This is a genomic window from Oceanibaculum nanhaiense (assembly GCF_002148795.1).
GTDB classification, from domain to species: Bacteria; Pseudomonadota; Alphaproteobacteria; order Oceanibaculales; family Oceanibaculaceae; genus Oceanibaculum; species Oceanibaculum nanhaiense.
Genome location: NZ_MPOB01000014.1, coordinates 1 through 57,253, shown reverse-complemented (window position 1 = coordinate 57,253; position 57,253 = coordinate 1). Strand labels below are relative to the sequence as shown.

52 protein-coding genes and 1 tRNA gene (1 of these 53 cut by a window edge) are annotated in these 57,253 nt (G+C 64.3%); 18 read left to right on the top strand and 35 right to left on the bottom strand.

The genetic code is table 11. The features are described 5' to 3' along the window. The 6 genes from BKM74_RS17285 to BKM74_RS17260 all read right to left on the bottom strand — a co-directional run. Positions 1–763, bottom strand: the 5' portion of a protein-coding gene (locus BKM74_RS17285) for an ABC transporter ATP-binding protein (protein ID WP_086466961.1). 278 nt of this gene lie to the left of the window's left edge; the window shows 763 of its 1,041 coding nt (coding positions 1–763); it begins with the start codon at positions 761–763; the stop codon falls past the left edge of the window. Positions 764–766: 3 nt separating this feature from the next. Then, entirely contained in the window at positions 767–1,558 is a 792-nt protein-coding gene (locus BKM74_RS17280) for an ABC transporter permease (RefSeq protein ID WP_086466960.1), read from the bottom strand. A 5-nt stretch (positions 1,559–1,563) separates the two neighbouring features. Then, positions 1,564–2,388, bottom strand: coding sequence for an ABC transporter permease (locus BKM74_RS17275; RefSeq protein WP_086466959.1), 825 nt, complete (start codon positions 2,386–2,388; stop codon positions 1,564–1,566). A 73-nt stretch (positions 2,389–2,461) separates the two neighbouring features. Further along, entirely contained in the window at positions 2,462–3,484 is a 1,023-nt protein-coding gene (locus BKM74_RS17270) for an ABC transporter substrate-binding protein (RefSeq protein ID WP_099045584.1), read from the bottom strand. Next, positions 3,481–4,545, bottom strand: coding sequence for a LacI family DNA-binding transcriptional regulator (locus BKM74_RS17265; RefSeq protein ID WP_086466958.1), 1,065 nt, complete (start codon positions 4,543–4,545; stop codon positions 3,481–3,483). The genes BKM74_RS17270 and BKM74_RS17265 overlap by 4 nt, the downstream gene beginning before the upstream one ends. Before the next feature lie 286 nt (positions 4,546–4,831). After that, positions 4,832–5,665: a MipA/OmpV family protein gene (locus tag BKM74_RS17260; RefSeq protein WP_176342598.1), complete on the bottom strand. Its 834-nt coding sequence runs from the start codon at positions 5,663–5,665 to the stop codon at positions 4,832–4,834. Between the two features lie 165 nt (positions 5,666–5,830). On the opposite strand from BKM74_RS17260, the gene BKM74_RS17255 reads away from it, so the two are divergent. The 3 genes from BKM74_RS17255 to BKM74_RS17245 all read left to right on the top strand — a co-directional run bounded on the left by BKM74_RS17255 (position 5,831) and on the right by BKM74_RS17245 (position 9,710). Further along, a complete protein-coding gene (locus BKM74_RS17255; protein WP_086466956.1) occupies positions 5,831–6,583 on the top strand; it encodes a response regulator in 753 nt (250 codons plus the stop codon). Next, positions 6,580–7,998: an ATP-binding protein gene (locus BKM74_RS17250; RefSeq protein ID WP_086466955.1), complete on the top strand. Its 1,419-nt coding sequence runs from the start codon at positions 6,580–6,582 to the stop codon at positions 7,996–7,998. Before BKM74_RS17255 ends, BKM74_RS17250 begins: the two co-directional genes overlap by 4 nt. 203 nt (positions 7,999–8,201) lie before the next feature. Further along, positions 8,202–9,710, top strand: coding sequence for an ATP-binding response regulator (locus BKM74_RS17245; RefSeq protein ID WP_245825987.1), 1,509 nt, complete (start codon positions 8,202–8,204; stop codon positions 9,708–9,710). Here the strand turns inward: BKM74_RS17245 and BKM74_RS17240 are convergent. After that, positions 9,707–10,342: a response regulator transcription factor gene (locus BKM74_RS17240; RefSeq protein WP_086466953.1), complete on the bottom strand. Its 636-nt coding sequence runs from the start codon at positions 10,340–10,342 to the stop codon at positions 9,707–9,709. The genes BKM74_RS17245 and BKM74_RS17240 overlap by 4 nt on opposite strands. A gap of 218 nt (positions 10,343–10,560) precedes the next feature. Between BKM74_RS17240 and BKM74_RS17235 the strand changes: the two genes are divergently transcribed. The 6 genes from BKM74_RS17235 to ggt all read left to right on the top strand — a co-directional run bounded on the left by BKM74_RS17235 (position 10,561) and on the right by ggt (position 17,740). Beyond that, positions 10,561–11,724 carry an ABC transporter ATP-binding protein gene (locus BKM74_RS17235; protein ID WP_086466952.1) on the top strand — a complete coding sequence of 388 codons (1,164 nt, stop codon included), beginning with the start codon at positions 10,561–10,563 and terminating at the stop codon, positions 11,722–11,724. Next, positions 11,717–12,679 carry a carbohydrate ABC transporter permease gene (locus tag BKM74_RS17230; protein ID WP_099045583.1) on the top strand — a complete coding sequence of 321 codons (963 nt, stop codon included), beginning with the start codon at positions 11,717–11,719 and terminating at the stop codon, positions 12,677–12,679. Before BKM74_RS17235 ends, BKM74_RS17230 begins: the two co-directional genes overlap by 8 nt. Continuing rightward, the gene (locus BKM74_RS17225; protein ID WP_086466951.1) at positions 12,676–13,521 is read left to right on the top strand and encodes a carbohydrate ABC transporter permease; all 846 of its coding nucleotides are present in this window, start codon (positions 12,676–12,678) and stop codon (positions 13,519–13,521) included. The genes BKM74_RS17230 and BKM74_RS17225 overlap by 4 nt, the downstream gene beginning before the upstream one ends. Before the next feature lie 26 nt (positions 13,522–13,547). Continuing rightward, entirely contained in the window at positions 13,548–14,819 is a 1,272-nt protein-coding gene (locus BKM74_RS17220) for an ABC transporter substrate-binding protein (protein ID WP_086466950.1), read from the top strand. Between the two features lie 61 nt (positions 14,820–14,880). Further along, the gene (locus BKM74_RS17215) at positions 14,881–15,729 is read left to right on the top strand and encodes a phosphodiesterase (protein WP_245825986.1); all 849 of its coding nucleotides are present in this window, start codon (positions 14,881–14,883) and stop codon (positions 15,727–15,729) included. A gap of 355 nt (positions 15,730–16,084) precedes the next feature. After that, entirely contained in the window at positions 16,085–17,740 is a 1,656-nt protein-coding gene (gene ggt / locus BKM74_RS17210; protein ID WP_086466948.1) for a gamma-glutamyltransferase, read from the top strand. Between the two features lie 132 nt (positions 17,741–17,872). Here ggt and BKM74_RS17205 read toward each other — a convergent pair whose 3' ends face one another. Further along, positions 17,873–18,319: an RrF2 family transcriptional regulator gene (locus tag BKM74_RS17205; RefSeq protein WP_086466947.1), complete on the bottom strand. Its 447-nt coding sequence runs from the start codon at positions 18,317–18,319 to the stop codon at positions 17,873–17,875. A gap of 176 nt (positions 18,320–18,495) precedes the next feature. Here BKM74_RS17205 and BKM74_RS17200 point away from each other — a divergent pair, with 176 nt between their 5' ends. Beyond that, complete coding sequence (locus BKM74_RS17200) at positions 18,496–18,927, top strand: group III truncated hemoglobin (protein ID WP_245825985.1); 432 nt, start codon at positions 18,496–18,498, stop codon at positions 18,925–18,927. A gap of 20 nt (positions 18,928–18,947) precedes the next feature. Here BKM74_RS17200 and BKM74_RS17195 read toward each other — a convergent pair whose 3' ends face one another. The 5 genes from BKM74_RS17195 to BKM74_RS17175 are packed head-to-tail and all read right to left on the bottom strand — an operon-like array spanning position 18,948 to position 25,138. After that, complete coding sequence (locus BKM74_RS17195; protein ID WP_086466946.1) at positions 18,948–20,549, bottom strand: dipeptide ABC transporter ATP-binding protein; 1,602 nt, start codon at positions 20,547–20,549, stop codon at positions 18,948–18,950. A 13-nt stretch (positions 20,550–20,562) separates the two neighbouring features. Beyond that, positions 20,563–21,396 carry an ABC transporter permease gene (locus tag BKM74_RS17190; RefSeq protein ID WP_086466945.1) on the bottom strand — a complete coding sequence of 278 codons (834 nt, stop codon included), beginning with the start codon at positions 21,394–21,396 and terminating at the stop codon, positions 20,563–20,565. Further along, complete coding sequence (locus BKM74_RS17185; RefSeq protein WP_086466944.1) at positions 21,393–22,337, bottom strand: ABC transporter permease; 945 nt, start codon at positions 22,335–22,337, stop codon at positions 21,393–21,395. The genes BKM74_RS17190 and BKM74_RS17185 overlap by 4 nt, the downstream gene beginning before the upstream one ends. A 50-nt stretch (positions 22,338–22,387) precedes the next feature. Next, positions 22,388–23,944, bottom strand: a complete 1,557-nt coding sequence (locus BKM74_RS17180) for an ABC transporter substrate-binding protein (RefSeq protein WP_086466943.1) — start codon at positions 23,942–23,944, stop codon at positions 22,388–22,390. Positions 23,945–23,995: 51 nt separating this feature from the next. Further along, a complete protein-coding gene (locus BKM74_RS17175; protein WP_086466942.1) occupies positions 23,996–25,138 on the bottom strand; it encodes a C45 family autoproteolytic acyltransferase/hydolase in 1,143 nt (380 codons plus the stop codon). Positions 25,139–25,254: 116 nt separating this feature from the next. On the opposite strand from BKM74_RS17175, the gene BKM74_RS17170 reads away from it, so the two are divergent. Continuing rightward, positions 25,255–26,178, top strand: coding sequence for a GntR family transcriptional regulator (locus tag BKM74_RS17170; RefSeq protein WP_086466941.1), 924 nt, complete (start codon positions 25,255–25,257; stop codon positions 26,176–26,178). Positions 26,179–26,388: 210 nt separating this feature from the next. Here BKM74_RS17170 and BKM74_RS17165 read toward each other — a convergent pair whose 3' ends face one another. From BKM74_RS17165 to BKM74_RS17150, 4 genes are all read right to left on the bottom strand, one after another. After that, the gene (locus BKM74_RS17165) at positions 26,389–27,795 is read right to left on the bottom strand and encodes an FAD-dependent oxidoreductase (RefSeq protein ID WP_086466940.1); all 1,407 of its coding nucleotides are present in this window, start codon (positions 27,793–27,795) and stop codon (positions 26,389–26,391) included. After that, on the bottom strand, positions 27,792–28,091 hold the full coding sequence (locus tag BKM74_RS17160; RefSeq protein WP_086466966.1) for a (2Fe-2S)-binding protein: 300 nt from the start codon (positions 28,089–28,091) through the stop codon (positions 27,792–27,794). Before BKM74_RS17160 ends, BKM74_RS17165 begins: the two co-directional genes overlap by 4 nt. Continuing rightward, positions 28,072–29,211: an NAD(P)/FAD-dependent oxidoreductase gene (locus BKM74_RS17155; protein ID WP_176342597.1), complete on the bottom strand. Its 1,140-nt coding sequence runs from the start codon at positions 29,209–29,211 to the stop codon at positions 28,072–28,074. The genes BKM74_RS17160 and BKM74_RS17155 overlap by 20 nt, the downstream gene beginning before the upstream one ends. A gap of 68 nt (positions 29,212–29,279) precedes the next feature. Continuing rightward, on the bottom strand, positions 29,280–30,251 hold the full coding sequence (locus BKM74_RS17150) for a LysR family transcriptional regulator (RefSeq protein WP_176342596.1): 972 nt from the start codon (positions 30,249–30,251) through the stop codon (positions 29,280–29,282). Positions 30,252–30,320: 69 nt separating this feature from the next. On the opposite strand from BKM74_RS17150, the gene BKM74_RS17145 reads away from it, so the two are divergent. The 3 genes from BKM74_RS17145 to BKM74_RS17135 all read left to right on the top strand — a co-directional run bounded on the left by BKM74_RS17145 (position 30,321) and on the right by BKM74_RS17135 (position 34,981). Continuing rightward, positions 30,321–31,463 carry a TAXI family TRAP transporter solute-binding subunit gene (locus BKM74_RS17145; protein ID WP_217895523.1) on the top strand — a complete coding sequence of 381 codons (1,143 nt, stop codon included), beginning with the start codon at positions 30,321–30,323 and terminating at the stop codon, positions 31,461–31,463. Positions 31,464–31,593: 130 nt separating this feature from the next. Continuing rightward, a complete protein-coding gene (locus tag BKM74_RS17140; RefSeq protein ID WP_086466936.1) occupies positions 31,594–33,681 on the top strand; it encodes a TRAP transporter permease in 2,088 nt (695 codons plus the stop codon). A gap of 43 nt (positions 33,682–33,724) precedes the next feature. Further along, a complete protein-coding gene (locus BKM74_RS17135; RefSeq protein ID WP_086466935.1) occupies positions 33,725–34,981 on the top strand; it encodes an NAD(P)/FAD-dependent oxidoreductase in 1,257 nt (418 codons plus the stop codon). Positions 34,982–35,083: 102 nt separating this feature from the next. On the opposite strand, the gene arcC is transcribed toward BKM74_RS17135, so the two are convergent. The 14 genes from arcC to BKM74_RS17065 form a co-directional block, all read right to left on the bottom strand. Further along, the gene (gene arcC / locus BKM74_RS17130) at positions 35,084–36,025 is read right to left on the bottom strand and encodes a carbamate kinase (protein ID WP_086466934.1); all 942 of its coding nucleotides are present in this window, start codon (positions 36,023–36,025) and stop codon (positions 35,084–35,086) included. Position 36,026: 1 nt separating this feature from the next. Continuing rightward, positions 36,027–37,028: an ornithine carbamoyltransferase gene (gene argF, locus BKM74_RS17125; RefSeq protein ID WP_086466933.1), complete on the bottom strand. Its 1,002-nt coding sequence runs from the start codon at positions 37,026–37,028 to the stop codon at positions 36,027–36,029. 30 nt (positions 37,029–37,058) lie between these two features. Continuing rightward, entirely contained in the window at positions 37,059–38,282 is a 1,224-nt protein-coding gene (locus BKM74_RS17120; RefSeq protein ID WP_086466932.1) for an arginine deiminase, read from the bottom strand. Continuing rightward, complete coding sequence (locus BKM74_RS17115) at positions 38,279–39,724, bottom strand: YfcC family protein (RefSeq protein WP_086466931.1); 1,446 nt, start codon at positions 39,722–39,724, stop codon at positions 38,279–38,281. Before BKM74_RS17115 ends, BKM74_RS17120 begins: the two co-directional genes overlap by 4 nt. A gap of 93 nt (positions 39,725–39,817) precedes the next feature. Beyond that, positions 39,818–40,048 (bottom strand): F0F1 ATP synthase subunit gamma, encoded by a 231-nt coding sequence (locus BKM74_RS19120; protein ID WP_281251466.1) that lies wholly within the window; start codon positions 40,046–40,048, stop codon positions 39,818–39,820. Positions 40,049–40,088: 40 nt separating this feature from the next. Further along, positions 40,089–41,348 carry an ArgE/DapE family deacylase gene (locus BKM74_RS17105; RefSeq protein ID WP_086466929.1) on the bottom strand — a complete coding sequence of 420 codons (1,260 nt, stop codon included), beginning with the start codon at positions 41,346–41,348 and terminating at the stop codon, positions 40,089–40,091. A 93-nt stretch (positions 41,349–41,441) separates the two neighbouring features. After that, positions 41,442–42,260, bottom strand: a complete 819-nt coding sequence (locus BKM74_RS17100) for a substrate-binding periplasmic protein (RefSeq protein ID WP_176342595.1) — start codon at positions 42,258–42,260, stop codon at positions 41,442–41,444. Between the two features lie 82 nt (positions 42,261–42,342). Beyond that, positions 42,343–43,353, bottom strand: coding sequence for a D-2-hydroxyacid dehydrogenase (locus BKM74_RS17095; protein WP_086466927.1), 1,011 nt, complete (start codon positions 43,351–43,353; stop codon positions 42,343–42,345). Beyond that, complete coding sequence (locus tag BKM74_RS17090) at positions 43,353–44,504, bottom strand: aromatic ring-hydroxylating oxygenase subunit alpha (RefSeq protein WP_086466926.1); 1,152 nt, start codon at positions 44,502–44,504, stop codon at positions 43,353–43,355. Before BKM74_RS17090 ends, BKM74_RS17095 begins: the two co-directional genes overlap by 1 nt. Then, positions 44,501–45,130 carry a DUF1989 domain-containing protein gene (locus BKM74_RS17085; RefSeq protein WP_086466925.1) on the bottom strand — a complete coding sequence of 210 codons (630 nt, stop codon included), beginning with the start codon at positions 45,128–45,130 and terminating at the stop codon, positions 44,501–44,503. The genes BKM74_RS17090 and BKM74_RS17085 overlap by 4 nt, the downstream gene beginning before the upstream one ends. Before the next feature lies 1 nt (position 45,131). Next, positions 45,132–45,887 carry an amino acid ABC transporter ATP-binding protein gene (locus tag BKM74_RS17080; protein WP_086466924.1) on the bottom strand — a complete coding sequence of 252 codons (756 nt, stop codon included), beginning with the start codon at positions 45,885–45,887 and terminating at the stop codon, positions 45,132–45,134. Positions 45,888–45,894: 7 nt separating this feature from the next. Then, positions 45,895–46,560 (bottom strand): amino acid ABC transporter permease, encoded by a 666-nt coding sequence (locus BKM74_RS17075; protein WP_086466923.1) that lies wholly within the window; start codon positions 46,558–46,560, stop codon positions 45,895–45,897. Between the two features lie 9 nt (positions 46,561–46,569). After that, the gene (locus BKM74_RS17070) at positions 46,570–47,751 is read right to left on the bottom strand and encodes an aromatic ring-hydroxylating oxygenase subunit alpha (RefSeq protein ID WP_086466922.1); all 1,182 of its coding nucleotides are present in this window, start codon (positions 47,749–47,751) and stop codon (positions 46,570–46,572) included. A 64-nt stretch (positions 47,752–47,815) separates the two neighbouring features. Beyond that, positions 47,816–48,412: a DUF1989 domain-containing protein gene (locus BKM74_RS17065; protein WP_217895521.1), complete on the bottom strand. Its 597-nt coding sequence runs from the start codon at positions 48,410–48,412 to the stop codon at positions 47,816–47,818. Positions 48,413–48,678: 266 nt separating this feature from the next. Between BKM74_RS17065 and BKM74_RS17060 the strand changes: the two genes are divergently transcribed. Further along, on the top strand, positions 48,679–49,590 hold the full coding sequence (locus BKM74_RS17060; RefSeq protein WP_086466920.1) for a LysR family transcriptional regulator: 912 nt from the start codon (positions 48,679–48,681) through the stop codon (positions 49,588–49,590). A gap of 51 nt (positions 49,591–49,641) precedes the next feature. Here BKM74_RS17060 and BKM74_RS17055 read toward each other — a convergent pair whose 3' ends face one another. The 3 genes from BKM74_RS17055 to BKM74_RS17045 all read right to left on the bottom strand — a co-directional run bounded on the left by BKM74_RS17055 (position 49,642) and on the right by BKM74_RS17045 (position 52,865). Then, positions 49,642–50,889: a DUF5996 family protein gene (locus tag BKM74_RS17055; protein WP_086466919.1), complete on the bottom strand. Its 1,248-nt coding sequence runs from the start codon at positions 50,887–50,889 to the stop codon at positions 49,642–49,644. A gap of 24 nt (positions 50,890–50,913) precedes the next feature. Continuing rightward, positions 50,914–51,849: a pirin family protein gene (locus tag BKM74_RS17050; RefSeq protein WP_086466918.1), complete on the bottom strand. Its 936-nt coding sequence runs from the start codon at positions 51,847–51,849 to the stop codon at positions 50,914–50,916. A 122-nt stretch (positions 51,850–51,971) separates the two neighbouring features. Then, complete coding sequence (locus BKM74_RS17045) at positions 51,972–52,865, bottom strand: LysR family transcriptional regulator (RefSeq protein WP_086466917.1); 894 nt, start codon at positions 52,863–52,865, stop codon at positions 51,972–51,974. Positions 52,866–53,045: 180 nt separating this feature from the next. Between BKM74_RS17045 and BKM74_RS17040 the strand changes: the two genes are divergently transcribed. From BKM74_RS17040 to BKM74_RS17030, 3 genes are all read left to right on the top strand, one after another. Further along, positions 53,046–53,696, top strand: a complete 651-nt coding sequence (locus BKM74_RS17040) for a hydrolase (RefSeq protein ID WP_086466916.1) — start codon at positions 53,046–53,048, stop codon at positions 53,694–53,696. Positions 53,697–53,814: 118 nt separating this feature from the next. Then, a complete protein-coding gene (locus tag BKM74_RS17035) occupies positions 53,815–55,599 on the top strand; it encodes a monovalent cation:proton antiporter-2 (CPA2) family protein (protein WP_176342594.1) in 1,785 nt (594 codons plus the stop codon). Positions 55,600–55,831: 232 nt separating this feature from the next. Then, positions 55,832–56,668, top strand: coding sequence for an alpha/beta fold hydrolase (locus BKM74_RS17030; RefSeq protein WP_086466914.1), 837 nt, complete (start codon positions 55,832–55,834; stop codon positions 56,666–56,668). 215 nt (positions 56,669–56,883) lie between these two features. On the opposite strand, the gene BKM74_RS17025 is transcribed toward BKM74_RS17030, so the two are convergent. Beyond that, positions 56,884–56,960, bottom strand: a tRNA-Met gene (locus BKM74_RS17025). Positions 56,961–57,253: the final 293 nt, after the last annotated feature.

Sequence of the window (57,253 nt, the reverse complement as noted above, 5' to 3'; positions counted from 1 at the left end):
GCAGGCCGTTGCGCACCGTGCCGGACAGCCGGTTCATGGAGCCGATGAAATCAGCGACGAAGCGATCAGCCGGCTTCAGGTAGATGTCGCGCGGCCGGCCGATCTGCGCCACCTTGCCCTTGCTCATCACCACGATGCGGTCACCCAGCGCCATCGCCTCGGCCTGGTCGTGCGTCACATAGATCGCGGTGATACCGAGGCGCCGCAGCAGCCGGTCGATCTCCAACCGCAGATCCTCGCGCAGCTTCGCGTCCAGCGCCGTCAGCGGCTCGTCCAGCAGCAGCACGCGCGGTTCCACGGCCAGCGCCCGGGCCAGCGCCACGCGCTGCCGCTGGCCGCCGGACAGCTGGTCGATGGACCGGTCGGCCAGTTCCGTGATGCGCATCATGTCCAGCATCTCGGCGACGCGGCGGCGGCGTTGGGATTCCGGCACGCGGCGGATCTTCAGCCCATAGGCGATGTTGCCGGCGACGCTCATATTCGGGAACAGCGCGTAGGACTGGAACACCATGCCGACATTGCGCTTCTCGATGGGCAGCGCGGTGACATCCTCATCGTCGAACAGGATGCGCCCGCCCGCATCCGGCATTTCCAGCCCGGCGATCAGCCGCAGCGTCGTCGTCTTGCCGCAGCCGGAGGGGCCGAGGAACACCAGCGTCTCGCCGGCATTGACCTCAAGATCGAGTGGTTCCAGCGCGCGCGTGCCATCGGGGAAAATCTTGGCGCAGCCGGCCAGGCGGATACGGGTTCCAGGCGTGGTCATGTCTCAGGTTTCCTTGCGCCGGCGCGGGCGCGACAGGGCCTGCATCGCCATCAGCAGCGGCAGGATCATCACGAAGAAGATCAGCGTGTAGGCGCTGCCGATCTCGAGGCGCATCGAGGCGTAGCTGTCGGCAAGCCCGACCGGCAGCGTCTTGGTCAGGGGCGTGTGCAGCATCCAGGTCAGGTTGAATTCGCCGATCGAGAGCGTCACCACCATCAGCGAGCCGGCCAGGATGCCCGACCGGCAATTCGGCAGGATCACGCCAAAGAAGCGCTGCGGAAAGCTGGCGCCCAGGCTGCGCGCGCCCTCCTCCAGCGTCTTAAGGTCAATCGAGGACAAGACCGCCAGCACGGCGCGGATCATGAAAGGCAAAGTGAACAGCACATGGCCGACCAGGATGAAGGCGGCGCTGGTGCGGAACTCGCGGAAGCCGCCATAGGCGATCAGCAATGCCAGAGCAGTCGCCAGGCCGGGCACGGCGACCGGCACCACCAGCATTTCCTCGATCAGCCGCGTCAGTCGCGACGGTCGCTTGGCCAGCGCATAGGCCGCCGGCACGCCGAGGACGAGGGTACAGGCGAGGCAGGCCAGCGCCAGCCCGAGCGACAGGGCCAGCGTGTCGGCATAGAGGTCGAGCACCCGCCACACCCAGCGCAGCGTCAGGCCACTGCTGATGCCTTGAAAGAAATTCACCGTGACGCCGGCCAGCATCGACATCAGCACCGGGATCACCAGAAAGGCGGCGACCAGCAGGGTCAGCGCCAGTTGTGCGGCAAACAGGAAGGGACGGTTCATCGCCCTCACCCCGCCGCCGCGACAGAATTGCCGGCCGCCGTCCGGGCCAGCGCCAGCACCGCCCAGGTGATGAGGCCGAGGATCAGGCTCAGTGCCGCCGCCATGGCGATGTTCGCGTGCAGCGTGAACTCCGTGTAGATGACCATCGGCAGCACATCGATATTGGTCGCCAGGGTGAAGGCGGTGCCGAAGGCGCCCATCGAGGTCGCGAAGCAGATCGCGCCGGAGGACAGCAGCGCCGGCAGCAGGCCGGGCAGGATGACGTCGCGGGTGACGGCGAAGGTGGAGGCCCCCAGCGACCGCGCCGCCTCCTCCAGCCTTCTATCCAGCTTCTCGGCGGAAGCCATGACGGTCAGGATGACGCGCGGAATGGAGAAATAGAGATAGCCGACGAACAGCCCGGCCATGGAATAGGCGAAGACCAGCTTCGAGCCGGTCATCGTCTCGGTCAGCGCGCCGATCAGCCCCTGCCGTCCGGCCAGCATGATGACCAGGAAACCGACCACCACGCCGGGAAAGGACAGCGGCAGCGTCATGATGCCGATCAGCACGGCACGGCCGGGGAAGCGGTTGCGTTCCAGGAACAGGCCGCACACCGCGCACAGAACCAGCGTCGCCAGCGTCACCCCGGCCGACAGCAGCACGGTGGCGATCAGGCTTTCGCGATAGCGCGCATCGGTCAGGATCGCCGCATAGGCCATGATCCCGTCCGGGCCGCTGCCGGCGGCCAGCGCCAGCCGGCCGATGGGCAGCAGGAAGAAGGCGCAGAACACCAGCAGGGCCGGGGCCAGCAGCATCGCCAGCAGGAAATTGTCGCGTTTGTCGGACATAGAAACCGGTTCCGGACGGAAAAGGCGATGGCGGCGGGGCTGGAGCGACCCCGCCGCCTTCAACACAGTTGGGTTAACGGACTTCCGCCAGATAGCGCGCGCCGAAGCCCTTCTGCACCTCGGCCATCTTGGCGTAGTTCACCGGCTTGGCGCGGGCATAGTCGGCCGCCGGCAGGAACTTGGACGCTGCTTCCGCCGACATGGCGCTGGCGCGCACCGGCCGCAGGAAGGCATTGGCCCAGAGTGCCTGGCCCTTGTCGGACATCACGAAGTCCAGCACCTTCTTGCCGTTCGCCTCATGCGGCGCGCCCTTCACCAGGCTCATGACGTAGGGCACGACCACCGAGCCTTCCGCCGGGATGACGAAGGCGACATTGGCCTTGTCCTTGTACTTGGCGCGGTAGGCGTTGAAGTCATAGTCGATCAGGATCGGAATCTCGCCGGACAGCACGCGGGCGTAGGAGGTCTGCTTCGGCACGATCGGATCGTTCTTCATCAGTTCCTTGAAGAAGGCGATGCCGGGGGTGAAATCCTCCAGGCTACCGCCCATCGCGCCGTTGATGGCGACGGCGCCGGCATAGCCGACAAAGGCGCTCGACGGGTCGAGATAGCCGACCATCCCCTTATATTCCGGCTTCAGCAGGTCCTTCCAGGAGGTGGGGACCGGCTTGCCGCCCAGCGCATCGACATTCACCATCAGGCCCAGCGTGCCGGAATGGATGGTGAACCAGTTGCCCGCCGGGTCCTTCAGACCTTCGGGAATTTCGTCGAAGCCGGCTGGCTTGTAAGGCTGCACCACGCCTTCCTTGGCGGCCTGGATACCGAAGGAAACGCCGTAATAGGCGACATCAGCAACCGGATTGGCCTTCTCGGCCAGCAGCTGCGACAGGGTCTGGCCGGAATTCTTGTTGTCGTGCGGCACGGCAATGCCGGTGTTTTCCTTGATCGCCTTCAGCTGCGAGGCCCAGTCGGCCCATTCCGGCGGGCAGTTGTAGCAGATCGCATTGCCTTCGGCGGCGGCGGGCTGCCAGGCGGCGGCCCCGGTAATCGCGGTGACGGCCAGCGCGGCGGCGGCCAGAAGATGGCGGGTGCTCATGAAAAATCTCCTTCTGTGGCAGTTGGACGGAGCGGGATGACATCCGCCAGGCGAGGCGACGGCTTCGCCGCCGACTCACCGGGCCGGATCTGGTGCGGCAGGATCACCTGGCGCGGCATGGCGCCGGTGCCAAGACGGCCAAGCAGATGCCCGACCGCCTGCTGGCCCATCACATGGCTGGGCTGGACCAGCGAGGTAAGGCTGGGGCTGGTGAGCGCGCTGAGGGCGATACCGTCGAAGCCGGTGACGGTGACGTCACGTGGCACCGCCAGCCCCAGCGCACGGCAGGAACGGATCGCCGCCAGCGCCAGCAGATCGGTTGTGCAGACCAGCGCCGTAGGTGCTGGACGCCCGCTGAACAGGCCGGCCAGCAGCGGCGCCATCTCGGTATCGTCGAAGCGCACTTCCAGCAGCAGACCGGGCGGCAGGGCGGCTTCGCGCAGCGCATCGGCAAAACCTTCGAAGCGCAGGCGCGACCGGTCGGAGGCGGTGAAGGAGCCGGCGATCATGGCGAAGCGCCGGTGGCCGAGGCCGATCAGGTAGCGCACCAGATCGGCCATGGCGCGGCGGTTGTCGATGGTCACGGCCGGGCGGCCGCCTTCATCCGGCTGGTTATAGACCAGCACATAGGGCACGCCCTCGGCATCCAGCATGTCCAGCGTCTCATTCTCCGCCGCATCGGCGACAGTGAGCACCAGCCCTTCGACGCGGTTGGCCAGCAGCGCCTCGACGGCGCTGCGCTCGCGGCCCGGATCGTAATCGGTGGCGGCCAGCAGCGTGGCATAGCCGGCGGCGCCCGCCGCCTCCTGGCAGCCCTGAACGGAATCGGCGAAGACCGGGTTGAACAGCGACGGCACCAGAATGCCTATGGTGCGGCTGCTGCTGGTCTTCAGCTGCCGGCCAATGGCGTTCGGCCGGAAGCCGATCTCCACCATCGCCGCGCGCACCGCCTCGGCCCGATCCACGGCCACCGGCCCGGTGCCGTTGATGACCCGCGACACGGTGGCGATGGACACACCGGCCACACGGGCAACATCACGGATGGTCGGCGTCTTGCGCATGGGTTTGTCCGGTCTCCGATCAATGACCGGGACACCATGACAGCGCCGTGTGACGCCACGGTTACAGCGATGTAAACGTTTTCATACAATCACGCCCGGTATGGCAGGCGATGCGCTTCGGCCTGAACATCCGCAACCGCTTCGACGTGATGTGGCCCCGCCTTCCCGGACAGATAGCGGCCAGCGCGGTGAACCGGATCATGGCAGGGGAACGCCCATGATCCGGTTCGCCGATCCGCCCGTAAACCTCTGCGGGCCGAGCCTCTGCTGGTGGAAACCGGGTCGATCAGAATCTGTAGCTGACGAAAACGCCGGTGCTGAACTGATCCTCGGAGCCGCGAACCGACACCAGCGGGCTGTCGGCGGCGTCGCCCAGCATGCGCTTGTAGCCAACCCGGCCGGTGACGCTCCAGTTTTCCGTCAGCCGGTAGTCGAGATCGAAGGTAATGCCGGCATCCTTGAAGCCGCTTTCCGCAGTGTATTGCTGCATGCCGCTGCGTGCCGACTGCGTGGCGGTGACGCCATAGAAGGTCTGGGTGTAATTATCGTCCGCCCAGGTGGTGGAAATTTCGCTGCGCAGCATCAGCTTCGGCCCCAGCGACAGCCGGTGTCCGGCCGAGAGTTCCGCCGTCAGCCCGTCATGCGCGTCGCTGACATCGCGGAACAGGGTGAGGTCGGCCGACCAGGGGCCGGTGCTGTAGCTGATGAAGCCGCCGATTTCGACACCGCCATCGATATCGCCCAAGCCGCGCAGATCGTCATTATCACTCTGGTCGCGGCCGAATTCGTAGCGGACCAGCGGGCCGATCTGCAGCTTGTCTCCCGGATTCGGGCCTTGCAGGGTGATGGCATTGGCGCCGAGCGTCGGGCCGCGCAGGAAGACGAGGTCGCGGTAATTCACCATCAGCAGGGGCAGCGGAGTGACCTCGTAATCGTCGCTGCCTTCGTAGTCCGGCTGGAACAGGCCGCCGGCACCCAGCATGACCTCCCAGTCGCTTTTTCCCGTTTTATCGTCCGGTTTCTGGCCCGGCTGCTGCGCCAGGGCGGCAAAGGGCAGTGCGGACAGCGCCGCGGCGGCAAGCAGGATACGCGGCAGACTGGGAAGGATCGTGCTTTTCATCGGGGAAGGCCCTTTGCTGGGGAAGTAAAGATGGGGGCATCCTAATCCGCCGGGCGGCTGGGCGGGTGTCGGTTCCATGTCGATATGTTTCAGAATGTTGCGGCGCCTGCGCCGGGTTTGAGCCAGGTGATATAGTGGCTTCAGCCCAAGGCACCAGAGGCAGATGTGAGCATCAAACCCACCACCCACGTCCTGATCGTCGATGACGATCACCGCATCCGCGCCATGCTGGCGCGCTTCCTGACCGATCACGGGCTGAAGGTCAGCCAGGCCGGCGATGGCCGGGCCATGTTCTCCGTGTGCGAGACGGCGCGCATAGACGTCATCGTACTGGATATCATGATGCCGGGCGAGGACGGCCTGTCGCTCTGGCCCCGCATGCGGGGGCAGAGCAGCGTGCCGATCATCCTGCTGACCGCGATGAGCGGCGACACCGACCGGATCATCGGTCTGGAGATCGGCGCCGACGATTATGTGGTCAAGCCCTTCAATCCGCGCGAGCTGCTGGCCCGTATCCGCGCCGTCACCCGCCGGCTGGGTGCCGCCAGCATCAATGCTGAGCGCCCCGTCGCGACAATCTACGAATTTGCCGGCTGGCTGCTCAATTCCAGCCGGCGCACCCTCACCTCGCCGGCCGGCGCGCTGACCGACCTGACAAGCGGCGAATTCGATCTGCTGGCGACCTTCCTGGAGTTTCCGCAGCGCGTGCTGACGCGCGACCAGCTCCTGGATCTGGCGCATGGCCGCATGAGCGAGGCCATCGACCGCAGCATCGATGTGCAGATCAGCCGGCTGCGCCGCAAGATCGAGGCCGATCCGCAAGACCCGGCCTTCATCAAGACCATCCGCAACGAAGGCTATTTTTTCGCCATACCGGTCACGCTGCAGCAGGATTTGGCCATGAGGATAAAGGTGTGAGGATTCCGCTCTGGTCGCGGCTGCGGCTCGCGCCGCGCATTGCGCTGGTCATCGTCGGCGGCCTGCTGGCGGTGAAAGCTGTCGATGAGGTGATGCCGCTGGTAATTCGCCCGCCCCAAATCATGTTCTTCGACCGCGACTGGCTGCTCGACAATCTGCACGATATACGCGACCGCAGCGTCGCCGTGCCAGCCGCTGAACGGTCGGTCGCGCTGCAAGACCTGCCGGTCCGGCGTTGGCTCGATATCGAGCCTTTGAATACGCGACCGGAGTTCCCTCACACCTCTCGGACCGGCGCTTTTGCCGAATTGCATCTGCAGATCGCCGATACGCTCGGCCTGGCACCGCAGGATGTGTTGCTGATGGCGGATGATCTGGACGATCCGGAATATTCGCCGCGCCCCCTGGTCGTCATCCTGCCGCCGCTACCGACGGTGATGACGGATGTGCTTGATGATAGGCGCAGCAATATGCTCAGCAGCGATCTGCGCATCGCCTTCCGCATCGGTTCCGGGGGATGGCTGCTGGTGATGCCCAGGAGCGACGGGCAGGAAACCGTGCGGATGATCCGCAACGTGCTGCTGCCGATCTCCGTGGTTCTGATAATCGGCCTGTTGTCGATCTGGGTGGCGCGCGGCATCGTCAGGCCGCTGGACGATCTGGCGGCGGCGGCGGAAAAGCTGGGCCGCAACCGCGAGCTCAGCCTGGTCGGCGATTTCAACGCGCCGGAGTTGCGGGCCATCGGCCATTCCTTCAACGAGATGCAGCTGCGGCTGAAGCAGTTCGTCGATGACCGCCTGCAGATGATCGCCGCGATCAGCCATGATCTGCGCACCCCGCTCACCCGGCTGCGGCTGTTCGCCGAATATGTGCCGGACCCGGAGCAGCGGCGCCAGGTGCTGTCGGACATCAATGAGATGGAGGCGATGGTGAGCGCGACGCTGACCTACGCCAGCAATCAGTTGAAAGATGAGGCACGCAGCGCCGTCGATCTTGGCTCGCTGCTGATCAGCCTGTGCGACACCGCCGCCGATGCCGGTTGTCGCGTCGTCTATGACGGCCCCGATCATGCCGGCCTGACCTGCCGGCCGGTGGCGATCCGCCGGGTCTTCGCCAATCTGATCGATAATGGCTGCAAGTTCGGCAGCGAGGTCCGGGTGACGCTGCGCGACGGGCGGGACATCATCGCCATCACCATCGCCGATGACGGGCCGGGCATCCCGGCGGCGCAGCGCGAGGAGGCGTTCCGCCCCTTCACGCGGCTGGAGACCTCACGCAACCGCGAGACCGGCGGCACCGGCCTTGGCCTGACCATCGCCAGCGATGTGATCCTGGCGCATGGCGGTGTCATAGAGCTAGGGGACGCACCGGCCGGCGGCCTGCTGGTAACGGTGATGCTGCCAAAGGCACGGTAAGCCTGCGTGCAGCCGGAAGAGGACAGCGTTTGCAGTGTGAAAGCCAGAGGGGCCCAGCGGGAATTGCGCTGCGATCCCTCCCGGGAGCGCTCTGAAAATTCATGAAACCGAAATAATCTGCGATCTCCCGCAGCCTAGACTGGCCGCCTTATCGGTAGCACCGGGGCAAGGCCATGCGGGCGCGGGACCAGGAAAAATGCCCTGTGAAGGGCACGCAGGAATATGGCCTGATCGATGCCATCGAAAGCGCGTCCGAGGCCTTCGTCATCTGGGATGCGCAGGACCGCCTGGTGTTCTGCAACTCCCGCTACAAGAGCTTCTTCGCCGAACCGGAAAAAGTGTGCCCCGGCGTGCGCTTCGATGCGCTGGTGGAGATGAACATCGCCTATACCAGCGTCGCCGAGATCAGCCTGCTGCCCGCCGGCTGGGACCCGGACCAGTACCGCCGCGCACGGATGAACTGCCATAATCTGGCCCGCGACACCTTCATCCAGCTGCGCGACGGGCGCTGGCTGCAATCCTGCGAACGGCGCACCCGCGAGGGCGGCATCGTCGGCGTCTATACCGACATCACCGAGCGCAAGCGCGCCGAGGAGGCGCTGGATGCCGCCAAGCGGGCGGCGGAGGAGGCAAACCTCGCCAAGTCGCGCTTCCTGGCCGCCGCCAGCCACGATCTGCGCCAGCCGCTGCACGCCGTCGGCATTCTCGTTTCGGCGCTGGCGGCCCGGCTGGAAGACGACCGGCAGAAGGAGATCGCGGCGCAGATCGGCGAATGCCTGGAAACCGTCTCCGGCCTGTTCGATGCGCTGCTCGACATCTCCAAGCTGGATGCCGGCGTGGTCACGCCAGCCTTCGCGGCGGTGCCGCTGGGGCCGCTGCTGAAGGCGCTGCGCCGGGAATTCGCGCCGCTGGCCGAGCGCAAGGGTGTCGCCCTCACCATTCTCGACAGCGGGCTCGCCGTGCGCAGCGACCCGGCGATGCTGGGCCGTATCCTGCGCAACTTCCTGTCGAACGCGATCAAATATACCGAGACCGGCCGCGTGCTGGTGGGCGTACGCCGCCGCGCCGATGGGCTGCGGCTCGATGTGATCGACACCGGGACAGGCTTCGACCCGGCGGAAGCCGACGCGGTGTTCCGGGAATTTCACCGGCTGGAGGGCACGGCGGCACAGCAGGGCATCGGGCTGGGCCTGTCCATCGCCGACCGGCTGGCGCGCCTGCTGGGGCACCGGCTGGAAGTGGCGACGCGGCCCGGCTTCGGTTCGCGCTTCTCACTCTCCGCCGAAGCCGCCGAGGCGACAGCCGTACCAGCTGCCGTGCCTCTTGCGCCGAACCGACTGCTCGCCGGGCGCCGGCTGCTGCTGGTCGATGACGACCCGGAAATCCGCCGTGCCGCCCTGCTGCTGTTCGAGGCCTGGGGCTGCCAGGCAGCGGCCGCCGCCGGGCTGGACGACGTCGCGGCGGCTCTGGAGCAGCTGGATGGCGCGCCGGAAGTCCTGATCGTCGATTATCACCTGCAGCGTGGCCGTACCGGCGACCGGGTCGCCGCCCGCATTGCCGAGAAGCTGGGCGCGCCGGTACCGACCGTCATGGTGACCGGCGAAACCGCGCCGGAACTGCTGCAGAAAGTGCAGGATCTGGGCTTCCCGGTGCTGCACAAACCGCTGCAGGCGATGCGGCTGCGCGCCATCTTGCAGCATCTCTTAGCCTAAACCTTGCGGTAACGCCGGGCCAGCACGGCAGCCTCGATGCGCGAGGCCACGCCCAGCCGGCGCAAGGTCTGCGAGACCTGATTCTTCACCGTCTGCTCGGCCAGCCCCAGCCGGCCGCCGATGGCGCGGTTGGACAACCCCTCCCCCAGCAGCATCAATATGTCGGCCTGCCGCTCCGTAAGGCCAAGCGTCGCGGGGTCCAGCGCCGGCAGGCCGGGCTCCGGCTCTTCCTCGCGGTCGATCATCGAGGGCGGCACATAGACGCCGCCGGCCAGCACCAGCCTGAGCGCGCCGGCCATCACCTCCGGCCGGGTCGATTTCGGCAGATAGCCCGCCGCCCCCGCCGCCAGTGCGCGGCGGATCAGCGCCGGGGTCTCGTCCGCCGAGACCACCACAACGGCGACCGCCGGGAAGTGCCGCCTCAGCAACTCCAGCCCCTCCAGCCCGCGCGCGCCGGGAATGACGAGATCCAGCAGCGCCAGCCCGATATCCGGGTCGCGTGTCAGGCAATCCACCACCTGCGGCAGGGTCTCGACCTCCAGCACGGCCATATCGGGCGCGCAGCCTTCCAGCATCTCGCGCAGGCCGCGGCGGATCAGGGCGTGGTCGTCGGCGATCAGGGCCTTCGGCATCGCATATCACCGTATGACGGAACCGGTACGGTACGAAAGTACCAAGCTTCTCGCACCCGCACAATCGCCGATCCGGGCGCGCTTCCGGCGGGCCGGCCGGATCATCCGTCCCGTCATCCGGTACCTCTTGTTGCCCAATATTCAAGCCACGGTCAAAAAAGGAACCGCATACCTGGCCTAGGGTCCTCCTGTCTTCTGCACAAAGGACAGGGTTCCCGATGGCTGGTATCGACATTGACGGCGTCACCAAGAATTTCGGCCGCACCGAGGTGCTGCGCCGGGTCGATCTCGACATTCGGCCGGGCGAATTCATGACGCTGGTCGGCCCGTCAGGCTGCGGCAAGTCCACGCTGCTGCGCATCGTCGCCGGACTGGAGATGCAGTCCAGCGGCTCCGTGCGCATTGCCGAGACGGCGGTGGACGGGCTGCGGCCGCGCGACCGCGACCTCGCCATGGTGTTCCAGTCCTATGCGCTCTATCCGCATCTGACGGTGGCGGAGAACATCGCCGTTCCCCTGCGCATGCGTCAGCTGAAGGGCCATCAGCGCTGGCCGCTGGTCGGCAAGCTGATGCCGGGCACCGGATCGCTGGAAAGCGCTATCGCGGCGGAGGTCCAGAGCGTCGCTGCCATGCTGGATATCGGCCATCTGCTGGACCGCAAGCCGGGGCAGCTGTCGGGCGGGCAGCGCCAGCGCGTGGCGCTGGGCCGCGCCATGGTACGCCATCCCAAGGCCTTCCTGATGGACGAGCCGCTGTCCAACCTGGATGCCAAGCTGCGTGTCCATATGCGCGCAGAGATCGCGCAGCTGCACCGCCGGCTGGGTACCACCTTCATCTATGTCACGCACGATCAGGCCGAGGCGATGACCATGTCGGACCGGATCGCCGTGATGATGGATGGCGCGGTGCTGCAGGTGGCCGCACCGGAGACCGTCTATAACGACCCGAGGGATATCCGCGTCGCAGAATTCATCGGCAGCCCGAAGATCAACGTGCTGCCCGCGACGGTCACGGAGGATGGCGCGCTGGCGGTCGAGGACCGCACGATCCGCCTGGCCCCCGCCGCCCGCACCGGCGAACTGGTACGGCTGGCCTTCCGCCCGGAACATGCGGCGCTCGCCGCGCCGGAAAGCGCCGCACTGCTGGGCCGGGTCGCGCATCTGGAAAATCTCGGGTCCGACCTGCTGGTCCATATCCTGGCCGGCGAGGAGGAACATCCGCTGGTAGTGCGCAGCGAACCCGGCATACTCCGTCCCCGCATCGGTGAGAATGTGGGTATCGACCTTGCCGGCCGGCTGCCGCTGCTGTTTGGACAGGACGGCAAGCGCATCGACGTGGCCCCGGCTGCCCCGGCGACCACGCGGGAGACGGCGCATGGCTGACCACGCGCTCGACCGGCAACTCGGCGATAACGGGCCGCTTGCCCTGCCACGGGCCGTGCCGGCCGGGATCGGGCGTTGGGTCCGGCTGCGCCAGGCGATGGCCGCCTATGCGCTCTGCACGCCGGCGGTGGTGCTGATGATTGCACTGCTGGTCGGACCGATCCTGGCGGTGATGGCGCTGTCGCTGACCGATTATCAGCTGGGCGCGAAGAGTCTCGCCTTCATCGGTCTGGAAAACTATGCCGACATGTTCGGCGACCGGGTGTTCTGGATCTCGCTGACCAACACGATGATCTATGTCGCCCTCGTCGTGCCGGGCTCGGTGCTGCTGGGCCTCGGTGTCGCCCTGCTGATCGAGGCCGGCGACAGCGGCAAGACCTTCTACCGCGCGGTGTTTTTCCTGCCGGTGATGGCGACGCTGATCGCCATGGCCATCGTCTGGGAATTCATGCTGCACCCGCAATTCGGGCTGGTGAATTTGCTGCTGAAGCTGGTCGGCATGACGCCGCAGAACTGGCTGACCGATGGCGATCTGGCGCTCTACGTACTGGCGACCATCGGCATCTGGCAGGCGGTCGGCTTCAACATGGTGCTGTTTCTGGCCGGCATCGTCTCGATCCCGCGCTTCCTCTACGACGCCGCCGAGATGGACGGCGTGCCCAGCGCCTGGGAGCGCTTCCGCCTGGTGACCTGGCCGATGCTGGGGCCGGTGACGTTGTTCGTGGTGGTCATCACCTCGATCCGCTCCTTCCAGGTGTTCGACACCGTGCATGTGCTGACCAAGGGTGGCCCGAACAAGGCGACCGAGGTGCTGCTCTACACCATGTACGCGGAAGGCTTCGAATTCTTCCGCTCCGGCTATGCCGCCGCCATCACCGTCGTCTTCCTGGCCTTCGTGCTGCTGCTCACGGTGGTGAAAACCCAGCTGATCGACAAGAAGGTGCATTACCAATGAGTGCCCGCTCCACCCTTGGCCCGACCCTTGGCTTCGCCGTTCTGCGCCATGCGCTGCTGCTGGCCGGTGCCGCCTTCATGCTGGCCCCGTTCGTGTGGATGCTCTCCACCTCGCTGAAGCCGTCGACGGAAATCTTCCTCGACCATATCCGCCTGTGGCCCGACCAGCTGGCAGTGGTGGAGAATTACACCGCCGCCTTCACCAAGGCGCCGCTGCTGTGGTTCCTGCTGAACGGGGCGATCGTCACCATCTCGATCTTCGCGCTGCAGGTGCTGGTGGCCCTGCCCTGCGCCTATGCGCTGTCGAAGCTGCGCTTCAGGGGCAAGCAGACGCTGTTCGCGGTGGTGCTGCTGTGCCTGCTGATCCCGCCGCACGCCATCTCGGTGCCGCTGTTCCTGCTGTTTCACCAGATCGGCATCCTCGACAGCTACGCAGCCCTGGTGGTGCCCTTCACCATCTCGGTGTTCGGCATCTTCCTGATGCGGCAGTTCTTCATGACCGTGCCGGATGATCTGATCGACGCCGCGCGGATGGACGGCATCTCGGAATTCGGCATCGTCTGGCGCGTCATGCTGCCGACCGCCATCCCGGCGCTGACCGCCTTCGGCATCTTCTCCGTGGTCGCCCACTGGAACGATTATTTCTGGCCGCTCATCGCCATCAACAGCGAGCATCTGCTGACGCCGCCGCTCGGCGTCGCCGCCTTCCGCAATCAGGAAGCCGGCACGGATTTCGGCCCGCTGATGGCCGCGGCCACCATTGTCATCGCCCCTCTCGTGATCGCCTTCCTGATGGCCCAGCGCCGGTTCATCGAAGGCATCGCGCTGACGGGCATGAAGTAGTCCCACCCCTGAAAGGAGTAACGCTCATGCTGAAGAACCTTCTTGCCAGCGTCGCCATCGCCGGCGTCATGGCCGCCGGTGCAGCGCAAGCCGCCACCGAGATCGTCGTGCAGTATCCCTATGGCGAACTGTTCAATGAGACCCACAAGCAGATCGCGGCGGAATTCGCCAAGAAGAACCCGGACGTCAAGGTCACCTTCCGCACTGCCTATGATTCCTACGAGGAAGGCACCCAGAAGATCCTGCGCGAGGCGGTGACCAACCAGCTGCCCGACGTCACCTTCCAGGGCCTGAACCGGGTGCGCATCCTGGTGGACCGCGACATCGCCGTGCCGATGGATGATTTCATCAAGGCCGAGAAGGACTTCGAGAAGGAAGGCTTCCACCAGGCGATGTTCGATATCGGCACCCAGAACGGCAAGGTCTATGCCCTGCCCTTCGCCATCTCGCTGCCGATCACCTACTGGAACCTCGATCTGGTGAAGCAGGCCGGCGGCGACCCCGCCAACCTGCCGACGACCTGGGACGGCGTCATCGCGCTGGCCAAGAAGATCGACGCGCTGGGCCCGGACATCAACGGCATCACCTATGTCTGGGACATCACCGGCAACTGGCTGTGGCAGGCCCCGGTCTTTGCCCAGGGCGGCACCATGCTGAACGCCGATGAGAGCAAGGTCGCCTTCGACGGTCCGGAAGGCCAGTTCGCGATGAAGACGCTGGCCCGCTTCGTCACTGAGGCGAACATGCCGAACCTGTCGCAGGCCGACGCCCGCGCCACCTTCGCCGCCGGCAAGACCGGCGTGCACATCACCTCGACCTCCGACCTTGCCAAGACCACCGGCATGATCGGCGGCAAGTTCAAGCTGAAGACCCATGTCTTCCCGGACGTGAAGCCGGGCAGCGGCCGCCTGCCGGCCGGCGGCAACGTCGCCATGATCGTCTCCACCGACAAGGCGAAGCAGAAGGCCGCCTGGGAGTTCATCAAGTTCGCCACCGGCCCGCTGGGCGCGTCGATCATGGCGAAGACCACCGGCTACATGCCGCCGAACAAGGTCGCCAACGACGTGTATCTGAAGGATTTCTACGTCCAGAATCCGAACAACTACACCGCCGTGAAGCAGCTGCCGATCCTCACCAAATGGTACGCCTTCCCGGGTGAGAACGGCCTGAAGATCACCGACGTGATCAAGGACCACATGAACTCCATCGTCACCCGCAGCCGCTCCAGCGAGCCGGAGAAGGTGCTGGAGGGCATGACCCGCGACGTCCAGAAGCTGCTGCCGAAGAAGGCCAGCTGACCCCTCGCCTCGACCTGCCGGGGCCGGCCGCGAGGCCGGCCCCGCTTTGCTGAAAGAGCTGATGATGAAACTGATCCATCTGACCGATACCCACTTCGTGCGCGCGGGCGAGCTGCTCTACGGTCTCGATCCCAAGGCACGGCTGGATGCCTGCATCGCCGACATCAACCGCAATCATGGCGACGCCGACCTTGCCGTCATCACCGGCGATCTGACGCATTTCGGCGACCGCGAGGCGTTCCAGGCGCTGCGCCAGTCGCTGGACGCGCTGACCGTGCCGGTGCAGCTGATCGTCGGCAACCACGACACCAACGCGGCGTTTCGCGAATTCTTCCCGGACGTGCCGGTGGACGAAACCGGCGCGGTGCAGAGCGTGCGCGATACCGAGGCCGGACGGCTGATCTTCCTCGACACCACCAAGGCCGGCACTCATGCCGGCTGGTACGACGAGGCCCGGCTGGACTGGCTGGAAGCGCGGCTCGCGGAAAGCGGCGACGCGCCGGTCTTCCTGTTCATGCATCATCCGCCGCTGCTGCTGGGCGTGCCGGCGATGGACCGCATCGGGCTGATGCAGCGCGACCTGTTCAACGCCCGGATGACGCCTCATCTGCCGCGCATCCGGCACGTCTTCTTCGGCCATGTGCACCGGCCGATCTCCGGCTCCTGGCGCGGCGTGCCGTTTTCCACCCTGCGCGCCATGAGCCACCAGGTCTGGCTGGATTTCAACGACGATGTCGAAGGCGTTCCCGGCAGCCACGAACCGCCGGCCTACGCCATCGTGCTGGTCGAGCCGGAGCAGGTTGTCATCCATTTCCACGACTTCCTGGACGACAGCCGGAAGTTCAACCTGCGCGACGTGGAATACGGCTTCTGGGACGAGCAGGAAGCCCGACTTTCCGCCGCGGAATAAGAAGCCCGGTCACGCTGGCGGGCCACGCCGGCATCCAGCTGTAAAGATGGATGCCGGCGATCTCATCAAACCGGCAGCAACCTAAGGGAGCCGGTGACACGCCGCAGAGGTTGCGGATGGCGAGGACAGGCATGATGCCGCTGCGCGACACCGGGGCGGGATATTCCAAAGACGGATCACAAGATACGCGCATTGCAGCATTGATTATTTATCTACCGGACAGCGATACTCCCAGGCTCTAAAGTCTTGGCCTTGAACGCCATTGTCTTGAAAACCTCGCTCCTGGGCTTCGGCTCCCTACAGGCGCGACCGAAGGCGCTATGGGTCCAATCCTCGTGAAAACCGGGAGATTCCGTTGATCCGCAAAAAACTGCCCTTCACCTGCGAAAAGCGCTCGGCCTCAGGTGATTTGGGCATTGTCGTGACGAATTCTCCGCTCGGCACAGCGGCGGGCAGCGAGATGCTGGCGGCTGGCGGGAATGCCATCGATGCCGCCGTCGCGGCGCTGCTGACACTCACCGTTGTCGAGCCGATGATGGTGGGGATCGCGGGTGGCGGGATTTCGCACATAAGGCTGAGTGACGGCCGCCATGTGGTGATCGACGCGCTGTCAACTGCGGGGGCAGCAATGCACCCGACGATGTTCACACCCGTTTCCGACCGTCCCGAGCAATACAGCGACACGCTTGATCGGCGCAATCTCGTCGGACCATCGGCCGTCGCCGTTCCGGGAAATCTGCGCGGCTGGTGCCTGATGCAGGAAAAATACGGCAAACTGCCCTTTGCCGACGTGGTCGAACCGGCGATACAGGCCGCGAAACGCGGCTTCACCGTCAGTCACTATCTGAATGGCGCGATCAAAGAGCATCAGGCTGATCTTGCGGCGGATGCAGAGATCGCACGGCTGATGCTGCCGGGCGGCACCCCGGCGGAACCGGGCAGCCGCATGGTGATGGGTGACTATGCCGACAGCCTGCGACAGGTGCAGGCGGAAGGCGCATCGGCGCTGTATGGCGAGGCGCTGGGGCGCGCCCTGATCGATCGGCTGCAGACCGGCGGTCCGGACGCCGGTGTTCTGACGCTGGAAGATCTTGTTTCCTATACCGCCATCGAACGCGAGGCGGTCTTCGGCACATATCGCGGACACACCATCGCCGGTCCGCCGCCACCGGCCTCATCCGGCGTGCACATCGTTCAAATGCTGAACATGCTGGAGAGTTTCGACGTCGCCGCCATGGGTTTCGGCAGCGTGGAGTCTCTCGGCCTGTTGGCCGAGGTGATCCGCATTGCCTTCGAAGACCGGCGCACCGCATCTGGCGACCCCGATTTCGTCAATGTGCCTGTGGAACGCTATATTTCGAAGGACTATGCCCGCACCTGCCTGCAGCGGATGAAGGAAAGGCCGGCGCCGCATCCTTCGCTTCATGAAAGCCGCGACACCACGCATGTCACAGCGGCCGACCGTGACGGGAATATCGTCGCCGCCACACATACGATCAACAGTCTGTTCGGCGCACGCATCATGGTTCCCGGCACCGGCATTATTCCCAATAACTACATGCTGAACTACGATCCGCGCCCCGGTAAGGCGATGTCGATCGCCCCTGGCAAACGGGTGCCGACAGCGATGGCGCCAATGATCATCCTGAAGGAGGATCGCCCCGTCTTCGCGCTGGGTTTGCCGGGCGGGGTGCGCATTTTCCCGTCGGCGATGCAGGCCATTGTGAACCTCATCGATCACCGGATGAGCCTCCAGCAGGCCGTCGAGGCACCGCGGCTCTGGACGGAAGGCCACCATATCGAACTGGAACCGGCCTACGCGGATATGGAAGAAGCGCTTGTGAAGCAGGGCCGGGAGGTACGCCTGGTCAAGACCGTAGGCGGCGGCATGAACGCCATCGCTTTCGAAGAAGACGGGATGATGACAGGGGCGGCCTGCTGGCGGGCGGACGGCACCGTGATGGCGCAAAGCGGCGGGCTGGCCCGCCCTGGAGTTCGCTTTCGCCTCTGACGACCCGGGCACCACGGTAAGGTTGTTATTGATCAGAGATGGTCCCCACCGTCTTGGACAGCGTGGCGGCTTATTGATTATCGAGTTCGAAAGCGGATATTCACATCAATTGGCAGGCTGCCAGCCGTTGTTTCAGTCACCGCTGGCCGTGCCAGCCGATGCTGCCAGGTCGAAATCGCGCCGGGTGAGAGCGATATCGGCCAGCGTGTAACGGTCCAGTGTGGTCACGAACGCTTCCAGCGCTTCGTTCAGAACCGCTGGAAGCTTGCAGCAGCCAGAAACCAGACACCGACCCTCCGCGACGAAACATTCGACCAGGGCGAAATCAGGCTCGGTTGCCCTGACCACAGCGCCCAGATTGATCTCCTCCGGCGGGCTGGCCAGGGCGAAGCCGCCGGTGCGCCCGCGTACCCCGCGCAAATAGCCCGCCCGGATCAGGATATTCACGACCTTCATCAGATGCGCCCGAGAGATGCCATAGACCCGCGCCGTCTCCTCAATGGTGACGAGCCGGTCATCGACCGTCGCGGCATACATCAGAACCCGTAATGCGTAGTCGGAAAATGCGGTCAGGCGCATGGCACGTCACAGGCTCCGGCAGGCTGCATGGTTATTCCTCTTCTGCAGGCGAGAGTATGTCCTATCGCCCGGCACGGAAAGCCGACAGGAAAGCGACTTTGTTCAATAAAGACATATTTACAATACATCTTTCTTGAATTACCGTCCATTCATGCTTTCAGCACGATGAGATTGCCGTGTCCGACTACCACAGCCCCAGCAAAACCGGTATCGACGAGGCGATGATCGAGAGGCTGGTCCGGCGCTTCTATGAGAATATCCGGGCCGACGAACTGCTGGGACCGATCTTCGCCTCTCGCATCGACGCCTGGGAACCGCATCTGCAGCGCATGTTTGCCTTCTGGTCGTCGGTCACGCTGATGACCGGCCGCTACAGTGGCAATCCGATGCAAAAGCACATCGCCCTGCCGATCGATGCAGACCATTTCGACCGCTGGCTCGAAATCTTCGCCGAAACAGCGGCGGAAATCTGCCCGCCGGCCGCGGCCCGCCTGTTCGTGGAAAAGGCGTCCCGTATCGCGCAGAGCCTGGAACTGGGCATCGCGCATCGTCATTGCCAGCTCATCAACCGGGAGCAACGATTCTATCGTCCGAAAACGCCATCCTGACGACAGAGCGCGCCCCCGGTTCAGCGCCCCCGGCTGAGGGCCAGCGCCGGCGAGGCCTCCAGCAGGGCGCGGGTATAGGGATGGTCGGAGCGTTCGAACACCGCCTCGGTCTCGCCCTGCTCGACGATGCACCCCTCCTGCATGACGATCACCCGGTTGGCGATCTGCCGCACGGCGGCGAGGTCATGGCTGATGAACAGGCAGGAAAAGCCGTGGCTGCGCTGCAGGCTCTCAAGCAGGTCTAGGATCTGCTTCTGGATCGTCATGTCCAGCGCGCTGATCGGCTCGTCGGCGATCACCAGCTCCGGCCGCCGGATCAATGCCCGGGCGATGGCGACGCGCTGGCGCTGCCCGCCGGACAGCTGGTGCGGAAAGCGCCGCCCGTAATCGGCCAGCCCAACCTCGACCAGCGCCTCCTCGATGCGGGCGTGTTTGCCGTTGGCGCTCATCCCGTCCAGCAGGCGCAACGGCTCGCCGACGATGTCGCCGACACGCATGCGCGGATCGAGTGAGGAATACGGATCCTGCGAAATCAGTTGGCAGGCCATGCGGAAACTGTGCATCCCGGCCCGGCCCGCCTGCAGCAGCGGCATGCCTTTGAAGCGGATGGTGCCGCCCGAGGGTTTGACCAGGCGCAGGATGGCCCTTCCCAGCGTGGTCTTGCCCGATCCGCTGCCGCCGACCACGGCCACTGTCTCGCCCGCCCGCACCGTCAGATCGACACCCTTTACCGCCCGCATATCGGTGGCGCGCTGGAACAGCCCGCCGCGCCGCCGGAAGGTGACGTGCAGCTTCTCCACCGCCAGCACCACCTCGCCGGCACGCTCTGCGCCGTCGCGCGGCCGCGGGCGCGGAATCGCCTCGACCAGCCGCCTCGTGTAGAGCTCTCGCGGCGCGCCGATCACCTGCGCGGTGGGGCCGGATTCCACCAGCCTGCCCTTCTCCAGAACGACACAACGCTGGCTGTAGCGCGCCACCACACCGAGATCGTGGGTGATCAGCAGCACCGCCGTGCCCATCTCGCGGGTCAGCCCGACCATCAGATCCAGCACCTCGCGCTGGGTCAGGCTGTCCAGCGCCGTGGTCGGCTCGTCGGCGACCAGCAGGCGCGGCTTCAGCATCATGACGGAGGCCAGCATCATGCGCTGGCGCATGCCGCCGGAGAATTCATGCGGGAATGCCAGCAAGCAGCGTTCCGCATCCTCGATGCCAACCCGGCGCAGCATCTCGGCGCAGAGCGCGCGGCGTTCCGCCCGGCCCATACCGGGACGGTGGATCGTCAGCCCCTCCTCCATCTGCGCGCCAATGCGCAAGGCCGGGTTCAGCGACACCATGGGCTCCTGGAACACCATGCCGATCTCGCCGCCGCGCAACTTCCGCAGGCGGTGCCAGGGGGCGTCCTCGATGGCCTCGCCGGACAGCGCGATGCCGCCCGCCACGCGCACCAGCCCCGGCGGCAACAGGCCCAGCACGGAGCGCGCGACCATGGTCTTGCCGCTGCCGGATTCGCCGACCACGGCCACCACCTCGCCGGCACCGACCGAGAAGGACACATCATCGACGACGAGTCCGGCGCCCGGCACGCCGATCTTCAGATTCGTGATGTCCAGAACGCTCGTCATTATTGCGCCATTCCTATTGCGCCATCCGGGGATCAAGCCGGTCGCGCAGCGCGTCACCCAGCAGATTGATGCCCAGCAGCGTGACCGCGATGCACAGGCCAGGCGCGATGCCGAGCCAGGGCGCGCTTTCGAGATAGGGCCTGGCACCCGCCAGCATGTTGCCCCAGGTCGGGGCCGGCGGCGGCACGCCGAGGCCGAGGAAGGACAGCGCGCTCTCCGACAGGATCACCCAGCCGAACATGCTGGTCGCCAGTACCGCGATCGGGGCGATGGCATTCGGCAACACATGGCGGGCCATGGTGTAGATCTCGCCATTGCCCAGCACCCGCGAGGCCTCGACATATTCGCGCTCGCGGATCGACATCACCGTGCCGCGCACCACGCGCACAACCGACGGCGTATAGGCAATGCCCAGCGCCAGGATGATGCCATAGCGGTTCGGCCCGATGACCGCCATCAGCCCCAGCGCCAGCAGCATGCCGGGAAACGCCAGCAGCGTGTCGTTCACCGTCATGATCGCGCGGTCGGTCCAGCCCCTTACATAGCCGGTGACGACGCCGACCGCGGTACCGCAGATCACTGCGAAGGAAACCGTGAGGAAGGAGATCGAGGTGCTGCTGAGCGCGCCGGCCATCGCCCGGCTCAGCACATCGCGGCCGAACTCGTCGGCGCCGAACAGATGGGCGGACGATGGAGGAGCAAAGCGCGCGCGCAGATTGATCCCCAGCGGATCGAACGGCGTCCAGACCAGCGCCAGCGCGGCCGCCCCCAGGATCACGGCCATCAGCGCGCCGCCGATCAGCGCATTGGCGCGCTTGTTGCGGAAGCTGAAAAGGGTGGCGATCATTCGGACATCACCCTCGGGTCGAACAGCGGGTAGCAGAGATCGACGATCAGGTTAACCACCACATAGATGACGGCGGTGAACAGCATGCAGCCCTGGATCACCGGATAGTCGCGCGCGAAGATCGCATCGACCAGCAGTCGGCCAAGCCCCGGCAGGGTGAATACCGTCTCTACCACCGCGATACCGCCCAGCAGATTGCCCAGCACCAGCCCGATCAGCGTCCAGGTCGGCGCGAAGGCGTTGGGCAGCGCGTGGCGCAGCAGGACCGCCCCTTCCGACACACCCTTGGCGCGGGCATGGGTGATGTATTCCAGGCGCAGCACCTCCACCGTGCTGGCGCGCGCCATGCGGGTCAGCACGCCGATCTCGATCAGGATCAGGGTCAGCGTCGGCAGTGCGATATAGGCAAGGGCCGCCGCCCAATCCTCGGCGAAGGAGACATAGCCGATCACCGGCACCCAGCCGAGCTTCAGCCCGAACAGCAGCAGCAGGAGAAGGCCGAGCCAGAAGCTGGGCAGGGAGAGCAGCAGCGTGGCGCCGGCGATGATGAGAATGTCGGTCAGCCGGTTCTGCCGCCAGGCGGCGATCATGCCGAGCGGCACGGCGACGAAGGCCGCCACAGCAACCGCGATCAGCACGATCGAGGCGCTGACCTGGAAGCGGTCGAGGATCAGCGGCGTAACCGCGGCGTCGTTAGAGATCGAATGTCCGAGATCGCCGGAGACCGCCTTCAGCAGCCACAGGCCGAACTGCACATAGAGCGGTTCTTCAAGGCCATAGGCCTCGCGGATGTCGCGCACCATCGCCGCATCGGCGGCGTCGCCCAGCATCAGCGCGATGGGATCGCCCGGCACCAGCCGGATCAGCACGAAGACGGAGAGCGAAACCAGCAGCAGCGTCGGAATCGTGGTCAGCAGCCGGCCGATCAGATAGCGCAGCATGGCGGTTCCGCTCTCCCCTTCGGACTCTGGATATGGGTAGGGCGGCTTTGTCAGCCCTTGACCTTCACGCCCCAGAGCCGTGGCTGGCCGGCCATCCAGGATTTATAGCCCTCCAGCCTGTCCGAATAGGCCGCGATGTCGGAGCCGTTATACAGAACCAGCATCGGCAGGTCGGCGCGGAACATGGCTTCCAGCGTATCGAACAGCTTCTGCCGCTCGGCCTTGTCGGAGATCGCCATCGACTTCGCGATCAGCTTCTGCGCTTCCGGATTGTCCCACACCTTGCGCGCCTGGGTTTCCTTCGGGCCGGAGAACATGTCGAAGCTGAGCGACGGGTCGAGGCGCGCCGAATACAGGAAGGACATCATCTGGTAATTGCCCTTCAGGTACATATCCAGCTGGGTCGCCCACTCAATCACCTCCAGCTCGATATTGATGCCGGCATCCTTGGCCATCGCCTGCGCGAACACCGCCGAGTCGAAGGAGGCGGCATAGCGCTTGTTGGTGACCATCTTGATCGGCTCGCCCTTGTAGCCGGCCTCGGCGGCCAGCTTCTTCGCCAGCGCCGGATCGTACTTGATCTGCTCGCCCTGCGGCTTGCCATAGAACGCGCTGACCGTCGGGATCGGCGAGTTGTTCGGCGTGGCCGTACCCAGCGTCACCGCATCGACGATGGCCGACATGTCGATGGCGTGGGCCAGTGCCTTGCGCATGCGGACATCGGCGAAGACCGGGTCCTTGGTCTGCAGCAGGAAGGCGCTGAGACCCATGGTGGTCGCGCTATCGACGACAACGCCCTTGGCGGCCTTCACCTCTTTCAGATGGCTGACATCGAGATCCGCCAGCACATCGATGGAGCCGCTGAGCAGCGCCGCCTTGGCGGCCGAGCCGTCAGGGATGACGACAAAGCGCACCTTGTCGATATGGGCGACACGCTCCCCCGCATAGCCGTCGCGCTTCTCGGTGCGCGGGCTGTAACCGGCGAACTTCTCCAGCTCGACATATTCTCCCTTCTTCCATTCAGCCAGGCTGTAGGGGCCGGTACCGACCGGCTTCACGAAGCTGCCATCGGCGGCGAAGCTGTCCTTATGGAGGATGCCGGTGCCGCCACAATCGATGCGCGCCATCTGCCCCAGGAACAGCGCGCTGGGCTGCTCCAGCGTGAAGGCGACGCTCATGTCGCCGGTCTTCTCCACCTTGGCGACCTTGCTGATGCCCTTGGAGAAATCGGAGAAGCAGCGCCACTTGGTGTCCTTGTCCATGTATCTGGACCAGGTGAACAGCACGTCGTCGGCGGTCAGCGGCGCGCCATTATGGAACTTGACCCCTTTGCGCAGGGTGAAGCTGTAGGTCAGCCCGTCGGCGGACAGGTCGATCTTCTCGGCCAGCAGCGGGGCGACCTCGCTGTTCTCCTTGAAGGCGACCAGCCCTTCGACGATGTGGTGCACCACGCCGTCGGTATTGGCGTCGCGATTCACTCCCGGATATGTCGAACGGATGTCGGCGTTCAGCGACACCTTAACCGAGGTTTCCGCCTGTGCGGCGCCTGCCGCGCCGGCAACGGCCAGCGCAAGCGCCAGCCCGGTCAACCTTTTCGCATAAGTCATGTCCCAGATCCTGCCTGTTCGAGGATTATTCTGTTTTGGTCCGCGCGGCTTTTACTCGGCCGCTTCGCGGGTATCGGGCAGCCCTTTGCGGGCCCGTGTCTCCAGCGTGTAGGTGGTGAACTCCCGGTTGCGCGAAGGCATCGGCGCCACCTCCATGATGCCGGCCGCCGGGCGCATCAGGATCATCGCCACGGTCGAGCTGATATTGCCGGCATGCGACGGGCGCGGCGGACGGCACACCGAATAGGGTGTCAGGAAATCGTCGAAGAAAGCCTCGCGCAGATCGTCCACGGTCAGCTTGCCCAGCTTCTTCTCCAGATGCTGGCGCACCCGCCAATCGCGGTAATAGCTCTCCGGCGTGCTGAGGATGCCGGCATCCTTCACCTTGGACAGCGCCACCGGGCTGTTCCAGTGGTTGGCATGGACGATCAGCCCGTTTTCCGGCCGGATCGCGAAGGCCTCGTTCGGCGCGCATTCGAAATCGATGGCGAAACCGTCGCGGGCGCTGAGGATCATGTTGTTGGAGGCCGATTTCGGCGTGCAGGCGACCGCGCGGATGGCGTCGGCCAGATGCTCGCACTCCAGCACCTTGCGGCGGATCAGCGGCAGCGGGATGCCTTCCTGCGTATAGTCGAGGTCGGATTCCAGATAGTTCGCGGTGATCGCCACACCGGTGGCGTTGAAGCCGGCGCGGGCCAGCGCCCCCGCCTCGGTGAAGGTCATCAGGTCCGGCCCATCCTCGCGCCGGATGCGCAGGACAACGGCGGTTTCCACGCATTCCGCCTTCCAGTCCCAGTTCTGGCCGTGGATCAGCTCGCCGTTCAGGCTGGCCTCCGGCAGGATCACCGCGCCGGTGCAGCCATCCGGCTCGTCCAGCAGGCCGGCATGGCGGCGGGCCAGCTGCAGGATCTCGGTGCGGCAGTTCAGCAGCAGGATCGCCTCCAGCTCGATCTTCGCGCCCTCGGCGATGCCGGCCATCTCCTCGGCATAAGCGGGATCGAATTCCTTCACCGTCGGCAGGAAGGCGGCGATCAGCCGGCCCATATCCTCCTGCGTCAGGCCCATCTTGCGAATCTGCTCGACATAATGCCCCGCCCCCTTATGGATTCTCTCCGTGGCCTGCGCGCCATAGGAACGGCCGCGCTCCGTGGGGGTACCGGAAATCTCGATTAGCGGGAAAGGCTGATAGCTCATGGGGATTATCCTGAATGACAGATTTGTGTATTTTGATTGCAAAAAAAACACAAAGTCCAGGGGTTTTAGAGTCAAAATCGAACTATGAAATTAAATTATACAAATAGGAATCGAGCATGACGGAGGATGAGAGCGCCACGGTTTCGGCGCGGGAGGGCGACGCGCCGCGCAGCGACCTGCAGGCGGAGATCGCCGGACGCATCCTTGCCATGCTGGCCGAGCAGCGTCCGGAACCGGGCTCCCGCCTGCCCGAACAGCGCGTGGCGAAGGAGCTGTCAGTGTCCCGCTCGCCGGTGCGTACCGCCATGCGGTTTCTGGAGGCGCAGGGCTTCCTGCGTTCGGAAAAGGGCCGCGGCTTCCTGGTCGCGCGCCTGCCGGCACCCGGCGAGGCAGCCCAGGATTTCCCTGAATCGCGCCTCTCAATCATCCATGACCGCATGCTGCGCGACCGCGCGCTGGGCCATATCGGCCATGAGGTGACCGAGGCGGAGCTGGCGGAGCGCTATGGCGTGTCGCGCGCGCTGCTGGCCCGTGTGCTCGCCCGACTGACCGGCGAAGGGCTGATCGAGCGGCTGCGCGGCCATGGCTGGGGCTTCGTCGAGATGCTGGAGAACGACCGGGCCTACGAGGATTCCTACGAGTTCCGCATTGTCGTGGAATGCGGCGCGCTGCGCGCCCGGCATTTCGCGGTGGACAGGGCGAAGCTGGAGACCATGCGCCAGCAGCATGAGGAAATCCTGGCGGCGCCGGAACAGGTAACCTCCGAACACTGGTTCCAGACCAACACGGCGTTCCACGAAATGATCGCCGAATTCTCCGGCAACCGTTATTTCCAGCAGGCCATCCGGCACCAGAACAATCTGCGCCGGATGCGCGAATATGCCGAATTCACCGGCATGGCGAGCGAGCGTATCGTGCAGTCCTGCCGCGAGCATCTGGCGATCATCGAGGCGCTCGACAGCGGCGACCTAGCCTGGGCGGAGGCGCTGCTGCGCCGGCATCTGACCCAGGCGGCGGATTACACCAGCCTCGACGAGTAGCGCGGAAGGCTGGAGAAGGGGACCAGCCTGCATGATGAGATCGGCTCCGACCTCTATCATGGCGGCGTGCGCCGCCAGCTGGTGCCAGTGATTTCCGAGATGATTGCGACGGAACCGCACGGCAAGCCCTGGTTCCTGCCGGTGATGATGAACTGGTACAAGCTGAAGGACCGCCTGACCGGCACCATGAAACAGCCAATGTGTGTCGGGTCAGTCCGCTTCCGGCTGCATGTCGGCCAGTTCCGCGACGGACAGCGGCTTCAGCGGCGGGCGAATGCGATAGGCGCCGACCGTTTGCGGTGACCTTTCCTGCCGGGCGGCGATGATCTCCGTCACCGACAGGCCGCACAGCCGCCCCTGGCACGGCCCCATGCCGGCGCGCAGGAACGCTTTCAACTGATTGGGCCCCGGCACCCCGAGGTCCGCAGCCTGACGGACCTCGCCGGCCGTCACCTCCTCGCAGCGGCAGATGATGGTCTCGTCCTTTGGCGGGTTGAGGATTTCCGCTGGCGGCGGGAAGAGCGCGTCAAGCATCGGCCGTACCGCCGCCTGGCGGTCGCGGTCACGCCGCAACGGCCCGGCCAGGCGGTCGCGCTCTGCCGCATCGATCCGGCCAAGCCGGTGGGCGATTTCCAGCACCGCCAGCCGCCCGGACAGCTCGGCCGCGCGTGCGCCGAGGATTCCAGCACCATCGCCGGCAACGAAGATGGCCCCGGCCTCGGTCGCCCCGAAATCGTCGGTCTTCGGATACCAGTAATGCTGTGCCCCTTGCCATTCATGGGGCAGGCGCAATTGCCGCGTCGCCTGGGTGTTCGGCACCACGCCATGATGCAGCAACACGGTATCGGCGGCGATTTCCCGGCGCCTGCCGGCAACATCGAAGGCCACACCGGCCGCACGCTGCGTTCCAGCGATTTCCAGCCCGGAGATGCCGCTGACGATCTCGACGCCGGCCGCCCTGATCCGCCGCCGCATGGCGATGCCTTTTTTCAGATAGTCGGGCGCGCGCAACGCTTTCGGCAGGTGACGGGCGGCGCGCACATAGTCGCGCCAGGACGTGGTTTCGGCGAATACCGAAATCGACGCGCCTGCCTGAATCAGCTGATCGGCAATCAACAGCAGCAGGGGGCCGCCGCCGGCCAGCGCGACTGGCCCGTCGGGGACCATGCCGCTGCTCTTCAGCAGGATTTGCGCCGCCCCTGCCGTCATCACACCGGGCAGGGTCCAGCCCGGCACCGGCACAGCACGTTCCATGGCGCCAGTCGCCAGCAGGACGTGGCGCGCCCGCAGGCGGCTGGCGCGCGCGCCGTCGCTGCACCAGACGCCGCCATCGCGTTCGACCTGCCAGGCCGCCTGCCCGGCAAGATAGCGCACCGTGTCGGCGGCCCTGAATGCCCGTACCAGATCACTGCCATGGGCATAATCCCGGCCCAGCATGGGGAGGTCTTGCGGCCGTTCTTTTTCTACCGCCTCAATGGAGCGGTAGATCTGCCCGCCCGGCTGCCGCTGTTCATCTACAAGGGCGGTGCTGAGCCCGAGCGCCGATGCCGCCGCGGCAGCCGCCATGCCGGCGGCACCGGCACCAATGATGACCAGGTCGAAATCGAAAACGGTCATGTGCGGTCCCCGAGCTTGCGGGAACCCAGCTGACGCGCGATCCGCATCCCCGGCGCGACCGTCACCATGCAGGCCTGGCGGTTCGGGATGCCGTCGATCTCCATCAGGCACTCGAAGCAGACGCCCATCATGCAATAGGGCGCCCTGCCGCTGCCGGATACCGGCGTCGCCCGCGTCGCGCTGTCGCTATGGGCGAGGACGGCGGCGGCGACGGTGTCGCCCTGTGCGGCCTCGACCTGCGCGCCGTCGATCTCGATGATGATCCCCGGCGCCGCGCTATGCCGTCGCTTCAGCATCGAACCTCTCCAGCCCGAAGGCTTCGAACTCCGGCGGCGGTGGATCGCCGGCAATCCATCCCGATGCGACTTTCGCATTGGCGGCGGCAAGGGTGACGCCACTGTGCGAGGCGATGGCATAGATGCCGGGATGGGTCCTGGATTCCGTGTAAACCGGGCATTTGTCGGGGGTCAGGACACGCAGGGCCGACCAGGTGCGGACAATGTTCAGTTGCCGCAAGGCCGGGATGATCCGACCGGCCCGTTCGGCAATGGTCTGCAACGTCGCGGTGTTGATGCTGTCGTCATAGCCGACTTCCTCGGCCGACACGCCGAGCATGACCGACCCCTCCACGGTCTGCCGGAACGCACTCATCGGCATCGGCAGGAAGGGTTGGGTCCGCTCCGTCACCAGGATATGTCCGCGTTGCGGGCGGATCGGCACGTCGAGGCCAAGCGGCGGCCCCAGATCGCGCAATCCGTGGCCGGCGGCGATCACGATCTTGCCGGCGCTCACGATACCGCCGGCGGTTTGCAGCTCATAGGCGCTGCCGCGCCGCGTGACGCCGGACACGTGATGATGCGGCAGATAGGCGCCGCCCAGCTGGCGGAAGCGCGTATGCATGGCCCGCAGCAGGAACAACGGGTTCACATGACCGTCGAGGGGGCTGTAGGACGCCGCCGTGACGCCATCGCCAAGCCGGACCCCCGGCAGCATCTCCTCAACCTGCTTTCGGTCGAGAAATTCGACCTCATAGCGGGCGCCGCCACCCTGCTGATAGATCTGCCCCAGATAATGCCGCCGGCGCGCTTCTTCCTCGTCGCCGAGCAGAAGCTCCAGCCCGCCCGGCTGTGCAAGGCCTATATCGACGCCCGTCGATTCCCGCAGTTCCTGCGCGAAGCCAGGGAACAGGGAAGCCGAACGGCGGGTCCATTCGACATAGCGCGGCATGCCGAAACCCTTGCCCTGAAACCACACCAGGCCAAAATTGCCACGCGCCACGCGCAGCACATCGTCCGCCTCGTCGAGGATGCAGACATCGAGTCCACGCTCAAGCAGGCCGAGGGCGACCGCCGGCCCGATCATGCCGCCGCCGATAACGGCGACATCGTAGTTTTTATCCGAAGAGTTGACCGGCATCGGCCCGCCTGGAGACGCAAGGTGAAGGGCCATTAGGAAAGAAGGCGCCGACGGCGTCTGTCAAACAGTTATGTTTTCGCGATCGATATGGCGGTGCGGTAATCGGTGACCGGGCCGGCATTGAAGATGGAATCCATCTCAAGGATCAGCTTTCGGACTTCGTCCAGCAACAGGGCGATGAATTCCCGCGAAAGCCGTGACATGGGCCGGTGCATCGGCGTCAGGATCGCGAACGGATAAACGACCGATGGGCGCAACGGCAGGAAACTGATTTCCTGCGGGCGCTGATGGGTGGTGCGGTATATCCAGGCACTGAGCGGGGAGAAAATGCCATAGGCGATGTTCTCGGCGATCAGGGGATATTGCGAGGCGGCGTTCTGCAATTCGAACTGAACGTTGAGGCGTGCCCCGGCTTCCTCGTAAATCTGCCGTAACCGGCGCGGAATCACATGCTCCGGCAGTAATGTCGCGCAGGGCCGGCCATCGAGATCGCCCGGCGTCACGAACGGACGCGATGCCAATGGGTCCTTGCTGGAGAGGGCGCAGACGCAATTCACCTCGAACTTGTCCACATGGACGAGGTCCGACTCCCAGCCAAGTTCAGCAAGCCCGACATCGAATTGCTGCGCGGCAATGCGCTCATAAATATTGAACGAGCTGGGCGCCATCATCAGGAAATGCGTGTTCGGATGCTGCCGCGTGAATTGGCCGATAACGCGGGGCATAAAGAAATCAGCCAGTATCGGCATGCAGGCGACGCGGACCTGGGCGCTGCCGAGGCCGCTGCCTTCCCGCATCGACCGCTCAAGCGACGAGATGCGGCCGAGAATGCCTTCGGCCTCGCTGAGCAGGAACTGGGCTTCGGGAACCGGGTGCAGGCGGCTGTTCTTCCGTTCAAACAGCTCATAGCCGACATGGCGCTCAAGATTTGCAATGGCGGCGCTGATCGCCGGCTGCGTCCGGCCAAGGTTCTTCGCGGCCTTGGTCAGGGAGCCGGTCAGCATAACCTCGCGGAATACCTGGAGCTGCCACAAATTCATATCGGAGTCCTCATGCTGCGAACCCATAAGTACAATTTATGAACCTAAAAGAAATAAGGATTTGCTCAAATGCCCCCGGTGGATGAGCATTTTGTCACAATGATTGGAATCGGCCCGTTTCGGGCGCAACTGCCTATTGCCGGATGCACGCTTCCTTGCGTGCATCCCAACAAAACAATCCAGAACCCGTCAGAGGAGGCTACTTTGAAAAAATTCATCAAATTGACACTTGCGGCAGCTGTTACCGCTGTTGCCCTGGGAGGTATCGCCGGCGGCGTTGCCCAGGCCCAGGACATGAAATTCTGGCGTATCGGCACCGGCGCTGCGGGCGGTACCTACTTCCCTATCGGCGGGTTGCTCGCAAATGCGCTCTCCAACCCGCCCGGTTCCCGGCCCTGCGATAAGGGCGGCAGCTGCGGTGTACCGGGGCTGGTCGCGATCGCCGTCTCGACCAACGCAACCGTTGCCAATATCAATTCGATTCAGGCCGGCCAGCTTGATGCCGGCCTCGCCGGCGGGCAGAACGTCGTGCAGGCTTTCAAGGGCGAAGGCGCTTTCGTCGATAACAAGAAGGAAAAGCTTCGCGCCATCGCCAATCTGTTCCCGGAGGATCTGCATCTGGTCCTTCCGAAGGGTCAGACGATGACCTCGCTGAAGGATCTGCAGGGCAAGCGCGTTGGCATCGCCCAGGCCGGTTCGGGCACGCAGGTCGTCGTGAAGATGATCCTTGAGCATTACGGCGTCGAGGTGCAGGCCGCCGAGCTGAACAATACCCAGTCCGCGCAGCGTATCGCCGACGGGCAGCTCGATGCCTATTTCTACGCGATGGGCACGCCAGCTTCCGCGCTGGTGCAGCTTGGCTCCACCAAGGGCTTCGAACTCTACAAGTTCCCCGAAAAGGAACGGAAGGAAATCAATGACTTCATTCCGTTCTACGTGGAGAGTTCTATCCCGGCCGGTACTTACGAGAATGTCACCTACGACGTGCCGACCCTCGCCGTTAACGCGCAGCTGATCACCTCTATCGATCAGCCCGAGGAGCTGGTTTACGAGATCACCAAGGCGCTGTGGAACGACAGTACGCGCAAGCTTCTCGATAATGGCCATGCCAAGGGCAAGGTCATCATTGAGGCGAACGCCCTGAAAGGCATCCTGATTCCGCTGCACCCGGGTGCCGAGCGTTACTACAAGGAAACCGGCCTCCTGAAATAACCGGCTGCGACAGTCCGGAAGCGACACGTGCCGGCGGTCCCGAAACGGACCGCCGGTTCAGTTCCGGATTGGCGGACCGCACTCATAAACACAAAAGACAAATAAATTAATTAAAAGAACAGGTCGCAGGATGGCTGATTACGATTATAAAAAAGCCGAAGAGCTGGAGAAAAAATACGATTCAGGGCTTCAAACCAGAAATACGGGGCCTTATCTGAAGTTCTTCGCCCTGTGGTTTTCATTTTGTTTTGCAATTTACCATTATTATACCGCGGGTTTTGGCACGCCCGTGGATTTCTGGCACATGGGGTTTCATCTATCCGGCGTCATTTTCCTGATTTTCGTCGGATATCCGCTGCTGACGTCGCAAAAGGCGGGCAAGGTACGCCCGGTCAGCCTGTTCATTTACGGCAACGTGCCGCTTTACGACTGGGTTCTGATCGTAACCGGCGTGACCGCGTCGATGTATGTGGGCGTCACCTGGCACGGGCTGACGATTCCGTGGCTGGGGATCGACCTGACCACCCAGGTCATGCGCCAGGGCAACCCCGCCACCCTGGACGTCGTCATGGGAACGTTGCTGATCGGCATCCTGCTGGAGGCCGTTCGCCGGACACTCGGCATCATCGTGCCGATCATCATCATCATCTTTACCTGCTACGCGCTTTTCGGCCCCTATATTCCGATCGATATCCTGAAACATCCCGGGATCGGCTGGAAGCAGTACATCAACAACATGTATTTTCCATCGGAGGGCATCTTCGGCGTCACGCTGTGGATCGTCTCCACGGTCGTCTTTCACTTCGTGCTGTTCGGCGTCCTGGCCCAGCGCATGGGCCTGGGCCAGTTCTTCGTGGATGTCGCGAGCGTCATTGCCGGGCGCTATACCGGCGGGCTTGCCAAGGTAAGCGTGGTTTCGTCGGCCTTTTTCGGAACCATCTCGGGTTCTTCGATCGCGAATACGGTCTCGACCGGATCGCTGACGATTCCGAACATGAAGAAGATGGGGTATCCCGGCTATCTTGCCGGCGGGGTCGAGGCCGCAGCGAGTGCCGGCGGCCAGATCACGCCGCCGATCATGGGCGCTGCCGCCTTCGTCATGGCGGAATTCCTGGAGGTGCCCTACACCACCATCGTCGTCGCCGCCATTGTGCCGGCGGCCATGCATTACATCGGCGTGCTGTGCATCGTGCATTTCCAGGCCCGGCGTCTCGGGCTGAAGGGCATGGCGCGCGAAGACATTCCACATCTGCTGAGCGTCCTGAAGCGGGGCTGGCCGACGGCAATACCGCTGTTCGTGCTGATCTATGTGCTGTTCTCGGGCTATTCGCCGAATATGGCTGCCTTCTGGGGCATCACCAGCGCGGTCGTCATCGGTTTCGTCAATCCGATGCACCGGCTGACGCCGCGTGACCTGTTCGATGGCTGTGTAACCGGTGTCAAATACGCCCTAGCCGTCGGTGCTGTCTGCGCCGCCATCGGCATCGTCGTCGGTGTCGTGAATACCACCGGCCTTGGATTTCGCCTGGGCTTCCTGGTCACCAACAGTGCCCAGACGCTGGCGGAGAGCCTGCATCCGGTCGTCGCCCTGGTGCCGTTCACCGAATTTTCAGTGCAGAACATCACGCTGTTCGTGTCGCTGGTGCTGATTGCCGTGACCTGCATCCTGATGGGCGCTGGCCTGCCAACCACCGCGCTGTACATCATGCTGGCGACGGTGGCGCAGCCGGCCCTCGGCAATCTCGGCGTGCCGCCGCTGGCCTCGCACCTGTTCGTGCTTTATTACGGCGTCATCTCGGAAATCACGCCGCCGGTCTGCGCCTCGGCCTATGCAGCTGCGGGCATCGCCAACGCCAACCCGTTCCGCACCGGCGTTGCCGCTTTTACCCTCGGTATCGGCAAGCTGATCGTGCCGATGGTGTTCGTCTATTCGCCGGCAATGCTGATCGTGATCCCGGAATATTTCACCTGGGCCGCGTTTCTGGAGACGACCATCACCTGCGCCATCGGCGTCTTCCTGCTGGCGATTTGTGTCAGCGGCTTCTTCCTGGCGCCGATGCCTGCCCTGTTCCGCGCGCTGTGCGCCATAGCCGGCATTTTCCTGGTCGCCCCCGGCTATGAAAGCGATCTGTGGGCGCTGGCCTTTGTCGCACCGGCGCTGGTGCAGCAGATTCTCGCCCGGCGCAGTGCGCGGGTGGCGGAAGCCGGTGCAACATAGCACCGGCGGGCGGGCCGGGACGTCATCAACGGAGAGCTAGGGTATGGGAAACAAGCCTGAGACTGTCGGTGTGATCGGCGCCGGGATCGTTGGAATCTGCACCGCGCTGTCGCTGCGGGAGCGGGGACTGGATGTCACGCTGATCGACCCCAGCCCGCCGGCGGAGGCCGCATCCTTCGGGAATGCCGGGGTTATTTCGGCCTGGTCCTGTATTCCCCAATCAATGCCCGGCGTCTGGAAGAATGTGCCCAAATGGCTGCTCGATCCGGAGGGGCCGGTTGCGCTGCGCTGGCCTTATCTGCCGCGGTTCTTCCCCTGGATGACGAAATTCTTCGCCGCAGGCCAGGCGGATCGCATTCCCGCGATTGCCGATGCGATGCTGCAGTTGAACCGGCCGACGGTCGAAATGTACCGGCGTTTGCTGCAGGGAACGGGCGGCGAGCATCTGGTGCGCGATTCGATGTATGTGTTCCTGTACCGCGATGCGGCGAAAGCCGATACCAACAGCCTGGAATGGCGAATTCGCCGGGACCGCGGCGTTCCGTTCGAGAAGATCGACGCCGCCACGTTGCGCGATGTCGAACCCGACGTCTCAACGGCGTATGAGGCCGCAATCCTGATCCACGATCAGGCCAGGGCACTCGACCCTGGCGCGATCGGAAAAGTGCTCGCGGAAAAATTCCAGCACATGGGCGGTCACATCCTGCAGGCAAAGGTGGAGGCCGTGTCGCCGCGCGAAGATGGCAGGGTCCGCATTCAATCCGAACAGGGGCTTCATGATTTCGACCGCGCCATCCTGACGGCCGGTCCCTGGTCGGCGAAGTTCCTCGCCTCATTCGGCGTCAAGGTGCCGTTGGAGGCCGAGCGCGGATACCACATCGTCTTCGACGATCCGGGCGTGACCATCAACAACTCGCTGATGGTGACGGATGCCAAGTTCGTGGCATCGAGCATGGAGACAGGGGTGCGCTGTGCCGGGACGGCCGAATTCGCCGGGCTTGATCACGCCCCCGATTACCGGCGCTCGGAAGTACTTGCGGGGCCGGCCAAGCGTGTCCTGCCGAAACTCAATACCGAGTCCCGGCAGGTCTGGAGCGGCCAGCGCCCGTCCTTTCCCGACAGCCTGCCGATGATCGGGCCGGTTCCCGGCGCGCCGGGTCTTATTGCCGCCTTTGGTCACGGCCATCTCGGGCTCACTGCCGCGCCCATGACGGGTCAACTTGCAACGCAGCTGGCCATCGGAGAGACGCCGAACATCGACATCACACCCTATGATGTTACCCGGTTTTCCGCCAGCTGACCTGTTCCCCCGGGAATGTTTCCATTCTGAAAGGGAGTCCGTCGTGACAAGGCGACGCCCTCTCACCAGCCGGTCCCCGAGAGGACCACAGCATGAACAGGACTAACTTATAAATGCGGACATAACGGAAAGCGGGTCAATGCGCACCTGCGTGCCTGCCCGGCCCTCGACGATTGCGCGCGCATCCTGCAGCCTGCCGATGCCGGCCATCGAACCGCCCGACCGCACGAAATTGCAGGCAGCGGTGATTTTCGGCCCCATTGACCCTGCCGCAAAGTCCATCGCATCCAGCGCGTCAGGGCTGATTTTCGCTATCGCCGCCTGATCCGGCCCGCCCCAGTCGCGGAACACTGCCTCGACATCGGTCAGCATCAGCAGAATGTCGGCCTGCAGCGCCATGGCCAGCAGGGCCGAGGTACGGTCCTTGTCGATCACCGCCTCGACGCCACGCATCTTGCCGTCCTCGCCGCGCACCACGGGGATGCCGCCACCGCCGGCGCAGATCACACAGACCCCGGCCTCGACCAGCAGGCGGATGGGCGCCAGGCCCAGAAGGGCGATCGGCAAGGGCGAAGGCACGACGCGCCGCAACCTGCCTTCGGCCTCGGCCACCATCGACCAATGATGTTCCGCGCGCAGCCGCTTCGCTTCCGCGTCCGTGTAGACCGGGCCGATGGGCTTTGTTGGCTGATCGAAGGCCGGGTCCAGCGGATCGACCTCGACCCGCGTCAACAGCGTGGCGCAATCGACACCAGGCGGCAGGGCGTTCATCAGCTCCTGCTCGATCAGATAGCCGATCATGCCTTCGGTTTCGGCCCCCAGAACATCCAGCGGCCAGGGGTTTTCCGGCGCAAAGCTGGCCGCCTGCAGTGCCATCAGCCCCACCTGCGGGCCATTGCCATGTGCCACGATGATCTGGTGATCGCGCGCGAGATCCGCCAAGGCCGCGGCGGCGACACGCACATTGGTCTGCTGCGCCTCGGCCGTCATCAGCTCACCGCGTTTCAGAAGCGCGTTGCCGCCCAGCGCGACGACGATGCGCATCTCAGCCCCCGATGGTTGCGACAAGCACCGCCTTGATCGAATGCAGCCGGTTCTCCGCCTGATCGAACACCACCGAGGCGGCGGATTCGAACACCTCTTCCGTCACCTCCATGCAATCGATGCCATAGGTCTGGAACACCTTCTCGCCGGTCTTGGTGTCGCGGTTATGGAAGGCGGGCAGGCAGTGCAGGAACTTGGTGTGCGGGTTGCCGGTCAGCTCCATCACCTCCCGGGTGACGGTATAGGGCGACAGCAGCGCGATCCGCTCGGCCCAGACGGTATCAGGCTCGCCCATCGACACCCAGACATCGGTATAGATGAAGTCGCAGCCCTCGACACCTTCAGCCAGCTTCTCGGTCTGGGTGATACGGGCACCGCTGGTTTCCGCCAGCTTGCGGCAGTGATCCACCAGGGCTGCGTCCGGCCACAGGCTTTGCGGGCCGCAAAGCCGGATATCCATGCCAATCAGCGCCGCCCCCACCATCAGCGACGACCCCATATTGCCGCCGGTGTCGCCGACAAAGCAGAAGGCGATGTCCGACAGATGCTTATGGGTGAACTCACGCATGGTCATCAGATCAGCCAGAATCTGCGTCGGGTGGAAATCATCGGTCAACCCGTTATAGACCGGCACACCGGCGAACTCGGCCAGCGTTTCGGCCTCTGCCTGACCGAAGCCGCGATACTCGATCGCATCGTAGAACCGGCCCAGAACACGGGCCGTGTCCTTCATGGTTTCCTTGGTGCCGATATGGCTGCCCGATGGCCCCAGATAGGTGACATGCGCGCCCTGATCGAAGGCCGCGACCTCAAACGCGCTGCGGGTGCGGGTGCTGTCCTTCTCAAAGATCAGGGCAATGTTCTTGCCGTCCAGCAGGCGCTGTTCGGTACCCGTGGCCTTCGCCTCTTTCAGGCTGGCCCCAAGGCGAAGAAGAAAGCGCAATTCGTCAGGCGAGAAGTCCAGCAGTTTCAGGAAACTGCGGCCGTGCAGGTTTTGCGGCATGAGGTGGTCCTTTCAAGCGTATCGGGCACGTCACAGCGCATCGCGGATCAGCGGGCAGGACATGCAATGCGACCCGCCGCGCCCGCGCCCCAGCTCGGCGCCGGAAATGGTAATGACCTCGACCCCCGCCTTGCGCAGCAGGGTGTTGGAATGGGTGTTTCGGGCATAGCCCACCACGACGCCGGGGCTGATGCAGAGCAGGTTGTTGGCATCGTCCCATTGTTCGCGCTGCGCCTCGTAGGCATTGCCGCCGGTTGACACCGTGCGCAGTTTCTTCAGGCCCAGGGCCCCGGCAACCACCTCAAGGAACGGCGCCGTTTCGGTCGTAACCTGCACGCCGCCCTTGTCATCGGGGCGCAGGGAATAGGTCTGGATCGCATCCGTCACCTCGGCAAAGACCGTCACCAGATCGCGGTCGCAAAAGGTGAAAACCGTATCCAGATGCATGGAGGACCGAGCGCGCGGAAACTGGCAGGCGATCACCCGTTCCGCCGCACCGCCGGCAAAGAGCGCGCGCGCCACCTGCCCCACCGCCTGCGGCGTGGTGCGTTCGCCCATGCCGATCAGAACGGTTGCATTGCCGATCGGCATCACATCGCCGCCTTCCAGTGTGGCAAGGCCGTGATCCACCATCGGGTCACCGAACCAGATCGGGAAACCGGCATCCTTGAAATCGGGATGAAAGCGGTAGATCGCGGCGAGGTTCAGCGTCTCCAGGCGTCGCGCGGGCCAGAACATCGGGTTCAGCGTGACGCCGCCATAGATCCAGCAGGAACTGTCACGGGTGAATATCTGGTTCGGCATCGGCGCCAGCAGAAAATCTTCGTCCCGCAGCATCGGCACCACGACGCCGCCTTCGGGGATCGGCAGTTCGGCCCGGCTCATCCCGCCAATCAGAATGTTCGACAGCGGCTCGGCGGGCATTTCCATCAGGCAGGCCAGCAGATCGGCGGACAGGCCCACACCCACCGAATTGTCGTTGATCCGCGCCTCCAGCAGCCAGCGGCGCGCGAACTCATCGGCCAAAACCTCCTCCAGCATCTCGCGCAGCATCACGACCTCGACCCCGCGTTCGCGCAGGACATCGACAAAGGCCATATGGTCGATCCGGGCCTGTTTCACCCACAGAACATCGTCGAACAGCAGGCTTTCGGCATTGGCAGGCGTTAGCCGCGCCATTTCCGAGCCGGGCCGGTGAACCATGACGCGGCGCAGGATGCCGGCTTCGGAATGAACGCCATATGCAAGGGTCATGTCGGGGGGCCTCCAAACACGGTGGCCATGGCAAGGGCTGCCATGACGATAAGGGTCAGCGCCACGAGAAGCGGCCAGACGAAGCGCAGCCACCGTTCATAGGGCACCCGGCCAATTGCCAGCCCGCCCATGACGACGGCCGAAGTGGGAGTAATCAGGTTGACCATGCCGCTGGCTGTGGCGAATGCCGTCACAACCAGTTCGCGCTTCACACCTGCGAAATCGGCCACCGGCGCCAGAATGGGCATCGACAGCACCGCAAGACCGGAGGTCGAGGGCACAAAGAACGACAGCCCCACCTCGATCCAGTAGATCACCAGAATGAACGCGGTCTGCGACAGCCCCGCCACGCTGGTTTCCGCTGCATGCAGGATGGTGTCGGTGATCAGACCCGCATCCATCACCACGACGATTCCGCGCGCAAGCCCGATGATCAGCGCAACCCCCAGAAGATCGCGCGCGCCGTTTACGAAGCTGTCCACCAGCTTGCCCTCGCCCAGCCGGGCAATGACGCCGACCACGATGGCGGCGGCGAGGAACAACCCGCTCATTTCCGCCATCCACCAGCCGCCGACGGATACACCCCAGATCATCACGCCGAAAGTCAGCGCGAACAGCACCAGGACAATCTTGTGCAGGCCGGTGAATGTCGCGGCGCCCGCCTCTGAGTGATCCGGGGTTGCGGCCAGAAAATGCGCCTCGTTCTCGGATTTCTTGTCATAGACCAGCGATTTGGCCGGATCAGCCCTGACCCTGGCGGCATAGCGCATCACGAAAGCCACCGTGACCACCCAGCACACAGCCAGAATCACCAGCCGCAATACCAGACCATCCGCAAAGGTCACGCCCGCCGCATCCGATGCAATCACGGTCGAGAAGGCGTTGATGGTGGATCCAAGGACGCCGACACCGGCCCCCAGCAGGATCACGGCCACGGCCGTCAGGGCGTCATATTTGGCGGCGATCATGACCGGGATAAGCAGGACGTAGAAGGCAAGCGTCTCCTCCGCCATCCCGTAGGTGGTGCCACCCAAAGCGAACAGCGCCATAAGAAAGGGGATCATCCAGTTCTCGCGCCCCTTCAGCCGGATCATCGCCCGCGCAATGCCTGCATCTATCGCTCCGGTCGCCGTGACCACCCCGATGAAGCCGCCGATGATCAGCACGAAAAGCGACACGTCGATCGCATTCGCGGTATAGGCGACAGGATCATAGAAGCCTGCGATGGGAGCCAGGATCACATCGAAAAAACCCTGCGGATTGGCGTCCGTGAGGGCATAGCTGCCCGCCACCGGCACATCCTTGCCCAAAGCCTCGGAGGCCACGCGCTCATATTGCCCAGCCGGAATAATCCAGGTCAGTGCAGCCACAAGGATGATCAGCGCGAACAGTATGGTAAAGGCGGATGGGAAGCGGAACCTCGGTTTCTCGGCGGATGGCATGGGGCTGCTCCCTGAAACGGACCTATTGGGATCAGGCTAGCCTTTATGGGGCGGGGGCGAACTGATCCAGATCAAGCCAGCGAGCCAGATACCTCAGCGCAGTCGCCGGCCCGCCATCGCCCCCGCCGCGATTTCAATGATCTCGGCTGTGATCGCCTCTTGCCGCATCCGTCGGGCCAGGGCTTCGAGCACGCCCAACTCCTCCTCGATCTGTCGCGATGCAGCGGACATGGCGGCCATGCGAGCCTCGTTTTCGGCCACGAAGGCATGAAGGGCCGCACGGGTTGTCGGGTCTCCTTTCAGGCGACCGTGCCGGCGGCACAACTCGCGCCGCCGGCTTGAATCATGGCAAGCCCCACATGCGCTATTCAGCCGTCAGATAATCGTAGGCCGACAGCACGTGGCATTTCACCACGTGGATGAACTCCTCGATCGGCACATGCTCATCGACGCTGCCCATGCCGCGCGGGGCCGGGCCATAGACGATGGCCGGGACTTCCTTGTAACGCCACAGCCGGGCATCGGTGCCGCCCAGGCTGATCACCGGCACCGGATCGATTCCTGAGACCAGCATGGCGTTGGCGCGCACGATCCGGGCCATCTCGGTGTCCGGGTCGGTCCAGGCCGGCGGGTTATAGACCAGTGTCTTGTAGGTCACCTGCGGGTAGGCCTCAAGGATGCGCGCCACTTCCTTGTGGATGTCCGCGTCGGTCAGCCCGTTCGGCACCCGGATATCGACCTGGAAGGTGCAGTCGGCGGCGACCATGTTCACCTTCACACCGCCGCTGATGGTACCGGGATTGACCGTGACGCGGCGCACGATGCGCGCCGCGCCATCGCCGAATTCATGATCGATGACCGAGGAAGCATCGCGGATCAGCGCCTCAAGATTGCCGAGGTCCGCCGGCTCCATGTCGCTGAGATCCTCCAGCTGGGTAATGATGCCGACGGCGATCTTGGTGGCGCTGGGGCTGGCATGGGTATAGGCACCGTGCGCGCCGGCGGTCTTCACCGTGAATTCCAGCCAGAGCGGCCCCTTCTCGCCGAACCGCAGCGAGCCCATGCCGCTCGGCTCGCCGTTCAGGCAGCAATCGCCGAACACTTCGGGATGATGGTCGGCGAGATAGCGCGCCCCCCAGGGGCCGAAGGTCTCCTCGTCGGAGACCGCGACCAGCGTCAGCTTGCCCTTCAGCTTCTCGCGCATCCGGTTGAGATAGATATAGGTGAACAGGGACGCGGTGGTGCCGCATTTCATATCGGCAGCGCCCCGGCCATAAATCTTGCCGTCGCGGATTTCCGCGCCCCAGGGATCGGCGCTCCAGCCATAATCACTTTCCACCGGGAACACGTCGAGATGGCCGTTCAGCGCCAGGTGCCGGCCGGGCGATCCGCCCTCGACGCTGGCGATGATGTTCGGCATCACCTTGTTCGGATCGATAATCTTGTAGTCCAGCCCGTTCTCGGTCAGCGCCTGCATCACATGGGCGGCGGCTTCCAGCGTGTCGCCGGGCGGGTTCGGGCTGCGCCGCCGGATGAATTCGCGCAGGAAGGCGACCAGCTTGTCGCGGTCGGCCTCGACCCAGTCGAGAAGCTGCTGTTTGTCGTCGTCGGTGGAAACGGACATTGGAGGCGTGCCTTTCCTGTCAATTCGAGGGGGGCGATGCGGGAAGAAAGTCCGGCGCCGCCCCAGGACGGCGCCGGCAGTCAGGGGCAGGGATTATTTCTTCACTTCGGTGGCCGGGCCGAACGGCACCATCACCACCTTGTCGACATAGCGGCCGGTGCCGCCGTACGGCGCCGCCATCCTCTCCCAGCGGCCGGTCAGCAGCATGAAATCGATGGAGGTGTTCAGGAACCGCAGCATGTCGTCATTGCCGCGCTTCACCGCCCAGGCGATGGGCAGCACATTGTAGGGCTGGTCACCGAAAAGGTCGGTTACGCCCGGCTGTGCGGTGGCGAAGCGGCGGGCCTGCCAGGCATCCTCGATGCCGACATCGGCGCGGCCGGAGGCCACCTCGATGAAGGGCGCGGTCAGGTTGCCGGTGGCCAGCTGCACCATCTCCGCCTTGGGGAAGTTCTCGCGGACATATTCCTGGCCCGCGCCGCCCTGCACCACGGCGATCTTGATGCCTTCCTGGTTGAAGTCGGCCAGCGACTTGAAGCGCTCGTCGCCCTTCTTCACCACGGCGCTGTAGCCCAGATAATGGATCGGGTTGGTGAACTCGACCGCCGCCGCGCGCTTGATGGTAGCGAAAGTACCGGCCATCGAGAAATCGAACTGGCCGGATTGCAGGCCGGCGGCGAAGTTCGCCCAGGTGGTTTCGACGAATTCGATCTCGACGCCGATCTGGTCGAACATGTAGCGCACACCCTCGACGTAGAAGCCTTTGACCTCGCCGCTGGCGGGGTCCTTGATCGTGCCGGGCGGCGACGGGATGTAGCCGACCTTGACCTTCTTGTCCGTCAGGATGCGATCCATCATCTGCGCCTTGGCGTCCGCCAGGGCGGCCGTGCCGGCCAGAGCGATGGCAACCATCCCTGTCGCCAGGGCTAATCTGCGAAATGTCGTCCGAAACATTGGTGCCTCCGTGCGTTTGAGCATTGGATTCCGCCGATGGTCAGTACCCCCTGGTCAGATCGACCACGTTTTTTAATTTCCGCCCGCCCAGCAGGCGGTCGATGTTGCGGAAGACGAGTTCCAGCGTCTTTTCCGCGTAGAGATCCGCATCGTCGGATGAGCAATGCGGGGTCAGGATCAGCCTGGGCACGCTCCACAGCGGGCTGTCCGCCGGCAGCGGCTCAGGCGAGAAAACATCGAGGATGGCGCCCGACAGCCGGCCGGATTCCAGCACCCGGCTCAGCGCCGAATAATCGACCAGATGGGCGCGGGCCATGTTCACCAGCCCGGCCGTATCCTTCATCAGCGCCAGTTCCGCAGCGCCGATCAGGTGCTTCGTCTCCTCGACGGCGGGGGCGGTGACGACCACGAAATCGGCCAGTGGCAGGAATTCCGCCAGCCGGTCGGGCGTGCCCATTTTGTGGACATAGCGGTTGGCCTTGCCGCTGCGCCTGATGCCCAGCACAGTCAGCCCGTTGCGGTAGGCGTAGCGCGCCACCTCCGCCCCCATATGGCCAACGCCGACCACCAGCAGGGTCTTGCCGGCGCTGACCGAGGCGAAGGCGCGGTCCCATTTGCGCCCCGCCTGCGCATTCATAAGCTGCGGCATGCGGTTGTTCAGCATCAGCACCGCCATGAAGGCAAACTCGCCGGCCTTCTCGCCATGCACGCCGCTGTTGTTGGTCAGCCTGGCGCCCGATGGCAGCCAGTCGAAGGGGCGCAGATGGTCCAGTCCGGCCCCGGTGATGTGGACCAGCGCCAGATTCTCCGCCCGTTCGCGCACGGCCTTGCGGTCGAACTCCCAGCCGACCATGACGTCGGCAGTCTCGACATTCTCCGCGAACTTCGCGCCGTCGAAGCTCAGCACCGGGTCGATCCTCGCCGCGATCTCCGGCAGGCGCGCTGCGACGCGGGCATAACGTTCCGGCGTGATGTGGAACACCTCCGGCTGGCGCGTCAGCGATTCGACGTACAGCCTGATCTTTCCCTCGCGCGGCCTGGCCTTTGGCATCACAGCACCTGGTCCAGAACCCAGTTGTCGATGTCGCGCACCAGCGGCTCGCGGTAGGAGAACCGCCCGGGCAGCGCGAAGGGGCTTTCCAGCCCGCGCTGCTGCAGTTCGCAGGCGACATTGTCCTCCTCGGTGGTGATGTCCCAGCGGCGGTAGTAGTTGCGGACCGATTCCTCGAAATCCTTGCGCGCCAGATTGTCCTTCGGGAACAGCGCGCCATGGATCAGCTTCATCCGCCGCGGCCCCAGCGGATGGATCTCCAGATACCAGGCGCAGTCGATGGTGCAGGCGAGATAGGTGCTGGGATAGATCAGCGGCGCCGTGGTACCGCCGCGCAGATCGCCCATCAGGGTGGAAATGACGGGGAAACCCTTGTCGCCCTTCAGCAGCGCCATCGAGCCGTCATGCATGGAGAAGGTGGAGCAGTAATTGCCCGCCGTGTCCTGCACCCGGTAGCCCGCCGACTTGGCCGAGGCGTAGCGGTTGATCGTGTTCCGGTGGACCGTGCCGATGTGGTACGCCTCCTTGGCGTTCTCGACATAGATCTTCCAGTTGCAATCGATGGTGTATTCGGTGCGGCGGACACAGACCATATCCTCGAAATTGTAGGGGGCGACCCGCTCGGTGAAATCGCCCAGATAGGTCGTGAGGCCCGGCGCATCCGGATCGAAATTCACGAAGATGAAGCCGCCCCAGCTTTCCAGCCGCACCTCGATCAACCCATATTCGACCGGATCGAAATTGGCGGTCTTTTCCATCGACGGCGCGCTCAGCAGCTGCCCGTCCAGCCCGAAGGCCCAGGAATGATAAGGGCACTTGAAGGCGCGGCACCGCCCCTCCCCCATCGCGATCAGCGCGCCGCGATGGCGGCAGCTGTTGGCGAAGGCCCGCACCTTGCCGTCATCGCTCCGCACGATGATCAGCGGGATGCCGGTGAATTCCAGCGTGAAATAATCACCCGGATTGGGGATGCGGTCGGCCCGGCCGATGAAGTTCCAGACCTTCAGGAAAATGCGCTCCACCTCGCGCTGGTAGAAGCGGTCGCTGGTATAGCACCAGGGCGGCAGTGTCTCAGCCTCGGCCAGCGGCTTGCGCACATTGGCGTAGAGGGCGGGGTCGAACAGGTCCTGCGGCTCCCGGTTCAGGATCATCGGACCATCTCCTTCTCGTCGGAATTTGAATAGACCACGCAGCGGATCGGCGACGGGTCGTAGCCGGCCGCCGGGTTGAACATCTGCGGGCAGTTGGACAGCACGACCAGCACGTCGGTCTCGGCGCGCAGCACGATGTAATCGCCAGGATTCGAGCGGCTGTCGGTAATCGCCATGGTGCCGTCCGGCAGCACCGGCACGGCCATGAAGAAATTGATGTTGGCCACGATATCGCGCTTGCCGAGACCGTGGCGGGCGAGCTGGCCCAGGAAATTATCCCGGCAGTTCGCCTCGCCCGGCTGGCCGTAGCGGGCAAGGTTGCTCTCCCGGCTGCAGCAGCCGCCGATGGTGTCGTGACACCCCACACTGTCATCGACGATGGTCAGCAGCACGCGTCCCATGTCGGAATAGAGCTTGCTGCCCTTCGTGAGGAATATCGATCCGGCGATCTTCATCGTATCGGCCGCGTTGTAACGCTCGTCCGGCCGGTCGGCGGCATAGGCCAGGAAGTCCACCGCCTGGGCGCCCTGCAGATCGACAATCTTGAGGTGCTGCCCGGCATCCAGCCGGCAGGACCAGCCGGCCTTCGGGGCAATCACCTCGTCGATATGCACGTGTTGATCCATGTCAGTGCACCACCCGGCGCAGAAAGTCGGCGGTGCGGGCGTTACGCGGACTGCCGAAGATCACCTCCGGGCTGTCGATCTCTACCACCACGCCCTCGTCCATCATCATCACCCGGTCGGAGACCTCGCGGGCGAAGGACATCTCGTGGGTGACGATCACCATCGTCATGCCGCCGGTGGCGAGGTTCTTCATCACGTCCAGCACCTCGCCCACTAGTTCCGGGTCAAGCGCGCTGGTCGGCTCATCGAACAGCATCATCTCCGGCTGCATGGCGAGCGCCCGCGCGATGCCGACGCGCTGCTGCTGGCCGCCGGACAGCTTGCTGGGATACTGGTCCGTCTTATCGGACAGGCCGACCTGGGCCAGCAGGTCGAGCGCCATCGCCCGCACTTCCGCGCGCGGCTTCTTCTGAACGATGACCGGGCCTTCCATGACGTTCTCCAGCACGGTCTTGTGCGGGAACAGATTGAAGCTCTGGAACACCATGCCCATGCGGGTGCGCATCGCCGCGATCGAGCCGGCGCCGGCGCGCAGCCGCTTGCCCGCCGTCTCGCGATAGCCCACCAGCCGGCCGTCGAAACGCACATCGCCCTCCTGATATTCCTCCAGGAAATTCAGGCAGCGCAGGAAGGTGCTCTTGCCCGACCCGGACGGGCCGATCACGGAGAACACCTCGCCCTTGGCGATATCCACGTCGATGCCGCGCAGCACATGCAACGGTCCGTAATATTTGTGCAGGTTCCTGACCTCGATCATCGCGCCCTCACGAATTGGTCTTCCAGTACCGCTCCAGCCGCTGCGACAGCAGGATGATCGGGTAGATCAGCACGGCAAAGGCGAGCGCCAGCACCGTGTAGACCTCCAGCGGACGGTAGGTGTTGTTGATCAAATTGTTCGCCTCGTGCAGCAGCTCGTACACGGCCAGCACGGAGCCCAGCGTGGTCAGCTTGATCAGCGTGGCGAACTCGTTGATGAAGGGCGGCACCATGCGGCGCACCGCCTGCGGCAGGACGATGCGCCACATCGCCTGGCCATAGCCCATGCCGATGGAACGCGCGGCATCCCACTGGCCCTTGTCGATGGAGGCGATGCCGGCACGGAAGATTTCCGCGAAATAGGCTGCCGCGTGCAGGCCGAGGCCGACCGAGACCGAGGCGATGCCGCTCATCTGCAGGCCAGTCAGGATCGGCAGGGAATAGTAGATCCACACCAGCTGGACCAGCACCGGCGTCGCCCGGAAGAATTCGATATAGACCGCCGCCGGCCAGCGCAGGATCACGATGCTGCTGGAGCGGAACAGGCCGAACAGCAGGCCGAGCGAGACACCGATCAGCGTCGAATAGAGGGTGAGCAGCGCGGTTATCCAGGCCCCCCGCAGGAAGACGACGCGATAATCCCAGACGATCCCGAAATGCCAGACATAATCCATGATCCGTCCTCAGGCCGGGTCGAGCACCTGGTCCAGCACCCAATTGTCGATGGCGTGCACCAGGGGTTCGAGATGGGAGAAGCGGCCCTCGCGGTAGAGCGGCGAGCTGAGCCCGCGCTGCTGCAGTTCGGAAATCTCGTTATCCTCGGGGATCGAGATGTCCCAGCGCCGGTAGTAGCGGGTGACGATCTCCTCGAAATCCGGCCGCGCCACCACATCCTTCGGGAAGGCGGAACCGACGATCAGCCGCGTGCGGTCGGCGGCGATGGGGTGGATTTCCAGCCACCACATACAGTCGATGGTCGCGCCGAACATGGTGCTGGGATAGATCAGCGGATAATGCGTGCCGGCGGCGGCCGGGCCGGTCAGGCTGGGGATCGGCGGAAAGCCGGTTTCGCCCGCCAGCAGCGCGCGGCTGCCGGTATGTTCCTTGAACAGCCCGACCCATTCGCCCCTGGTCTCAATGGGCTGGGCAGTTGGCCCCTTCTGCCGCTGCAGGGTCGATTTGTGCACATAGGGGACGTGGTACGCCTCCATGGCGTTCTCGACATAGATCTTCCAGTTGCAGTTCAGTTCGTATTCGACACGCCGGACGCAGACCATCTCCTCGTAATTGTAGGAGGCCAGCCGCTCCGGCAGGTCGCCCAGGAAGCTCAGCAGGTCCGGCGCATCCCGGTCGAAATTCACGAAGATGAAGCCACCCCAGCTTTCCAGCCGCACCTCGATCAGCCCATAGTCAGCAGGGTCGAAATTAGCGGTCTCCTCCATCGAGGGCGCGCCCAGCAGCGTGCCGTCCAGCGCGAAGGCCCAGGAATGGTAGGGGCATTTGAAGGCGCGGCAATTGCCCTTGCCCAACGCCACGATGGAGCCGCGATGCCGGCAGCTGTTGGCGAAGGCGCGCACCTTGCCGTCATCGCCGCGCGCGATGATCAGCGGCACACCGGCGAAGGTCAGGGTGAAATAATCGCCCGGATTGGGGATGCGGTCGGCACGGCCGAGAAAGTTCCAGACCTTCAGGAAGATACGCTCCACCTCGCGCTTGTAGAAGCGTTCGCTGGTGTAGCACCAGGCCGGCAGCGTCTCCGCTTCGGCCAGCGGGCGGCGCATCGCCTTGTAATGGTCGGGGGAGAACATATCGGCCGGTTCCGACAGGCCGATGGCGGAGTTGGACAGGGTGGCCGCTTCGATCATCCGTTTGCTCCTCGCTTTGGCGCGCCGCGCGGGACTTTCCCCCCGCCTCGGATCAGGCTGGGGATCAGGCTGGTTCGACGATGAAGTGAATGTCGGCGGGGGTGCCGTGATTGATCTGGATGATGTCCTGCGGGCAGGCCGACATGACGACGATCACGTCCATCTCGGCACGCAGCAGCACATGGTCGCCGGCCTTGGAGACGGTCGGCAGGAATTCCGTGCGCCCGCCTTCCGAGATCGGGATGTTCATCCACAGATTCAGCGGCTGCGGCACTTCCGGCACGGTCAGCCCGATGGCTGCCATCGCCATGCGCAGATTGTCCGAGCAATTGTCGTGGTAGTCCGTCACGTCCAGGATGCGGTAGCGGTAGAGGTCGCAGGCCGCGTAGATCGTGTCGTGGATGCCGGGCGAGCTGTCTTCCAGGAACTGCAGGATCGGCCGCCGCCGGTTGGAGCCAAGCGGATCGCCCGCCACCGGGTTGACCCGGCCGATCATCACCCGGCCATGTTCCCAGGACATGAATTCGTGGAGGTTGGACTGGCTGAAAGCCCAGGTGTCGCAGACCTGCGTGCCGTGCGTATTCACGATGCGGATGGTCTGCCCTCTGGCGACCCTGACAGCACGCCCTTCGCGTGCCGGCACCGTATAGCGCTGACCCAATACTGGCGTACCATCGCCAGAAATCGGATTATCGAGGGTGGCGTTAGTCCCCAGCCACTCACTATTCAATAGTTGTGTTTCTTCTATTTGGCACATTGCAGCGTGAACCCCACGATTACTAAGGGTTGAGTGACGCCGCCAGCCGCGATTTCCCGAAGTTTCTGTTTTCTGTATTGACAAGATTGACGCATCAGGATGCGCTTAAAGAACATATATTTCTTTCAAACCTTACATAAGTTTTCCTCAAACAAACCTGCCGGGTAGCCATGCGCCTCGCCAATACCGACATCCGCGCGCTCCATGTTTTCCAGGCCATCGTTGAGCATGGCGGCTTTGCCGGCGCTGAAATCTCGCTCGGTCTCACCCAGTCAGCGCTGAGCCTGCATCTGAAGAAACTGGAGGAGCGGCTGGGCTTTACCTTGTGCCAGCGCGGCCGGCGCGGCTTCCAGCTGACCGACCGCGGCGCCGTCGTCTATCGCCAGGCCCGGTTGATCCTGGCGGAGCTGGACAGTTTCGAGGAAAGCCTCAGCGAGCTGCGCCGCCGGGTCACCGGCAAGCTGCGCATCGGGCTGGTGGACAACACCGTCTCCAACTACGACTTCCCGATATCCGAGGCGATCTCGGCCTTCCTGAAGAAGATGCCGGAGGCGGAGATCGAGGTGGTGGTGGATATCCCGGAGCATCTCGAGACGGAGGTGGCGAACAACAACCTCCACCTGGCGCTGGGGCCGATCATCTATCACCGCGAGGGGCTGCAGTACCGGCAATTCTACGTCGAGAAGCACTCGCTCTATTGCGGCCGCCGGCATCCGCTGTTCCTGCATCCCGACGACGAACCGAAACTGTCGGTGCTACGCCAGCATCCGCTGGTGGTGCGCAGCTATGGCGGCGACGAGGAGCTGGGCATCATCAAGAACGCCCTCGTCGGCTCCCGCGTGTCCAGCATGGAAGCCGCCGCGCACCTGATCCTGAGCGGCAGCTTCATCGGCTTCCTGCCCGACCACTACGCCCGGCGCTGGCTGCAGGTCGGCGAGATGCGCAACCTGTCCGGCAGCGACCTGGCGCTGCACACCGGCTTTTTCATCATCACCCGGACCAGCCGGCAGAAGCAGCCGCTGCGCGACAAGTTCATGCAGGAGCTGGTCGCCATCCTGAACCGCAGGCTGCATGAGGGGTAAGGCAGCGGCGGATGGGCTGGACCGGTGCGCTACTCCCCGCCGCCCCTCCGATCATCGACGCAGCACGTCCTGCCATTCCGGATGGCGGTCGATCTGCGCTTTGGCGAACGGACAGAGCGGAATGATGGCCACGCCGTCTCGACGGGCATCCTCAATCGCCTGGCGCACCAGCCGCTCCCCGACCCTGCGGCCACGCAAGGCCGCAGGCACTTCCGTGTGGTCGATGATGATCAGGCCTTCGCCGGCACGGCTATAGGTCATCTCCGCCTCGACGCCCTCGATGACAAGCCGGTAGCGCCCCTTCGATGCGCCATCCTCCCGTTCAACCTCTTCATCGGTCGATAAAGGGGCGGTCTTCGGCAGTTCAGCGTGTGGTGGCCGCACCTGACCCGGTCGCCCTGGCACACATTCCAGCAGATCGCGGTCCCATCCTCCAAGATCGGCAGCGGCCTCGTAGGTCGAAACAAGAAACCCCATGAGCGCCGCATCGGGATCGCCCGCCGTCCGCACGGCCTCGTAGGGCAGCATGAATTCCGACAATTCCTCGTGCCAGAATGCGGCCTCGGGCTGCACGGACGCGGCGCGGTAGCCGCCAGGCGCCGGATAAGCGTAGGCATAGAAGGCGGGGTAATCGATGCCGCCACCGCCGGGCCAGAACCCTGCCGAGGAGACCTCGCGGTCATAGGCTTCTTGCGCCACATCGTTGGGCAATGCAGGAATGCCGCCGGGATGGAGCGGCGCGCGCCGCCCCGAAAAGCGGGTAACAGCCAGGTCGAGAGCGCCCCAGAACAGGTGAACGGGACTGGACTTGCCAAGAAAGGAGGTGCGGAACCGGTTGAAGACCCTGTCAATCGCCACCGATGCCTGATGGAAGCGCTGGACGGCGTCCCGGTCATAGGGCCGGTCACGATGATCTTCGATGAACGGTACGGGGTTGGGCACCTCGTTCGGCGTGCCGTTAAAGCTCGGCGTGCCGCCAAGGTCGGAAATCAGTTGCACGAAATTGGCGTGAAATTTGGCGACCGTGGATGGCCCGAGATCGAACGACGCCTTGCGGCCGTTGCCGCAGGTGCCCACCACCCTGTGCTCGCGAAAATCGAAGAGGATCTCGATGCCCGGACCGTCGGGGATCGGCGAGGAGGCCAGGCCGAGCGGCGTGACATAGAAGGTCGCGTTCCAGGAATGGTTGAGCCACGGGGTATGAGCAAGACGGTATTTACCGGCGATCTGCAGATAGAGATGCAGGGCCGAGCACGTCTCGCGCCAGTCGAGGTAGTCCAGCTGGGGCCACTTGTTCATTTTGTTTCTCCAGGTCGTGTCCGGTCACTCTGGCAATGGAATGTATTCGTCCCGGTCATTGATCGGGAGATCGAACCGTCCCTTGCCCCAGTCCGCGGCGCGCCATTCGGTCTTCGCTTCTTCGATGCGCTCCTTCGAGGAGGCGACGAAGTTCCACCAGATATAGCGCGGTCCGCTGAGCGTTGCGCCGCCGAGGATCATAAGACGCGCGCCCTGGGCGCCGGCCGCGACCGTGATGCTGTCGCCCGGCCTGAAGACCATCATCTGAGATGCCTGATATTCCTGGCCGGCAACCGAGATCGACCCTTCGACGATATAGAGTCCCCTGTCTTCGTGGTCGTCCGGCATCGGCAGCCGGCATCCGGCGTCGAGCGTCACATCGGCATAGAACGTCTCCGAGAACATCGTCGCCGGGGCGTGTTTGCCATAGGCATCCCCGAGGATGAGGCGGACCGAAACGCCGCGATCCTCGATCATGGGCAGCGCTTCCTTGCCGTGATGCTCGAAGGTGGGCGCCATGTCCTCATGGCTTTCGGGCAGGGCGAGCCAGGTCTGGATGCCGAACAGGCTGTTCGGACCGGTCCGGGCGGCGGCGGTGGTGCGCTCCGAATGGGACACACCGCGCCCGGCAACCATCCAGTTCAGCGCGCCCGGACGGATGATCTGGTCGACACCGGTGCTGTCACGGTGATGGAAATCGCCGCGATAGAGGTAGGTGACGGTACCGATACCGATATGCGGGTGTGGCCGGACATCGACGCCCTGTCCGGTCAGCAGATCGGCCGGCCCGGCCTGATCGAAGAAGATGAACGGCCCGACCATCTGCCGCTTCGGCGCCGGCAGGGCGCGCCGAACCTCAAAGCCGCCAAGGTCCCGCGCGCGCGGAACAATAAGGGTTTCGATCGCATCGACGCCAACGGCATCGGGGCACCCCGGTTCGATTGCTGGGTTCCAGCTCATGCGCGTTCATCCTCACTTGGGCTTCCGGAAGGCCCAATCTGGCGCGCGACCGTCTGCCTAGCTAGTCCTGAGATACGGCACGCTGTGTCGCAGCAAGTGGAACGTGCGGACAATGCCGTATCTTAACGGTCGACACCCCAAACCTCCGGGTTTCGCGCGACGTGCTCGATCAGCATCTCGGTAAGCACCCGTATTTTCCGCGTGGGGTGCTGACCCGGCGGGCGGATGACATAGGCGCCTGCCGGAGGGGGCGGATAGCGTGTCATAATCGGAACGAGCGCGCCGGAGGCCACATGGTCATAGGTGATGCAATCGGGGATCCAGGCGATGCCCAGCCCTGCCACTGCGGCGACGGCAAGCGCCGTAGCATTGTCGGCCTTGAACCTGCCCTGCGGCTGAACCGTGACGATCCTGTCGCCATCCATGAACTGCCAGGTTTCCGTCCCCTGCATGAGGGCCTGATGGGTGATAATCTCATCTGGCGCCTCAGGCGAACCGTGCGTCTTAATATAATCCGGACTTGCAACGAGCTTGCCATAGATCGGCCCGATGCGCTTCGCGATCAGGTTTGAATCCTGAAGGTAGCCGACCCGGATCGCGCAGTCGAAACCCTCCGCGATGAGATCAACGAAGCGGTCGCTGTAGGAGCTATGGATCTGGAGCTGCGGATGCTGATGCGCCATTTCCGCAAGCACCGGGGCGAAGTGAGTCGGGCCGAAAGCAAGCGGCATGGCAATTCTCAGGCGGCCGCGTAGATCACCGGTTGGGAGGATGGTTTCCCTCGCCGTGTCGATCTCGGCACTGGCGCGGGCCGCGTGATCCCTGAACGTGACCCCCGCTTCCGTAAGCGCAGCACCTCGGGTCGTTCGTGCAAGAAGCTGAACGCCCAGCTCCGCTTCGATGCGGAAAAGCCGCCGGCTGACGATTGACTTGGAGAGGCCGAGCCGGCGTGCGGCGGCCGATACGCCCCCGGCATCGGCCACTGCGACGAATGTCTGCAGATCTTCGACATCCATTCCGGTGTTCCTCGTTTCGCGACACAGCTTGCCTGACTATGGCACTAGCCCATCAGCTGAAGGAACAGCAAATTGCGGCCAGACAACGTCGTGCAGGCAACGTCGCGGAGGCAACGTCCCGACTGGCGAATGCCGCCGGAAAATCCAATTCCGCTCACAACAGCAGGAAAGGAAGCCACAATGACCTTTCGTAACGGTCTTGATTCGCTTCTTCGTCCCGAGGATTCAGTCCTCGTTCTGATCGACCACCAGCCTTACCAGCTCGCGAACCTGAACAGCCACGATCCGCACATGGTGGTCAACAACACGACCGCGCTCGCCAAGGTGGCCAAGGTGTTCGGCGTTCCCACCATTCTGACCAGCGTCGTTGCCGCCCGCGGCGGCGTCATCTTCCCGCATGTCACCGAGGTGTTCCCCGATCAGGAGGTCATCGACCGGACCTTCATCAATACCTGGGAGGACAAGAAGGTCGTCGATGCGGTCAAGGCGACGGGCCGCAAGCAGCTGATCATCGCCGGCCTGTGGACCGAGATCTGCGTGGCTATGCCCGCGATCCAGGCGGCGGGCGAAGGTTGGGACGTGACCGTGATCACCGATGCGTCGGGCGGCACGTCGCTCGAGGCTCACGAGGTCGCGATTCAGCGCATGATCGCAGCCGGCATCAACATGATGACCTGGCTGGCCCTGGCTTCCGAATGGCAACGCGATTGGGCCCGGGCCGAGACCGCGACCGAACTGAACGACGCCCTCAGGCATCACATCGGCGGCAGCGCCATCGCCTATCTCTGGGAGCAGCAGTTGCTCAACACACCGGTACCGGCCAACGGCTGATCCGGCCTATTGCGGAAAATCGCACGGTCGCGGAGCTTGCCGGCATGGCCATAGACTGTGCCGGCTCTTTCCGAAGATACTTGCGTGCATTGAAGCAAAACATCCGAAAGGCTTTTCGATGGCTGAAGCGAGCCTGGGACAAATGATCGGACCGGCGGTCGTCCTGATGGGGGCGGCCGTCGTTGCCGTACCACTGTTCCGGCGGCTCGGCCTTGGATCGGTTCTGGGCTATTTCGCCGCCGGCCTGCTGGTCGGCCCATCGGTTCTGGGCCTCTTTACCGATGCCCAGTCCATCCTGCATTTCTCCGAGCTCGGGGTGGTGATGTTCCTGTTCGTGATCGGACTGGAACTGCGCCCGCAAAAGCTGTGGGCGATGCGCGGCCAGATCTTCGGCCTTGGCCTTGTGCAGGTGGCCGCCGCGACCTCTGCACTTGCACTGACGGCTGTCGCGATCTTCAACCTGTCTACTACGGTCGCGTTCGTTGCCGGGGCGGGTTTCGTTCTTTCATCGACCGCTGTCATCATGTCGGTGCTTCAGGACAGGGGTGAGATTGCCAGCAGTGAAGGCCAGAAATCGGTCTCGATCCTGCTGTTTGAGGATTTGATGATCGTCCCGCTGTTGGCGGTGGTTGCCTTTCTGTCGCCCCTGGCACAGGGCCAGGCGGGATGGGTGGACGCCCTTCTGGCGGTTGGAGCGCTGCTGGCGCTGCTGGGGGTGTCGCGCTGGGGCCTGAACCCGTTCTTCGCCCTGCTGGCGCGGACGCGGACACGCGAGGTGCTGACTGCCGGCGCGCTACTGGTGGTTCTCGGGGCGGCGCTGCTGATGGACGCTGCCGGTTTATCGATGGCGATGGGCGCCTTCCTTGCCGGCGTCATGCTGTCGAGTTCGAGCTACCGCCACCAGATCGAAAGCGATATCGAACCGTTTCGCGGCCTGCTGATGGGGCTGTTCTTCCTTGCCGTTGGCATGTCGCTCGATCTTTCTGTCGTTGCGACCGACTGGCAGCTTCTGCTGTCCATGCTGGCCGCGTTCACTGTCGTCAAGGGCGCCGTCGTCTATGCGGTCGCGCGCCTGTTCGGCAGTGCCAACCATCAGGCACTCCACCGGACATCCATGTTCCTGCAGGGTGGCGAATTCGCCTTTGTGCTCTATGCCGCCGCGACCTCGGGCGCCGTGATCGACGCGCGGGAAAATGCGCTGTTCGTCACCGTCGTTATCCTCTCCATGGCGATGACACCGCTTTTCATGGTCATAGCCGACCGGTTGCTGCGTACCGAGCCCTCCATGGACGGCGTCGATGCCGCCCACGATCTGAAGGGGCGGATCCTGCTCATCGGCTTCGGCCGCTTCGGCCAGATCGCCTCGCAGCTTCTGCTGTCCCGGGGCGTCAGCCTTTCCGTGATCGACCGGGACCCGGACCGGATTCGCGATGCCGGGCGATTCGGGTTCAAGGTCTTCTTCGGCGACGGCACCCGGCTCGACACACTGCACCACTCCGGTGCGGGCACGGCCGATGCCATTATGGTCTGCATTGATGATCCGAAGGCCGCATTGCAGATCGTGGAACTCACACAGCATGAGTTTCCGCAGGCGAAGCTGCTGGTGCGCAGCTACGACCGCGGCCATTCCATCGACCTGATCCGCGCCGGCGTCGCGTATGAAGTCCGCGAGACGGTCGAATCCGCCTATCTGATGGGGGCGCAGGGCCTCCGCGCCCTGGGCTGTGCCGAAGCCGATATCGAAGAGGCCGCCGCGGACATCCGCCAGCGCGATACCGAACGTCTTTCCGAGCAGGTGCAGGGCGACATCATGTCGGGCCTCGACCGGCTGCACAGCAACCAGCCCACCCCGGAACCGCTGAGCGGAGAGCCCGCTTCAAAGTCGACAGCAAAGCAAATCTGACGGCCTGCATGATCTGCCCGGTCCCGGGGGTTGGACCGGGCGTTCCGCGCTCAGCGACACAGCTTCCCGCCGAGACGTACTACCGCCTCGCGCCTCGACGTGACATCTACGCTTCAAGCTGCCGCGATGCCCTGATCACAGAATCGGCACCTGCCGCACGCTTCGCTTTCCCCTGGGCGCTGTTCATGCCGCAGGGGCCGACAATCGCGACAATCGAGAAGGAGACCACATCATGGGCTTTGTTACGACCAACGACGGCGTACAGATTTTCTACAAGGATTGGGGCCCAAAGGACGCCCAGCCCGTCGTATTCCACCATGGCTGGCCGCTCAGCTCCGACGACTGGGACGCGCAGATGCTGTTCTTCCTGTCGAAGGGCTATCGCGTCGTCGCCCATGACCGGCGCGGCCACGGACGCTCGAGCCAGGTCGCCGACGGTCACGACATCGACCACTACGCGGCCGACGCCTTTGCCGTCGCCGAGGCGCTGGATCTACGGAACGCCGTTCACATCGGCCATTCCACCGGCGGCGGCGAAGTCGCGCGGTATGTGGCACGACACGGCGAACCCGCGGGCCGGGTGGCCAAGGCCGTTCTTGTCGCCGCCATTCCGCCGCTGATGCTGAAGACCGCCGACAACCCCGAGGGCACGCCGATGGCGGTCTTCGACGGGTTTCGGACGGCACTGGCCGGCAACCGCGCACAGTTCTTCCGCGACGTCCCGGCGGGCCCGTTCTATGGCTTCAACCGCGACGGTGCCACGGTCCATGAAGGCGTGATCCAGAATTGGTGGCGCCAGGGCATGATGGGCAGCGCCAAGGCGCACTATGACGGCATCAAGGCCTTCTCGGAAACCGACCAGACCGAGGACCTCAAGGCGATCACCGTGCCGACTTTGGTGCTGCATGGTGAGGACGACCAGGTCGTTCCGATCGCCGCCTCGGCTCAGAAAGCGGTCAAGCTGCTGCCGAAGGGCACGCTGAAGACCTATCCCGGTCTTTCGCACGGGATGCTGACAGTGAACGCCGATGTGCTGAACGCCGACATCCTGGGATTCATCACCAGCTGAGAAATCTGCGGGGCGGGGTGCCCGATCCTGTCCCGCAGCTTCAGCCGTGCCCTTGGCGCTCCCTCAAACTCGGCAATCCGGAAAGCACCATCCCATCGGACACACCCGCCCCTTTCCTCTTCCGTGTGCTTCCATGGCGCTTCCATGGCCGCAGAACAGGGCCAAACCCCGGACATGACGAAGCCCGCAAGACATTGATCTTGCGGGCTTAATGTTGGTTGCGGGGGCAGGATTTGAACCTGCGACCTTCAGGTTATGAGCCTGACGAGCTACCGGGCTGCTCCACCCCGCGCCGGGTGTGGTGGTGGCCGGGCATGCTGGTTTTGCGTGCCGGCGAAGTTTTGTGGCTGTTCCCAGTCTGCTGCCTGGAACTGTGTGGGTATTGGAGGCAGCGTCGGGAGCGTGAAGTGGACATGGTGTGTGGGAGGTTCTGCCGGCGCCTCGATCACCCTCGTGAGAGGGTCGATGCGGCGCCTGTTGCTGCTGCTGGCCCCTGTATCGGGTCCCAGTATTGGGCCGGGATCGGCATGTTCCTGTACGGAAGCGTGCTTGGAAGATCTGGCAGCGACCTACTCTCCCGCGTCT

Coding starts and splice junctions, on each gene's coding strand:
- BKM74_RS17035 (WP_176342594.1), top strand. CDS start 53,815: ATGGCTGAAGCGAGCCTGGGACAAATGATCGGACCGGCGGTCGTCCTG.
- BKM74_RS17085 (WP_086466925.1), bottom strand. CDS start 45,130: ATGGATCAACACGTGCATATCGACGAGGTGATTGCCCCGAAGGCCGGC.
- argF (WP_086466933.1), bottom strand. CDS start 37,028: ATGCCGCAAAACCTGCACGGCCGCAGTTTCCTGAAACTGCTGGACTTC.
- BKM74_RS17045 (WP_086466917.1), bottom strand. CDS start 52,865: ATGGATGTCGAAGATCTGCAGACATTCGTCGCAGTGGCCGATGCCGGG.
- BKM74_RS17205 (WP_086466947.1), bottom strand. CDS start 18,319: ATGCGCCTGACCGCATTTTCCGACTACGCATTACGGGTTCTGATGTAT.
- BKM74_RS17080 (WP_086466924.1), bottom strand. CDS start 45,887: ATGATCGAGGTCAGGAACCTGCACAAATATTACGGACCGTTGCATGTG.
- BKM74_RS17195 (WP_086466946.1), bottom strand. CDS start 20,549: ATGACGAGCGTTCTGGACATCACGAATCTGAAGATCGGCGTGCCGGGC.
- BKM74_RS17060 (WP_086466920.1), top strand. CDS start 48,679: ATGCGCCTCGCCAATACCGACATCCGCGCGCTCCATGTTTTCCAGGCC.
- BKM74_RS17030 (WP_086466914.1), top strand. CDS start 55,832: ATGGGCTTTGTTACGACCAACGACGGCGTACAGATTTTCTACAAGGAT.
- BKM74_RS17180 (WP_086466943.1), bottom strand. CDS start 23,944: ATGACTTATGCGAAAAGGTTGACCGGGCTGGCGCTTGCGCTGGCCGTT.
- BKM74_RS17280 (WP_086466960.1), bottom strand. CDS start 1,558: ATGAACCGTCCCTTCCTGTTTGCCGCACAACTGGCGCTGACCCTGCTG.
- BKM74_RS17040 (WP_086466916.1), top strand. CDS start 53,046: ATGACCTTTCGTAACGGTCTTGATTCGCTTCTTCGTCCCGAGGATTCA.
- BKM74_RS17265 (WP_086466958.1), bottom strand. CDS start 4,545: ATGCGCAAGACGCCGACCATCCGTGATGTTGCCCGTGTGGCCGGTGTG.
- BKM74_RS17095 (WP_086466927.1), bottom strand. CDS start 43,353: ATGCCAAAGGCCAGGCCGCGCGAGGGAAAGATCAGGCTGTACGTCGAA.
- BKM74_RS17275 (WP_086466959.1), bottom strand. CDS start 2,388: ATGTCCGACAAACGCGACAATTTCCTGCTGGCGATGCTGCTGGCCCCG.
- BKM74_RS17190 (WP_086466945.1), bottom strand. CDS start 21,396: ATGATCGCCACCCTTTTCAGCTTCCGCAACAAGCGCGCCAATGCGCTG.
- BKM74_RS17135 (WP_086466935.1), top strand. CDS start 33,725: ATGGGAAACAAGCCTGAGACTGTCGGTGTGATCGGCGCCGGGATCGTT.
- BKM74_RS17240 (WP_086466953.1), bottom strand. CDS start 10,342: ATGCCGAAGGCCCTGATCGCCGACGACCACGCCCTGATCCGCCGCGGC.
- BKM74_RS17115 (WP_086466931.1), bottom strand. CDS start 39,724: ATGCCATCCGCCGAGAAACCGAGGTTCCGCTTCCCATCCGCCTTTACC.
- BKM74_RS17070 (WP_086466922.1), bottom strand. CDS start 47,751: ATGATCGAAGCGGCCACCCTGTCCAACTCCGCCATCGGCCTGTCGGAA.
- BKM74_RS17105 (WP_086466929.1), bottom strand. CDS start 41,348: ATGTCCGTTTCCACCGACGACGACAAACAGCAGCTTCTCGACTGGGTC.
- BKM74_RS17120 (WP_086466932.1), bottom strand. CDS start 38,282: ATGACCCTTGCATATGGCGTTCATTCCGAAGCCGGCATCCTGCGCCGC.
- BKM74_RS17165 (WP_086466940.1), bottom strand. CDS start 27,795: ATGACCGTTTTCGATTTCGACCTGGTCATCATTGGTGCCGGTGCCGCC.
- BKM74_RS17225 (WP_086466951.1), top strand. CDS start 12,676: ATGAGTGCCCGCTCCACCCTTGGCCCGACCCTTGGCTTCGCCGTTCTG.
- BKM74_RS17230 (WP_099045583.1), top strand. CDS start 11,717: ATGGCTGACCACGCGCTCGACCGGCAACTCGGCGATAACGGGCCGCTT.
- BKM74_RS17160 (WP_086466966.1), bottom strand. CDS start 28,091: ATGCTGAAGCGACGGCATAGCGCGGCGCCGGGGATCATCATCGAGATC.
- BKM74_RS17140 (WP_086466936.1), top strand. CDS start 31,594: ATGGCTGATTACGATTATAAAAAAGCCGAAGAGCTGGAGAAAAAATAC.
- BKM74_RS17220 (WP_086466950.1), top strand. CDS start 13,548: ATGCTGAAGAACCTTCTTGCCAGCGTCGCCATCGCCGGCGTCATGGCC.
- BKM74_RS17155 (WP_176342597.1), bottom strand. CDS start 29,211: ATGCCGGTCAACTCTTCGGATAAAAACTACGATGTCGCCGTTATCGGC.
- BKM74_RS17260 (WP_176342598.1), bottom strand. CDS start 5,665: ATGAAAAGCACGATCCTTCCCAGTCTGCCGCGTATCCTGCTTGCCGCC.
- BKM74_RS17185 (WP_086466944.1), bottom strand. CDS start 22,337: ATGCTGCGCTATCTGATCGGCCGGCTGCTGACCACGATTCCGACGCTG.
- BKM74_RS17150 (WP_176342596.1), bottom strand. CDS start 30,251: ATGAATTTGTGGCAGCTCCAGGTATTCCGCGAGGTTATGCTGACCGGC.
- BKM74_RS17270 (WP_099045584.1), bottom strand. CDS start 3,484: ATGAGCACCCGCCATCTTCTGGCCGCCGCCGCGCTGGCCGTCACCGCG.
- arcC (WP_086466934.1), bottom strand. CDS start 36,025: ATGCGCATCGTCGTCGCGCTGGGCGGCAACGCGCTTCTGAAACGCGGT.
- BKM74_RS17075 (WP_086466923.1), bottom strand. CDS start 46,560: ATGGATTATGTCTGGCATTTCGGGATCGTCTGGGATTATCGCGTCGTC.
- BKM74_RS17050 (WP_086466918.1), bottom strand. CDS start 51,849: ATGAGCTGGAACCCAGCAATCGAACCGGGGTGCCCCGATGCCGTTGGC.
- BKM74_RS17215 (WP_245825986.1), top strand. CDS start 14,881: ATGATGAAACTGATCCATCTGACCGATACCCACTTCGTGCGCGCGGGC.
- BKM74_RS17090 (WP_086466926.1), bottom strand. CDS start 44,504: ATGATCCTGAACCGGGAGCCGCAGGACCTGTTCGACCCCGCCCTCTAC.
- BKM74_RS17100 (WP_176342595.1), bottom strand. CDS start 42,260: ATGGTTGCCATCGCTCTGGCCGGCACGGCCGCCCTGGCGGACGCCAAG.
- BKM74_RS17175 (WP_086466942.1), bottom strand. CDS start 25,138: ATGAGCTATCAGCCTTTCCCGCTAATCGAGATTTCCGGTACCCCCACG.
- BKM74_RS17235 (WP_086466952.1), top strand. CDS start 10,561: ATGGCTGGTATCGACATTGACGGCGTCACCAAGAATTTCGGCCGCACC.
- BKM74_RS17145 (WP_217895523.1), top strand. CDS start 30,321: ATGCCCCCGGTGGATGAGCATTTTGTCACAATGATTGGAATCGGCCCG.
- BKM74_RS17170 (WP_086466941.1), top strand. CDS start 25,255: ATGACGGAGGATGAGAGCGCCACGGTTTCGGCGCGGGAGGGCGACGCG.
- BKM74_RS17055 (WP_086466919.1), bottom strand. CDS start 50,889: ATGAACAAGTGGCCCCAGCTGGACTACCTCGACTGGCGCGAGACGTGC.